Genomic DNA, 57,671 nt, shown 5'->3' on the forward strand with positions numbered 1-57,671 from the left:
CCTCCCCTGGGCGCGGCCACCGGATGGTGGTGAGCCCGGTCGCGCCCACGGTCTGGCCCGGGCACAGTTACCCGCTCGGGGCCGTCTATGCCGGCGCCGGAACCAATTTCGCGGTGTTCTCCGAGGTCGCCGAGCGGGTGGAACTGTGCCTGATCGATGAGGCCGACAACACCGAGTCCCGGATCCGTCTCGAGGAAGTGGACGGCTATGTCTGGCATGCCTATCTACCCGGCGTCGGGCCCGGCCAGCACTACGGGTTCCGGGTGCACGGGCCGTTCGACCCGTCGGCAGGGCACCGCTGTGATCCCGGCAAGCTGCTGCTGGACCCGTACGGCAAGGCATTCCACGGCGATTTCGACTTTGGTCCGGAGCTGTTCTCCTACGACCTGAACGACCCGGCCGGTGATGGGCCTCCCCCGGCGCTGGATTCGTTGGGGCACACCATGACCAGCGTGGTGATCAACCCCTTCTTCGACTGGGCCGCCGACCGCTCACCGCGCACCCCGTACCACGAGACGATCATCTACGAGGCGCACGTCAAGGGCATGACCCAGACCCATCCCGGGATACCCGAAGAGCTGCGCGGCACCTATGCCGGGCTGGCGCACCCGGTGATCATCGAGCACCTCAAGTCGCTGAACGTGACCGCCATCGAGCTCATGCCGGTGCACCAGTTCCTGCACGATCATCGGCTGCTGCAACTGGGACTGCGGAACTATTGGGGCTACAACACTTTCGGGTTCTTCGCACCGCACAGGCAGTACGCGGCCAGCCGGGTGGCCGGCGGCGCGGTGGCAGAGTTCAAGGCGATGGTGCGCGCCTTCCACCAGGCGGGCATCGAGGTCATCCTCGACGTGGTCTACAACCACACCGCCGAAGGCAACCATCTGGGCCCGACGATCAACTTCCGCGGCATCGACAACGCCGCCTACTATCGGCTGTCCGACGACGACCGGCGCCGCTATACCGACTACACCGGTACCGGTAACAGCCTCAACGCGCGCCACCCGCACACCCTGCAGCTGATCATGGACTCGCTGCGCTACTGGGTGACCGAGATGCACGTCGACGGATTCCGTTTCGACCTCGCCTCGACGCTGGCCCGGGAACTGCACGATGTCGATCGGTTGTCCGCGTTCTTCGATCTGGTGCAACAGGATCCGGTGGTCAGCCAGGTCAAGCTGATCGCCGAGCCGTGGGACGTCGGCGAAGGCGGCTACCAGGTGGGCAACTTCCCGGGGCTGTGGACGGAGTGGAACGGCAAATACCGCGACACCGTGCGCGACTACTGGCGTGGCGTGCCGGAGACGCTGGGCGAGTTCGCCTCCCGGTTGACCGGATCATCGGACTTATACGAGGCGACCGGCCGGCGTCCCAGCGCCAGCATCAACTTCGTCACCTGCCATGACGGTTTCACCCTGGCAGACCTGGTGTCCTACAACGAGAAACACAACGAAGCCAACGGTGAGGACAACCGGGACGGCGAGAGCTACAACCGGTCGTGGAACTGTGGTGTCGAGGGCCCGACCGACGACCCGGCCATCCTGGCGCTGCGTGCCCACCAGGTCCGCAACATCATGGCCACCCTGCTGATCAGCCAGGGCACCCCGATGATCGCGCACGGTGACGAGATGGGCCGCACCCAGCACGGCAACAACAACGTCTACTGCCAGGACTCCGAGCTGTCCTGGATGGACTGGTCGTTGGTCGACAAGAACGCCGATCTGCTGGCGTTCACCCGCGCATTGACCGCCCTGCGCGCCGCGCATCCGGTGTTCCGCCGGCGCCGGTTCTTCGAGGGCCGGCCGATTCGCGGCGGGGACGAGGTGCGTGACATCGCCTGGCTGACACCGGCCGGCCAGGAAATGACCCAGCAGGACTGGGGCAGCGAATTCGGCAGGTGCGTCATGGTTTTCCTCAACGGCGAGGCGCTGCCCGAGCCCGATGCCCGCGGCCAGCGCGTCACCGACGACTCGTTTCTGCTGTGCTTCAACGCCGGCGAGACGGCGGTGGACTTCGACACCCCGAACACCGACTACGCCCAGGGCTGGCAAGCCGTGGTCGACACCGCCGATCCGACCGGCAGCACGGAGCTGTCGGTCGAGGCGGGCCAAACCGTTACGGTGACGGCACGCTCGCTGATCATCCTGCAGAACAGCCGCTGAGCACGAGGTGTCGCCGGTGGTCTTGCCCGGTGGTCGCGCCACCGGGCGGCAGGATGTTTGCCCGGCTTTCAGCGACAACGTAAGTCAATCCCGGCCCGCTGCAACAGTTGTCGCTACAAGGCGATTAAACGTCACATCGCCCGAAATCTATTTCAACCCGACCTGGACTCTCGGAGCGGAAGCCATGAGCGAACGCCGCTAAGCCGCCCGGCGCCCGAAGTAGCGGATACCGGCCAGCTGCGGAACCCGGTACGGGCTGCGCACGCGACGCCCCGCGTGTCCGCGACCCCGCAGGTGGTAGCGGCTCAGCTCGCGCCGCACCGAGGGCGCCAATAGCGGCCCCAGCACCGCGCCGGCGCCGAGCGCCAGCGCCAGCCCGGCCGCCAATCCGAGCGTGCCCCCGGCGTTGGGCTGGCCGTTGACCAACTGCACGAAGCCCCGGAACAGCGTCAGCCCGGGAACCAGCGGGATGATGCCGGCCATGATGATCACCAGCGGTGTGACGCGCAGCCGGGGCGCGAGCAGGGTGCCGACCAGACCAGTCGCCGCCGCCGCCGCGAAAGAACTCACGATCGGGTTGGCCTGCACGAGTTGCAGTCCGAAGAACAGCAGCGCCGCGGTCGCCCCCGCAAGACCTGCCGCCAGGGCGGCCCTGGGTTGCGCATAGCCCGCAATCGCGGCGGCCGCCGCACCGATGGCCCCCGCCAGCGTGTACACCGGCACGCTCAGCACCGCGACCGGCATCTCGGGACTGACGCGCACCGCCACACCGAAGACTCGGCCGACCTGTACCGCGATGGAGACGCCGACCAGGATGCCCACCGAGGAGAGCAGGATGTCCATACCCCGCGAGACGGCCGTGAGCTGATAGCCGGTGATCGCGTCCTGCACCGAGCCCACCGTGGCCAGCCCCGACAACAGCACCACGATGTTGGCCGCCACCACCGGCGATACCGGAGTGTCGGCGGGAAGCCAGCCGACGGCGTGCAGGCCGATGGCGACGCCGGTGGCCACCGCCGCGGCGACCACCTGCTGGAACAACAGGGGCAGATGCCAGCCGTTAAGCACTCGGCCGACGCGGTCGATCAACGCGGTGGTTACCGCCGAGACCAGCGCCACCAGCGGCCCGGCGCCGATCAGCACGGAGAAGCCACCGGCCATGACCGCCCAGCCCACGGTGGCCACCCACCGCGGATAGGGGTGCGCGGCCCGGCTCACGGCGTCCAACTGCTCTTGCACCCACTCGGGGTCGGGCGTCGTGTTCACGACGTGCTCGGCCAGATCGGTGGCCAGCTGCAGCCGGGTGTAGTCCAGCGAGCGCGACTGCACCAGATACATCGCGGTGACCGGGGCGCCCGGCACGCCGCGCGGTACCGAGACCCGGATCGAGTTCGCCATGATGTCCACCTGGGTCTGCGGTAGTCCGTAGGCGGTGGCGATGGCCAGCATGCTCGAGGCCACGTCGGCGGTTCCCGCTTGTGAGCCCAACAGCAGCTGCCCGAACCGCAGGGCGATATCGAGCACTTTGCGAACGCGAGTTTCATCCATGTGCGTTGTCTGCGGTGACGCCATGGCGGTACCACTACCCGTTCGGCGCGATCGGTACCCGCCGCGCGGCGGTCGACTCCGCGCGGACGGCTACAGCAGGTAGCGATAGGCCGGCGAGCCGGGCTCCAGCGGCTCGACGTGGATCTGCGAGGAGCGCATCCGGGCCAGCAGGCCCTCGAGGTCGGCCGCGCAGCCCAGTTGAATCCCGACCAGGGCCTCGCCGGTCTCGCGGTTGTTGCGTTTGACGTACTCGAACAGCGTGACGTCGTCGCTGGGGCCGAGCACCTCATCGAGGAACCGCCGCAGCGCGCCCGGCTCCTGGGGAAAGTCGACCAGGAAGTAGTGCTTGAGGCCCAGGTGTACCAGCGAGCGCTCCAGTATCTCGCCGTAGCGGGAGACGTCGTTGTTGCCGCCGGAGATCAGACAGACCACCGTGGAGCCCGCGGCGATGTCGGCCTCCAACAACCCGGCCACCGACAGTGCGCCCGCCGGCTCGGCGATGATGCCCTCGTGCTGATACAGATCGAGCATCGCGGTGCAGACCGCGCCCTCGTCGACGGTGGTGACCGACACCATGTCGCCGGCGGCAGCGAGGGCCGCGTAGGGCAGCGCCCCGGCGCGCTTGACGGCGGCGCCGTCGACAAACTGATCGACGTGGTCGAGGGTCACCAATTCTCCGGCGGCCAGCGCGGCCGTCATCGCGGCGGCTCCGGCCGGCTCGATGCCCAGCACCGCGCTGTTGGTGGTCCGCTCCGCCAGGTAGGTGGTGATGCCGGCGATGCAGCCGCCGCCGCCCACCGGAACGACGACCAGGTCCGGTTCGGCGGCGAGTTGATCGAGGAGCTCCACGGCGATGGTGCCCTGCCCTGCCATCGTCCGCAGGTCGTCGTAGGGCGGCACCAGGGTGGCCCCGGTACGCGCCACGTCGTCCAGCGCCGCCTCCGCTGCCATGTCATACGTCGCGCCGCCGACGATCAGCTCGATGAAATCCCCGCCGTGGTAGCGGACCCGGTCACGCTTCTGCTTCGGCGTCTTGGCCGGGACATAGACGCGGCCGTGCACGCCCAGCGACCGGCAGGCATAGGCGAACCCCTGGGCGTGGTTGCCGGCCGACGAGCAGACCACCCCGGCGGCCATCTCGTCCTCGCTCAGCTGCACCAAAAGGTTGTAGGCGCCCCGGATCTTGTAGGACCGCACCGACTGCAGGTCTTCGCGCTTGAGGTACACGTTGGCCCCGGTGACCTCGGAGAGCCGGTCGCTGTATTGCAGCGGGGTAGGTGCCACCACCCCGGCAATCCGGTTGGCCGCCGCGTCGACGTCGGCCGCGGTCAGCGGCCCGTTCACCGGGCCCTTCGCGGGGTCATTTCGGGTCTGACGCAGTTCGGCGGACACCGCCATATGGTGCCACCTAGCAGCGGGTTCAGCCGACCGGGGTCAGCACGAACACCGGGATCTGCCGGTCGGTCTTCTTCTGGTAGTCGGCGTAGTCGGGCCACGCCGCGACGGCCCGCTCCCACCAGATGTCCTTTTCCTCGCCGAAAACCTCGCGGGCTTCGTAATCGCCGGTGACCGTTCCGTCCTGCAGCTCGACCCGCGGGTTCTTCACCACGTTGTAGTACCAGACCGGGTTTTTCGGGGCGCCGCCCAGCGAGGCGACGATCGCGTACTGACCTTCGTGCTCGACCCGCATCAGCGGCGTCTTGCGCAGTTTGCCGGTCTTGGCTCCGACCGTGGTCAGCAGTATGACCGGCTTGCCCTTCATCACGGTGCCCTCGGCGCCGCCGGAGGACATGTATTTCTCGGCGTTCTCTCGGGACCAATCCAACGGGCTGGGGGCGTATTCTCCGCTCAGAGGCATGGCGTCAGCTTAGTCCGACGCCGCGACACGCCCACCGGACCGCGAGGTTTCGGGTGGCCTAACAATTGGTTATCGCGTACCGTTAATTGCATGACCACCGCGGAACGCCCCCGGCAGCAGGTGCCGATCGCGGGTGTGCCCTGGCCGGCCTACAAGCTGGTCGCGCTGGCGGTCGGCGTGGCGGCCCTGCTCGGCGTCGGCGCCGTCACGGCCAGTGCCGCCGCCGCGGTGCTCACCGCCGCCGGTGTCTGCACCGCGGTGTGGCTCGTCCTGGGCTTGCGGCAGGGCTGAGTTGCCGGCCCCGCGTCAGTCGGGGGGCGCACCGTCATAGATCAGCACGTCACCGTCCACCCGTGCTTCCGGGATCGGCCGGTGTGGGCGCAGCTTGCCGTCATGCATCAGATGGCGCACCTCGACGTCGCGGACCAGGGTGAGGTAGTCGGCGATCATCCTGCGGTGGCAGCGCCACCACACCGTTTCGGCGCACATCACCGCGATCTGCTGGCGGGCCGCGGTCGCCAGCAGCTCGTCGATCGCGGCCCGGAACTCAGGCGTGCGCATGTGCCCGGCGTAGGACCGAAACGACTCGACGCGCAACCCGGTATCGGGGCTCTCTCCTTTCTCTCGCCGCCAGCCGCCCAACCGTGACTCCCACTGGTAGGCGATGCCCGCCTCGGGCAGCCAGCCGGCCATGGCGTGGCGTGCCGAGTCCGGATTGTGCCGGCTGCCGGGCGCGCTGCGAACGTCGACAAGCCGCTGCACCCCGGCGCCGGTCAGCAGCGTTGCGATCTCCGCTGCATCCGCGGTGCCGTGACCGAAGGTGAAAATTGGCGTGGCACTCCCCTCTCAGACGGCGGTCGCCGGCCGGGCCGCCTCGGCGGCCGGCGGCTGGTGGATGTGCGGTCCGGGCTCGGCGGCATAGAGCGCCTCGATCTCGTCGGCGTACTTGGCGGCGATCGGCCGGCGTTTCAGCTTCATGGTGAGCGTCACCTCGTCGCCGCCGGGCTCCCACAGCGTGGGCAGCACCTGGAAGCGCTTGATCTGCTCGACCCGCGAGAGCTTGGCGTTGCCGTCGGCCACCCCGGCGGCGATCTTTTCGATCACGCCCGGATCAGCGGCCAGGGCGGCCGGTGTCGCCTCGGCCAGACCGTGCGCGGCGGCGTATGGGCCGACCGAGTCGGCGTCGAAGACCATCAGCGCGGTGTTGTAGGGCCGGGATTCACCAATGGTGACCATCGCTCCGATCATCGGGCACGACGCCAGAACGGCGTTCTCGATGTTGGCCGGCGACATGTTCTTGCCGGCGGCGTTGATGATCAACTCCTTCTTGCGGTCGACCACCCGCAGATAGCCGTCGGCATCTTGTTGCAGGATGTCGCCGGTGTGCAGCCAGCCGTCGGAGTCGATCGCCTCGGCGGTCTTGGCCGGCTCCTTGCGGTAGCCCCGCATTACCAGCGGTCCCCGGACCAGGAACTCGCCGTCGTCCGCGATGCGACTTTCCAAGCCGGGCAACAGCTTTCCGACAGTTCCGAGCCGCGCTTGGCTCGGATGGGTGGTCGAGGCGACACAGCTGAGCTCCGACATGCCCCAGACCTCACAGATCGGGATACCGATCCCGGCGAAGAAACCCAGCGTCTCCTTGGGAATCGGCGCCGCGCCCGACACCGCCCACCGCAGTTCGTCCAAGCCCAGCTTGGCCCGCAGTTTCGACAACACCAGCTCGTCGGCCTGCGCCCACTCGGCCGCCACGTCGTCGGGAACCCGCTCACCGGCCAGCAGTGCCGCAGACCGCTTCGCGCCCACTGTCAGCGCCCACTGCAGGGCGGCGCGGCGGTTGTCGTCCGATTCGCCCGCCACCGCGAACTCGATTGCCGCTTTCAATTTCTCCCATACCCGCGGAACCGCGCCCCAGATCGTCGGCCGCACATCGGGCAGCGCTGCGCCGATTTGGCGGGCGTCTGGCACCACCGTGATCTGCACTCCGGAGATCTCGGAATTGTAGAGCGCCATCGCCCGGTCGGCGATGTGCGCCGAGGGCAGGTAGGAGGTGATCCGGTCGCCGAAGCGCACCCCGAGCACCGCATCCAGGGCAGCCGCCTCGAACAGCAGATTGGTGTGCGTCATCTCCACCCCCTTGGGCAGCCCGGTGGTCCCGGAGGTATAGATCAGCGTCACTACGTCGTCGGGTTGCGCTGCGCGCCAAGTCGTTTCGAAGTCGAAGTCGTCTTCGCCGGCGGCCAGCAGCTCTTCGATCGACAGGGTGCCGTCGGGGTGCCCGTCGATGCACACGAGGTGTTCGATGGGAGCGTTACTAGCGCGGATCGTCTCGACGTAGGCCTGCTCGCAGATCACCACCTTGGTACCGGCGTTGTCGAACAGATAACCGAGCTGCTCGGCGGGAAGCGTGTTGTACACCGAGAACGACGTCGCACCGGCGTGTTGAGCCCCGACCTCCAGCGGGTAGAACTCGATCCGGTTGGCCATCATCAGCGATACCGTGTCACCGCGCCGCACCCCGAGGCCGGCCAGTCCGGCTGCCACCTGCTGCACCTGTGCGGCGTAGTCGCGCCAGGTCAGCGTCTGGCCACCGCCGACGGTGCGCACTGCGACCGCGTCGGGATCGATGGCAGCGGTGCGCTGAAAAGCCTCACACAACGTCGCCGGTTCTCTGCCCGCCATCCCGTCCTCCTGCTCTGCCGCCTCAGCGGCGACTCATCCGTTCCAGATACGCCCTTGCCCCCGCCTGTGACTCCGGGTCGTGCAGGGCCGTCACGAGCGCGTCGGCGTCGTTCCAGCTACGCGCCGTGGCCACCATTCCCTCGCTCACCGCGTTGACCTGACGCTTGGTGCCGCACAGGGTGAGCGCGGATTTGCCGACCAGGTTCTCGACCAGTGCGTCGACCTCGGCGTCGAGGTCGGCCTCGGGCACCACCCCGTTGACGAAGCCGGCCGCCTTCGCCTCGGCGGCGTCGAACGGCCGGCAGGTCATCACCAGCTCCTTGGTGAGCGCCGGGCCGATCTCACGAACCAGCCGCGGGATGCCGCCCCAGGCCAGCGGGATGCCCAGGTCGACTTCCGGGATCGAAAACCGGGTGTCCTCGGCGGCCACCCGCAGGTCGCAGGCTGCGGCCAGTACCACTCCGCCGCCGACGCAGTGGCCGTGCAGGCGCGCCACGGTCACCGCCCGCATGGCCTCGATCGCCTCGGCCATCCGCCGCCCGGCGTCAGCGGCCTCCCGCATTGCTGCCGCGCCGTCGGCCGCCGCCGCGAACGCAGCCAAGTCGGCGCCGGCCGAGAAGGCCCGGCCATTGCCGGCGACGACGACGACCTTCACCGCGGGCCGGGCGTCAAACCAGCGGGCCGCCGCCACCAACTCCTGCAGAGTCACCGTGCTCAGCGGGTTGAGCTTGTCCGGGCGGTTCAGTGTGATCGAGCCGCGCGCCCCCTCGGCCGCCACCGCCAGGGTGGTCGCCTGCTGCGATTCCATGAACTCGACCGTAGCGGCGCGACGGGGACATTGGTTCCGGTTTACCCGCTCGTGTCCCGTCGTCGCCTACGGTGAACCCCATGCCGATTGCCGTGACCGAGTTCAGCCGCCTCGAGCAGACCGCGTTTCTCACCGCCTATGCCCGCGCCCTCGACAACCGTGCCCCCACTTCGATCCTCGGCGACGAGTTCTCGGACCGGGTCGTGGGCCTGATCGACTACGACTTCGCCGGATTCCGGATCCCGGCCAGCGTGGTGCGGCAGACGGCGCTGCGCGCCAAGATGCTCGACGAGCGGGTCCGCAGATATACCGCCGCGAACCCCGACGCCGTCGTGGTGGATCTCGGCGCCGGCCTCAACGAGCCGCTGGCGCGGGTCCGGCCACCGGCAGCCGTTGACTGGTACAGCATCGACCTGCCGCATCTGGTCGCCTTGCGCGAGAAGCTGTTGCCGGCTCAGCGCGCCGAGCACGTCATCGCGGCGGACCTGACTTCCACGGACTGGACTGACGGGATCCCGGTCGGCCGACCCACCATGGTGATCGCCGACGGCCTGTTCGCCTTTCTCACCGAACCGCAGGTCATCGCGCTGATCACCCATGTCATCGACTACTTCGGCACCGGCGAGTTGGCGTTCAACGACTACGGCCGGGTGGGCTGGCTCAGCTCCCTGGGGATGAAGCTGGCCCCGCGCGGCATGTTCAGCGTGCTCCGCCACGTCTGGGCCAACCCCGGCTTCACCGACCCGCACACGCCCGAGCGCTGGGACCCCCGGTTGCGTCTGGTCGAGCAGGCCTGCCTGGCGCACACCGCCGAGGTCGACTCGTTCCCCCCGGCGGCCCGGCGCGTGACCCGGCTTGCCGGCCGCTTCAAGTCGGTGGCCGGCAAGGCCCGGGTGCTGCGCTACAAGTTCTGACCGCGCCCGCTACAGGGGGAGAGCACAGCCGCCGAGGAAGTCACACGGGTTGAAGTCCAAGAGGGCGAACGGATCGTTCGGGATGACGTAGTCCGGAATCTCTGGAGTCCACGAGTGGAACAGGCTGTTCCACAGCTGTTGCGGGGCCTCTTCGCCGAACTGGATCAGGCCCGCCGAAACACCGTTGAGCGGGTCGGTCACCACCGAGTAGGTCGTGCCGGCTGCGGACATGATCCAGTAGTTCAGGTCGTGCGGCCCCACACCATTGAGGGTCACGTTGGTGAAGGCGCCGTCGAACAGGTTGATCGTGTACATCGAGGAGCCGGCCAGGTAGCCGAAGTTGCCCAGCACACTCAGATCTTCAGGCGTGTCGGCGTTCGGCGTGAAGTCACCGAACTGGTAGGCCGACGTGGAGAACAACGAGTTCCAGTAGTCCTCGATCTTGATGTTGTAGCCGCCGACCTCTTCGCCGTTGAGGGTGACGTTGTAGAGCTGGTCCCCCTTCCAGTCGGTGATCCACGGGCGGATGCCCTCATAGGACCAGTCCCGGCCCACGCTTTCGCGGGTCAGCGGCTCCATGACCAGGCAGACAACGCCGTCGCACGTCTCGTAGGGGCCGTCCCATCCGGGCACCGGGCTGGTCGTGCTGTCGCCCGCGGCGTTAGCGGACGCCATAGGCAGCACCAGGGCCGCGAACCCAGCAGCGGCGCCTACCCCGATCAGGGTAAGAAGACGACGCGATTTCCCCATGACTGCCCTCCGTTAAACTTGTTGCACTTGAGCACCTGTGATACTGCAGGTGACCAAACGTTACCCTCGTGTTATCGGGTTCACATCCGAATCTGACGAACTTTTTTGCTGCTGCTGAGTCTCGGTTCGTTCGGCTTCGACACCATACGCGTTGCTCCTAGAGTCCCGCCACCGCCCCGTACTGGCCCGGGTCGAAGTCCAGTCCGGCCCACGGGTCATCCGGGATCAGGTAGTCGGGTACCGGAACATAACTGGAGTTATCGAGACTATTCCACAACAGCGTCGGCGCCGCATCTCCGGTGTACTGGATGTAGTCCTGCGACGCCCCATCCATCGACACCACGGTGTTCACGTAGGTCGGGGTCGTGACGATCCAGTAGCTCGCACCGTTGGCCGCGTCGTTGATCGTGAGCTGGTTGACGGCCCCGAACGTGGTGCTGTAGATGGTGGTCCCGGTCAGATCGCCGAAAGGGCCCGGGTCAGCGGCGTTGTCGGCCGGCGTGAACTCGCCGTAGATGTAGGTGGAGCTGGACATGAACGTCGACCAGTAGTCCTCCACGTTGATGTCGTAGCTACCCGCGTTGACCGAGGAGCCGTCGGCTCCGGTCACCTCGACGTTGTAGGCCTGGTCCCCCTTCCAGTCGGTGAAGTACGGCCGGAAGCCGCTGTAGGTCCAGGTGTCGGGGTCGTAGGCGCCCATGACCAGACACGTCGACCCCTCGCAGGTCTGATAAAAGCCGGGGTCGGCGACGCCGGCGTTCGCGAGCGCCGCCGGCATGACGAATCCGGCGAAAAGGGCGGCTGCCGCTCCCCCGAGCAGCGCTACAACGCGTCGTCGCACAGACATCACTAATAGTCCCTTCCCCCCAGAGCCCCACCAGTTGTGTGGGAAGTTTCAGACGTTACACCGGTGATGCTGTGTTGTTATCGGAAACGGACCTAAGCGTTATGTTGAGGTTTAGCTCGCTTCCGGCCCCCGGCCCTGAGCAGGTGTTTCAGCGCGTCCCAGCCGGCCCGGGTGGACCGGCGGTGGATGAATACCGCAGATACACGCATCGATGGAGGGACATCGGCACTGCATGCCCCACTCGATTACCGCCCGTGCCCGTGACAAGGAGTCCAGCTTGGCGTCGATCTCGGCGAGCTTGGCCTGCGCCAGTGCTCGGCTCGCCGGGCGCCCGGGCACGTCGTCGGCGAACAGCAGACCGATCTCGGCCAGGGCGAAACCCGCGGATTTGCACAGGCCGATGATCTCGAGCCGGGCCAGCACCGCCTCGTCGTAGCGACGCTGTCCTCCGATGCGGGCCGGCGGTGCCACCAGGCCGATCTGCTCGTAGTAGCGCAAGGTGGTCGCGGCGACTCCGCTGCGGCGGGCTACCTCACCAATGGTCAATCGGCCGGACAACGCCGCTCCCTGGTGCTTGACTTAGAGCTAACTTTAGGTTGTTCACTGGCGCCATGCTCGCACAACGACTCGAAGAACTGCACGACACCCGCTACGCGCTGCTGCGCTCCTTCCGCCGCGACGGCTCGGCCGTGGACACGCCGATATGGTTCGCGCTGGACGGCGACACCGTGGTGTTCCGCACCAAGATCGGCCCGAAGACCCGGCGACTGGCGCTACGCCCGGATGTCGAGTTGGTCCCCTGCGATTACCGCGGCCGGCGCCGTCCCGACACCGCCCCGGTGACCGGGAAAGCCACGATCCTGTCCGGCGACGGGGCCGAGGCCGCCAACCGCATCCTGCGCGCGCGTTACGGCTGGCAGTGGAACGTGATTCCGATGATCCAGATTCCGGGCGTGACCAATGTGCACCGCGACCTGCCGCTGCGCGAAAAGCTGCGGCGGGCGCGAAGCCGCACCCTCTGGCCCGACAGTGCCATCGTGGCGGTGGCACTGAAGGCCGCTTAGCCCCCCAAACACCCCGGGCCCAGCAGCGCCTTCAAGTCGCCCATCAGCGCCGACGACGGGGTCACCCGCAGCGAGGGATCCAGCTCCAGCACGGTGATCCGCTCCCCGCTGATCAGCCGCAGCTGCACCTGTGCCGTGCCGGGATGGCGGGTCAGCACCTGCTTGAGGGCGCTGACCTTGTCGATGGTGCATTGCCGGGTCGGAAGGCTGACCGCCAGTGGCCTATCAGCGGCGTTGCCGGAGAAGTCGGGCACCACCAGCTCGTTGGCGATCAGCGAGATCCGGTCGTCGCGGATGGCGACCTTGGCGTTGACCAGCACGACCGCGTCATCGACGACCTCGGCGCCGTAGGCGGAATAGGTGTGCGGGAAGAACATCACCTCGATACCGCCGGTAAGGTCCTCCAATTGCGCTGACGCCCAGGGCATCCCGTTCTTGTTCACCCGGCGGTTCACCGATGCCAGGATGCCGCCCACCCGCACCTGGGTGTCGTTGGCGATGTCGCCCTCCAGAATCGCCGGAATCTGGGTGTCGACCTGGGTGGCCAGCAGGTGCGCGATGCCGTTGAGCGGATGCCCGGAGACGTAGAGTCCGAGCATCTCGCGCTCGAGGGCCAGTTTGTGCTTGTCGGCCCACTCCTCATCGGGCACCCGGATGCCGAACACTGCGTCGGCGCCGGCGCTGTCGCCGTCTGCGCCCCCGAACAGATCGAACTGACCCATCGCCTGGGCCTTCTTGGTGCCCAGCACCGAGTCGACGGCGTCGGTGTGCACCAGGAACAGACCCTTGCGCGGATGTCCCAGCGAGTCGAAGGCACCGGCCTTGATCAGCGATTCGGTGACCTTCTTGTTGCAGGCGGCGATATCGATCTTGTTGAGGTAGTCGGAGAAATCGGTGAACCGGCCCTTGTGCGTTCGGGTGCCGATCAGGGAGCCGACCACGTTGGCGCCGACATTGCGCACCGCGCCCAGCCCGTAGCGGATGTCGGCGCCCACCGAGGCGAAGTTCAGTTCGGATTCGTTGACGTCCGGCGGCAGCACGGTGATGCCCAGGCGGCGGCAGTCGGCCAGGTACACCGCGGCCTTGTCCTTGTCGTCACCGACCGACGTCAACAGGCCGGCCATGTATTCGGCCGGGTAGTTGGCCTTGAGGTAGGCCGTCCAGTACGACACCAGGCCGTAGCCGGCCGCGTGCGATTTGTTGAACGCGTAGCCCGCGAACGGAAGAATGGTGTCCCACAACGCTTTCACGGCCTTCTCGGAGAATCCGTTGGCCGTCATCCCTTCGTAGAAGCCCTTGTACTCGGCCTCCAGCACTTCAAGCTTCTTCTTGCCCATGGCTTTACGCAGCGCATCGGCCTTGCCCATCGTGTAGGAGGCGACCTTCTGCGCGATGAACATGATCTGCTCTTGGTAGACGATCAGACCGTGGGTTTCCGACAAGATGTCGCGCAGTGGCTCTTCCAGCTCGGGATGGATGGGTTTGATGGGCTGGCGGTTGTTCTTCCGGTCGGCGTAGTCGTTGTGGGCGTTCATGCCCATCGGGCCGGGCCGGTACAGCGCCAGCACCGCGACGATGTCGTTGAACTCGGTGGGCTGCATGCGGCGCAGCAGGTCGCGCATCGGGCCGCCGTCGAGCTGGAACACCCCCAGCGTGTCACCGCGGCCCAGCAATTCATAGGTGGCCGGATCGTCCATCGGCAGCGAATCCAGGTCGAGGTCCACGCCCCGATTGGCTTTGATGTTCTCCAGGCAGTCACCGATGATCGTCAGGTTGCGCAGGCCCAGGAAGTCCATCTTCAGCAGGCCGAGCTCCTCGCACGATGGGTAGTCCCAGCCGGTGATGATGGCGCCGTCCTGCGGCCGTTTCCACAGCGGGATCGCGTCGATCAGCGGCTCGGAGCTCATGATCACCGCACACGCGTGGACGCCGGCGTTGCGGACCAGGCCTTCCAAACCGCGCGCGGTCTCATAGATGGTGCGCACGTCGGGATCGGTGTCGATCAGCGTGCGGACCTCGGCGGCCTCCTTGTAGCGCTCGTGGGTCGGGTCGGTGATGCCCGACAGCGGGATGTCTTTGGCCATGATCGGCGGCGGCAGTGCCTTGGTGATCCGGTCGGCGATCGCATAACCGGGCTGCCCGTAATGCACGCGCGCCGAATCTTTCAGCGCCGCTTTGGTTTTAATGGTGCCGAAGGTGATCACCTGGGCGACTCGGTCACTGCCCCATCGCTCGGCGGCGTAGCGCACCATCTCGCCGCGGCGACGGTCGTCGAAGTCGATGTCGATGTCGGGGGCCGACGGCCGCTCCGGGTTGAGGAAGCGTTCGAACAGCAGCCCGTGCGGAATCGGGTCGATGTTGGTGATGCCCAGCGCGTAGGCCACCAGGGACCCGGCCGCAGAGCCGCGGCCCGGACCCACCCGGATGTTGATCGAGCGCGCGTAGTTGATCAGGTCCGCGACGATCAGGAAGTAGGACGGAAATCCCTTGCCGCAGATGACATCGATCTCATAGGCGGCGCGCTCGGTGTACTCGGCCGGCACCCCGGCCGGAAAACGGTTCTGCAGGCCGGCCTGCACCTCGTGGCGCAGCCAGGACGCCTGGTCGTGGCCGTCGGGAACGGGGAACACCGGCATCCGGTCGCGCGGGGTCCAGATGTCGGCGTAGGACTGCACCCGCTCGGCGATCAGCAAGGTGGAATCGCAGGCGTCGGGGATGCTGTCGTCCCACAACGCCCGCATCTCGGCGGCCGACTTGAGGTAGTAGCCGTCGCCGTCGAACTTGAACCGGGTCGGATCCGACAGCGTCTTGCCGGTCTGGATACACAGCAGCGCTTCGTGGTTCTGCGAGGCGTCGCGGGTGACGTAGTGGCAGTCATTGGTGGCCAGCGCGGGAATGCTGAGCTTGCGACCGACGTCGAGCAGCCCGTCGCGCACCCGGCGCTCGATGGACAGACCGTGATCCATCAGTTCCAGGAAGTAGTTCTCGGCGCCGAAGATCTCCCGCCATTTGGCGGCCGACTCCAGCGCCTCGCGCTCCTGGCCCAGCCGCAGCCGGGTCTGCACCTCCCCCGACGGGCATCCGGTGGTGGCGATGATGCCCTCGGCATGCTCGGCGATGATCTCGGCGTCCATCCGCGACCACTTGCCGAGTTGGCCTTCGAAGGAAGCCAGCGAGGACAGCTTGAACAGGTTGCGCAACCCGGTGGCGTTCTCGGCGACCATGGTCAGGTGGGTGTAGGAACCACCGCCGGAGACGTCGTCGCTCTTCTGGCCGGGATCGCCCCAGTGGATCCGGCGGGTATCGAACCGAGAACCCGGGGCGATGTAGGCCTCCACCCCGATGATCGGCTTGATCCCGGCTTTGGTCGCGGCGTTGTAGAACTCGCTGGCGCCGAACATGTTTCCGTGGTCGGTCATCCCGATCGCGGGCATCTCCAGCCGCTGGGCCTCGGCCAGCATGGGGGCGATCTTCGCCGCACCGTCCAGCATCGAGTACTCGGTGTGGTTATGCAGGTGTACGAACGAAGATCCCATAGGTCCGCCAGTCTATGGCCGGCCACCGACGGCACTCGGCGTGTCGGCGGGTGTGTCTTGCCGGCGGGCGTTTCTCCGGACAGCGGCCGCCGCCGTGCACTACGTTGAGGTTCGTCGTAAGCGGAGGAGACACATACATGAGCGTGTACCGGGTGATCGACATCATCGGCACCAGCCCGTCGTCCTGGGAGAACGCCGCGGCCGAGGCGGTGCACCGGGCCAAGCAAACCATCGACGACATCCGCGTCGCCCAGGTCGTCGAACAAGACCTCACCCTCGACGACAAAGGCGGAATCATCTACCGCACCAAGCTGCGGATCTCCTTCAAGATCCGGCCGCCGAAGGCCTCGCGCGAACCCAGCTGACGACCGTGCCGCGCAGCTTCGACGAGCTGGTCGCCGAGGCCACGGCCGCACCGGTCGACGGCTGGGAGTTCTCCTGGCTGGACGGCCGGGCCACCGAACAGCGGCCGTCGTGGGGGTATCAACGTCAGCTGGCGCAACGACTGTCGGGCGTGGCGGCGGCAGTCGACCTGCACACCGGCGGCGGCGAGGTGCTGGCGGGCATCGAACGGTTCGGTAGCTTCCCGCCCGCCATGGCCGCCACCGAGTCGTGGCCGCCGAATGCCGCCCGCGCCACCGCGCTGCTGCATCCGCGGGGCGTCGTGGTGGTGACCGTGCCGGACCGGCCGCCGTTGCCGTTCGGCGATGACGCCTTCGATCTGGTCAGCAGCCGGCACCCGTTGGCGACGTGGTGGGACGAGATCTTTCGGGTGCTGCGGCCCGGCGGTCATTACTTCGCCCAGCAGATCGGTCCGGCGACGATGCTCGAGCTCAGCGAGTTCTTTCTCGGGCCGATGCCGGGTAAAGGCGCCCAGTACGCACCCGAAGCGGTGCGGGCCGACGCGGCGGCCGTCGGTATGGAGGTGCTCGATCTGCGGATGGAACGGCTGCGCGCCGAGTTCTACGACGTCGGCGCGGTGATCTATTTCCTGCGCAAGGTGATCTGGACGGTGCCCGACTTCGCTGTCGACGAGCACCGGGACCGGCTTCGCGAGCTGCATGAGCGCATCGAGGCCCACGGCCCGTTCGTCGCGCACGCCACCCGGGTGCTCGTCGAGGCGCGTAAACCCGGCGCGTAAGCCCTAGGCGGGTGAGGAGTAGCGCTGGTAGCACAGCTCGGCGTCGCCCAACAGGCCGGAACGGAGCGCCTGGATCCGGGTGAAACCGGCCGGTACCGCCGCGCCGTCGGCGCCGCTGGCGGCCAGGCCGTTGGTGAGCAGGCCGGTGACCGCCTCGTCGAGGTCGTCGGCGCTCAGCGTCCCGCGGGTGCCCTCGTCCGACGATTCCGACAGGCGCCGCTGCCCCAGGCCGGTCAGGCACGCGGTGCGCAGCCCCGCCATCGCCGAGGTCAGCTCAACACCGCGCTGGTGCTGCAACGCCAGCGTGTAGCGCGACATCACCACCGACAGAGCAGTGTTGGCACCGTGCAGCATCAGCCGGCTCCCGCCGTCGTCGTCGAGGGCGCCGGTCAGGCGCTGCAGGCCGGGCAGGTCGACGGCGATGGTGTTGGCAACCGGGCAGTAGGACACCGGTGGGCTTGCCGCACCGTCGGGGCACGCCGACGCGAAGGACAGCGCGGGCGGGCGCACCGGCCGGAAACGGGTGTTGAGCGCCTCGATCATTCGGGTCAGGCGGCGTTCATCGATGCGGGTCACCGGCGACGGCGGGTGGGAGGTGGGCCCGACCCGCAACGACGCCGGGGTGCCGGCCCGGCGGTGTTCGATGTCGCCGGTGTCGATCTCGGCGCAGCGCTGCACGCCGGTGTCGAAGCCCAGCTGCAGGGCACCGATCCGGTCCAGCGCGGTGCCGTGTCCGGCTCCGACGATCAGTTCGCCGTCCGGGCCGGGCACCGGATCGCGCAGCGTGATCAGCCCGGCCAACAGCCCGTTGAGTCCGTCGGTGGTGCTCAGGGTCAGGCGGGGTGAATCGCCTTCGGCGACCCAGCGCAGATAGGCCCCGGTGAAGCAGTCGGCCTGCTGTTCGGCCACCAGGACCGGCGTCGAGCTGTCGACCAGCTTGGCCATGTCCTGCACCGCGTGCCCGTATTCGTGCGCCAGCACCGCGGTAACCGCCATGTCGCCGAAGTAGCGCTTGGCGCCCGGCAGCAGCACCCCTCGGTCCCACGCCATCGTGTCGTGGCCGTAGCAATAGAACGCGTTGACGAACCCGTGGGTGTCGACACCGCAGAGTGTCGAGTCGGCGGCGTCGCTGGAGTCATAGGAGATCAGCGTGCCGATCGGGGCGAAGCGGCCGCGCAAACCGTCGTAGTTGCGCTGCCAGAAATCGGCGATGTCGTTGACCGCCAGCAGTGCCAGCCGATCGATGTCGCCGCCGTCGCCGTCGCGCACGGTACCGGTCGCCGCGGGCGCGTCCGGGCGAGGCCCACTGGGGCCGTCGGTCACCGGCAGGCCGCTGACCCGCCATGGGTCATAGCGCATCGAGACCGGTCGGCCGTCGACGGTGCTGCTGTAGCCCGCCGGCGCCAGCGCCGCGCCCGTGCCGACCAATCCCGCGGTCAGCAACGCCCCGGCCCACCGAAAACCTCGCCCGCACCGGCGTTGCCTCATACTTCGACCTCGCCCGAAAACCTGCACTACGACCGGCAAAGGATAGGGGATGCTGCGGCGCCACCGGAAATCGCCGCGCCGTAGCGGCTCTCGGCAATGCGGCGCTGGTCAGAGCGCGTGCTGGTCGCGGTGCCGCAGCACGTCGAGGGCGTGCTTCAGATCACCCGGGTACTCGCTGGTGATCTCGACACGCCGTCCGTCGCCGGGATGGGCGAAGGCCAGCGAGCGGGCGTGCAGCCACTGGCGTTCCAGGCCGAGCTTTTTGGCCAGGGTCGGGTCGGCCCCGTAGGTGAGGTCGCCGCAGCACGGATGCCGTAGGGCGGCGAAGTGCACCCGGATCTGGTGGGTGCGACCGGTTTCCAGGTGCACGTCGAGCAGGCTGGCGGCGACGAAGGCCTCCACCGTGTCGTAGTGGGTGATGCTGTGCCGGCCGTCGGCGGTGACGGTGAACTTCCAGTCCCGGCCGTGGTGCCGGCCGATCGGGGCGTCGATGGTGCCGCTGGACGGATCCGGATGGCCCTGCACCAGCGCGTGGTAGCGCTTGTCGACGGTGCGGGCCTTGAAGGCGCGTTTGAGCGCGGTGTAGGCGCGCTCGGAGATCGCCACCACCATCACCCCCGACGTGCCGACGTCCAAGCGGTGCACGATGCCTTGGCGTTCGGGCACCCCGGAGGTGGTGATGCGGTAGCCGGCGGCGGCCAGCCCGCCCAGCACGGTGGGCCCGGTCCAGCCCACCGACGCGTGGGCGGCCACCCCGGCGGGTTTGTCGACGGCGACGATGTCGGCATCGGAGTACAGGATCGTCATGCCCTCGACCTCGGTCGGGGTGTTCTCCAGCGGGGCGGGCGGCGCGGGCAGCCGCACGTGTAACCAGGCGCCGGCGGCCAACCGGTCGGACTTGCCGGCGGGTGCGCCGTCCAGTTCGACGTCGCCGTTCTCGGCCAGGGTGGCGGCAACCGTGCGGGACAGGCCCAGCAGGCGGGCCAGCCCGGCGTCCACGCGCATGCCGGCCAGCCCCTCCGGCACCGGCATGGACCGTTCGGTCACGGCATCAGGCCTCGTCGCCGGCGTCGGGCTCACGACGCGGCTCCTCGGCGCGGCGGCGGCCCACGGTGTCGAAGTCGAAGCCGAACACCGACAGCCCGACCAGCAGGATCGCCCCGCCCACCACGGCGGGATCGGCGACGTTGAACACCGGCCACCAGCCGATGGAGAGGAAGTCGACGACGTGGCCCTGCAGATGGCCGGGCGCCCGGAAGAACCGGTCCACCAGATTGCCCAGGGCCCCGCCGAGGATCATGCCCAACCCGACCGCCCACCACGGTGACACCAGGCGGCGCGACATCCAGATGATGCCGAGCACCACCGAGCTGGCGATCAGCGTCAGCACCCAGGTGTAGCTGGTTGCCATCGAGAACGCGGCACCGGAGTTGCGCACCAGGGTCCAGGTGACGGTGTCGCCGATGATCGACACCGGCTGGCCGGGGGTCAGCATCTTCACCGCGAGCACCTTGGTGACGACATCGACCACCAGCACCACCGCGGCCACCGACAGCAGCAGGCCCAGCCGCCGCGGCGGCGCGGCCGGCTCCGGGTCCGGCACCGGATCGACGGCCGGCTCGGTCGAGTCGGTTGTCTCGTCAGTCACGCCCCCATCATCCCTTAGCGCGCGTGCGGCATGATCGCGGCATGGTGTCCAAGCGCCTCACGGTCATCGCCACCGGCGGAACGATCGCCGCCAGCACCGACGACGGCGGGGTGCGCCGACCGACCGTACACGGTGCCGATCTGGTCGCCGGTCTGGACGCCAGCGCCGACGTCACGGTGGTCGACCTGATGGCGCGCGACAGCTCGGAGCTGACCCCGGCCGACTGGGAGCGGATCCTGACCGCGGTGCGGGCCGCCGTGGACAGTGGCGCCGACGGGGTGGTGGTGACCCACGGCACCGACACCTGCGAAGAGACCGCGCTGTGGCTGGAACTGGGCTACACCGGGGAGGCCCCGGTGGTGCTGACCGGCGCCCAGCGCAGCGCGGACGCTCCGGACGCCGACGGTCCGGGCAACCTGCGCGACGCGCTGACGCTGGCCGCCGACCCGGCGGCGCGAGGACTCGGGGTGCTGGTGTGCTTCGCCGGGCAGGTGCTGGCGCCGCTGGGCCTGTCCAAGACGAGCACCACCGATCTGACCGGTTTCAGCGGGCCACGGCTGGGCACGGTGGCGGATGGGCGGGTGCGGCTGAACGACGGCAAGGTCCGTCCCCACCTGGAGCTGGCCGAGGCACCCCGGGTTGACGTCATCGCGCTCTACGCCGGCGCGGATGCGGTGGCCCTGGACGCCTGCGTGGCCGCCGGTGCGCGTGCGGTGGTACTGGAGGCGTTGGGTTCGGGCAACGCCGGATCCGCCGTGATCGAGGGCGTGCGTCGGCACTGCCGCGACGGGGTGGCGGTCGCGGTGTCCAGCCGGGTGCCGGATGCGCGGGTCGGTGCGGCCTACGGGCCGGGCCGGGCGCTGGTCGACGCCGGTGCCGTCATGGTGCCCCGGCTGCGGCCCCCGCAGGCCCGGGTCCTGCTGATGGCGGCGCTGGGAGCGGGCGCCACCGCCGGTGACGTCATCGCCCGATGGGGCTGACCGCTCCCTAACCCGGCTCCTCCGGGAGTGCGACGAAGTCCGGCCAGTCCAGGCTTTCGACCGGATCGGCGCGGGTGATCGCCGGCTCGTCGATCGGAAACGTCCGCACCGGGCCCGGGCCCGAGCTGCGGGTCTCGAACCGCACCGTCATCACCCCGTGCCCGGCCCCCTGCACCCAGCCGTGCCCCAGCTCGCGGTGGGCGACGTCATCGCCGATCCGCCACGGCGCGGTAGACGGCGGTGAAATCGGCTCTGCGGCAGGCGTTTCCGGTGACTCGGATGCGGTGGGTTCCTCCGGAAAAACCAAATCCGGGAACAGTGATTCCTGGCGGACATCGGTCAGCCCGGAGAACCCCACCCCGAGCAACCGGATCGGGCCGACCTGCTGCGGGTCGAGCAGCAGCCGGACGGCCGCCGACGTCAATGCGGCGGCATCGGTGGTCGCATAGGGCAGGGTGGCCGAGCGGGTCAGCACACTCATGTCGGCCTTCTTGAGTTTCACCGTCACCGTGCGCGCGCCCCGGCCGTCGCGCAGCAGCCGGCGATAGGCGTGCTCGCCGATCGGGCCGACCTCGGCGCGCAGCTGCTCCAGAGTGGTCAGGTCGGTGGCGAAGGTGGATTCGGCGCTGATCTGTTTGGCCACGGCGCGTTCGGCGACCGGGCGGTCATCGATCCCGCAGGCCAAGCGGTGCAGGGCGGGACCGATCGTGGCGCCCAGAATGTCGGCGACCTCGCTATCGGTCAGCGCGGCGAACTGCCCGATGGTGGTGATGCCCAGCCGGTGCAGCTTCTCTTCGGCGACCGGGCCGATCCCCCCCAGCCGGCGCACCGGCAGGCCGTCGAGCAGCACCCGTTCCTCGGCGCGGCTGACCACCCGCACCCCGTCGGGTTTGGCCAGATCGGAGGCGATCTTGGCGATCTGCTTGCCCGAACCGGCCCCCACCGAGGCCACCAGGCCGGTTTCCTCGCGCACCCGGCGCCGCAACTGCTCGCAGAACCGTTGCACGTCCTCGGCGCTCGTCCCCGCCAGCTCCACCGGTTCGCCGAACGCCTCGTCGAAGGACAACTGCTCGACGACCGGGATCACCGCACGCACGATCTGGAAGACCCGGCGGCTGGCCATCCCGTAGACCGCGCCGCGGGGCGGTAACACCACCGCGGCGGCGCCCACCAGGCGACGCGCCTGATGCATCGGCATCGCCGAGCGCGCCCCGAACACCCGCGACTCGTAGCTGGCGCCGGCCACCACGCCGCGGCCGCCCAGCCCGCCGACCAGTACCGGCCGTCCGCGCAGCGTCGGGCGGGTCAGCTGCTCGACGGAGGCAAAGAAGGCGTCCATGTCCAGGTGCAGGACCCACCTCGCGTCCACAGTGCTCGATCCTATTGGGCCGCAAGTGCGCCGCCGCCGGCCGACGCGGGTCTATCGTGAGTGTTCGTGGCGATGAATCTGGTTCACCGGCTGTGCTGCAGTTCGCCGTATTGGGCGCGCAGCGTCGAGCACAAGCTGCTGCCGTGGGCGCTCGCCGGCGTGGACCTCGGGGATGACACCTTGGAGATCGGCCCGGGCTACGGCGCCAATATGCGGTGTCTGGTGGAGATGACGCCGCAGTTGACCGCGGTCGAGATCGATTCCCCGATGACCGAGCGGCTCCAGGCGAGATACGGCGCGCGGGCGCGCATCATCAACGGCGACGGCACCGACACCGGCTTGCCGGCCGGGAAGTTCAGTTCGGTGGTGTGCTTCACGATGCTGCATCACGTCCCGACGCCTGCGTTACAGGATCGGTTGTTCGACGAGGCGTTTCGCGTGCTCAAGCCGGGCGGGGTGTTCGCCGGCAGCGACGGCGTGCATTCGACGACGTTCCGCCTCTTGCACATTCGCGACACCTACAATCCGGTCTCCCCCGAGACGCTTCCGGACCGGTTGCAGCGCAGCGGATTCGCTGATGTCCAGGTGTGCAGAGCCGGCGGGCGCCAACGCTGGCGAGCGGTCAAGCCCTGAAACTACTTGGCTGACTTGGCCGGGGTGAGTTGCTGCGGGCAATAGGTTTTGGCCGCGATCGTCGCGAATTGGGCGGCGCCGCTTATGGTCAGGGCGGGATTGGCCTCGCGCAGATCGGTGAGCAACTCCAAGCCGCTTTCGCCGTTGGCCGCCAGTCCGCAGACCGCCTGGCCGGCCGCCACGGCCTGCGCCGGATCATCGAAGGCGATGCCCACCTGGTGCAGCGAGGTGATGAAGTCGGTCGGATCGACGGCGCTTGCCTCGACGACACCGGGTTCGGCGTGCGCCGGCGCGGCGAGAACGATCGCGGTCAGTGCCACCACGGGGGCGAACAGGACTCGCATTGCATACCTCCGGGGTCAGCCGAGCGCGGATTGCGGTCCGGTGGGCACCGCCTCGTCCTCGGCGCACACGTGCACAGCGTGGATTCCGGGCTTCAGCGACAGCTTGGCGACCAGATCGTCGAGCCCGGCTTCGTCGACGTTCCAATGCTGCACCACGTCCGGCGTCTGCTGCAGCTGGGCAATGACCTGATCGAGCTTGACCGGAGCGTCACGGTTCTTGGCGTTGGCCGCGACGACCCGCACACCGGGCGCGGCCACCCGGGTGGCCGGACCACCCAGGGCGCCTCCGGTCAAGCTGCCCAGCGCCGCCGGGCTGAGCAGGCCGCCGAGCTGCGCCGCCGGGGCCGCCCCCAGGGCGGTGGTCGGCACGGCCACAGAGGCCAGCTTGATCGCCGGGGCGGCGGTGGCCCAGCTCGGCGGCACCGACAACGCTCCCACCGTCGAGGCGCTGGCGGCACTCGCCGAGGCGGCGGTGGCCACCCCGCGGGCCAGACCGGTGGCCGGGCCGGCTGCCAGCCCGGCACTCATCAGCCCGCCACCCAGCGCGGATTTGGGGATCGCCGGCGGACTCGGCAGCTTGTGGAAGAGCCTGACCTGGGTCATACCCAGGTTGGTGGTGCCGCCGACCGCGTTGGTCCAGGTGCCCTCCGAGCCGATCGAGGACTGGAAGTTCCAGAACGACTCGTACAGCCCCGCCATGTCGGTGTCCCCGGTGACGGCGCCCACCGCGTTCTGTGCCCCGTCGGTGTATTGCGAGGGGGCCGTGGCGATGGCCTGCCCCAGCTTGGCGAGCGTCGACTGGGCGGTCGACTGCGCCGAGGCCTGCGCCGCTTCGGCGGCCGCAGCGGCCTGGCCGGTGTTGTCGTTGGTGGTCCGCGGTGGTGTGGTGAACGCCTTCAGCTGGGTGGCGGCCTGCGACGCCGTCGCGTAGCCGACCATGGCCGCGACGTCTTGCGCCCACATCTGGGCGTATTGCGCTTCGGTGGTGGCGATGGCGGCACTGTTCTGCCCGAGAATATTGCCAGCCACCAGCGATGCGAGCTGGCTGCGGTTGGCAGCGATGACCGGCGGCGGAACGATACCGGCGAAGGCGGATTCGTAGGCGCTGGCCGCGGCGCTGGCCTGGCCGGCGGTCTCCTCGGCCTGAGCGGCCGTCGTCGACAACCAGGTCACGTACGGGGCGGCGGCCGCCGCCATGGTCGTCGCCGCCGGGCCCTGCCACCCCCCGCTCAGCCCCGAGAGCACCGCGGCGTACGAGGACGCGGTGGCATGCAGCTCGGCGGCCAGCCCCGACCAGGCCGAGGCGGCGCTCAGCAGGGGGGCAGCACCCGGACCCGAATAGATCAGACCGGAGATGATCTCCGGCGGCTGCGCCGCGAAGCTCTGAAAAACCATGTGCTGCGCCTCCTTACTTCTGAATCGGCGGGATGACGATGATGGTGGCGGTGGTGGCGATGTCGGGGCCCGCCGCCACCGCGTTGGTGACCTGGGTGACGGTGCCGATGGTGCGCTGCGAGGCCGCGCCGACGGCGTGGCCGACGGGCGCGCTGAGTGCCCGGCCCGCCAGACTCGACGCCGCCATCTGCCCGAACATGCCGTTCTCGCCGTTGACGGCCATCGCGGGGGCCGCGTCGAGCACGGCCTTGGGCAACACCGACGCGACGGTCTGCACGCTGGGCGCGACCCCCGGTGCCGCCGAGGTCCAGGTGGTCGGCACCGACAGCGACCCGACCATGCCCGCGCGGCCGATCGCCGCCGAGGCCGCGGGCACGCTCGCCGGGTTCACCGCAGGCCCGCCGGTCAGCAACTCGCTGGCCAGCAGCGGCGACAACGCCCCGGTGATGGGCTTCGGGTTGAAGAACGAACCCAGGCTTTGCGCACCGTTGTTCATGCTCGCCAGGCTCGAGCTGACCTGCCACCAGTTCTTGAACAGCCGCAGTATCCCCAGTGGCGAATAGGGACCGTCGACGACCTTGATGAAGTTGGTGATGCTGTCCATGCCGTTCTTCAGACCTGTTGTCGCCTGGGTAGCCGCCGACGACAGCGAGGTCGGGTTCGTCGTCAGCGTCTGCAAGGTGCTCGGCACCTGCGACATCAGCTGAGACAGCGCCGACTGCGCATTGGAGCCGGCCGAGGACTGCGTCGCGTTGGCCACCGCCGCCGCCTGGCTGCCTTGTCCGCTGGGATCGGTGGTCTGAGGGGGCGTGGAGAAGGGGGTCAGCTGGGTGGCGGCCGCCGAGGAGCCGGCGTAGGCGTACATCGCGGCCGCATCCTGGGCCCACATCAGGCCGTACTGGGCCTCGGTGGCGGCGATCGCCGGCGTGTTCTGCCCCAGAAAATTGGTGGCGACCAGCGATGCGAGCAGAGTCCGATTCGCCGCGATCACCGGCGGCGGGACGGTGGCGCCGAAGGCCAGCTCGTAGGCGCCAGCGGCCGCCCTGGCCTGAAGCGCCGCCTGCTCCGCCTGCGCCGCGGTGGCTCTCATCCACTGTTCATACGGCGCTGCCGCGGTCGCCATCGCACCCGCCGAGGGCCCGTGCCAGGCTGAACTGGCCAGGTCGGCGATGACCGACCCGTACCCCGTCGCGGTGGTATGCAGTTCGCCTGCCAGTGCATCCCAGGCTGTCGCAGCGGCCAGCAGGGGAGCCGACCCCGGCCCAGAATAGATTCTGGCGGAGTTGATTTCCGGTGGCAGTGCCCCGAAATCCATAGCCCTCCTCCGCTTCCGATCAGTAACCGACTGCAGCCACCGGCAATCAAAGATGATGTGTCAGAAGGTTAGCCAGCGGAGGGCCGGTTTCCGGGCCGGCGAGACCGGTGTTCCCGGCGGCGCGAGCCACGTCTGGCAAGCGCTTGCCACGGCGCTCGGAGGTCTGTTCGCCGGGCGCCGTCGGGCACGTTGATCAGCGCGAATACCGATTATCGGCCGCCGAGGCGCACCACGCTGTCGGGGGCGGTCCGACCGCCGGTGACCAAAAGAATCTGGCTGCGAGAAACTCGGGCCGCTGCGCTGATCACGCCTTGGCGATGCTCGCCTGCACCCCGTCGCCGATCTCCGCGGCGCCGGTACCCGGGTCGCCGAATTCGAAGCCGGTGGCGAGGATCTCGCCGGCGATCAGGTCGCGATGGGCCTGCGCCCATCCGAGCCGCTGGTCGGGCACCGACATCACAACACTGATCCGGTCGGAGACCTGCAGGCCGGTGTTCTTGCGCAGTTCCTGCAATTCGCGGATGCGGTCCTTGGCCCAGCCCTCGGCTTCGAGCTCTTCGGTCACCGTGCCGTCGAGCACGACCAGTCCGGCGCCATCCGGCAGGGCCACGGTGAACTCCGGATCGGCGGCCACCAGCTTCGAGGTGTACTCGCCCTCGCGCAGCACCACCGGCCCGGCGCTCAGGGTGCCGTCCGGATGCACCACGCCCTGTCCCGCCTTGACGGCCTTGATCGCGGCCTGCACATCCTTACCCAGTCGCGGACCGGCCACCTTGGCGTTGACCGCCAGGTCGAAGCGGCCGTAGCGGTCGATGTCGGCGGTCAGCTCCACCGCCTTGACGTTGAGCTCGTCGGCGATCAGTTCGGTGAACGGCGCCAGTCGCTGCGGCTCATCGACGGCCACGGTGAGTTTGGGCAGCGGCAGCCGCACCCGCAGCTGATGCGACTTGCGCAGCGAGGACGCGGCCGAACACACCTCGCGCACCTGGTCCATCGCGGCGACCAGCTCGGGATCGGCGGGCAGGCCGGCAGGCTCGGGCCAGTCGGTCAGGTGCACCGAACGCTCGCCGGTGACACCACGCCAGATCACCTCGGTGGTCAGCGGCATTAGCGGTGCGGCCAGCCGGCAAGTCACTTCCAGCACCGTGTGCAGGGTGTCGATGGCATCGGGGTCCTCGTCCCAGAACCGCTGCCGGGAGCGCCGCACATACCAGTTGGTCAGCGCCTCGGTGAACTGGCGCAGTTCCTCACACGCCCCGGAGATGTCGCAACCGTCCAGCGCCGCGGTCAGCTCATCGCGCAATGCGACCAGCTTCGCCAGGATGTAGCGGTCCAGCACGTGCGACGAATCGGTGCGCCACGCACCGGGTTTCGGTGCGTAGAGCGCCAGGAAGCTGTAGGCATTGGTCAACGGCAGCATCACCTGGCGCACACCCTCGCGGATGCCCGGCTCGGTGACGATCAGGTTGCCACCCCGCAGGATCGGCGAGGCCATCAGGAACCAGCGCATGGCGTCGGAGCCGTCGCGGTCGAACACCTCGTTCACATCGGGGTAGTTGCGCAGCGACTTGCTCATCTTCTGCCCGTCAGAGCCCAGCACGATGCCATGCGCCACACAGGTTTTGAATGCCGGCCGGTCGAATAGCGCGGTGGCCAGCACGTGCATCATGTAGAACCAGCCGCGGGTCTGACCGATGTACTCGACGATGAAGTCGCCGGGGTAATGGGTTTGAAACCAGTCGGAGTTCTCGAACGGGTAGTGCACCTGGGCGTACGGCATCGACCCGGAGTCGAACCACACGTCGAGCACATCGGGGATGCGTCGCATCGTCGACGCGCCGGTCGGATCGTCGGGGTTGGGCCGGGTCAACTCATCGATGTAGGGCCGGTGCAGATTGTCCGGGCGCACCCCGAAATCCCGCTCGAGCTCATCGAGGCTGCCATAGACATCGATTCGGGGGTACGCCGGATCGTCGGATTTCCACACCGGGATCGGGGTGCCCCAGTAGCGGTTTCGCGAGATCGACCAGTCGCGCGCACCGCGCAGCCAGTTGCCGAAGATACCGTCCTTGACGTGCTCGGGGTACCAGGTGATCTGTTCGTTGAGTTCCACCATCCGGTCGCGGAACTCGGTGACCCGCACGAACCACGACGAAACCGCCTTGTAGATCAGCGGGTTGCGGCACCGCCAGCAGTGCGGATAGGGGTGCTCGTAGGTTTCGTGGCGCACCAGCACCGCCCCGTTGGCGGCGACCGGTCCGGTGCCGTTCTTCAGGTCGGCGATGATCGCCTTGTTGGCGTCGAAGACGTGCTGACCGGCGTAATCGCTGACGCTGGAATCGAAGCGGCCCTTGGCGTCCACCGGGGTGACCGGGGTGATCCCGGCCGGATCGGTGGTGTTCTTGTCGTCCTCGCCGTAAGCCGGCGCCAGGTGCACCAGCCCGGTGCCGTCCTCGGTCGAGACGAAGTCGGCGGCGAGCACCCGAAAAGCATTGGCGGAGTCCATGAAGTATCCGAACGGCGGCAGGTACCGCATGCCCAGCAGGTCAGCACCCCGGTAGCTCGCCAGTACTTGCGGTTCTTCGCCGAGTTCACGCGCATAGGCGCCGAGCCGCGCTTCGGCCAGTACGTAGCGGCGCTCCCCCACCGCGACCTGCACATAGGTCACCTCGGGGTTGACCGCGACCGCCATGTTCGACGGCAGCGTCCACGGCGTGGTGGTCCACACCAGCAGATGGGAGCCGGCCAGCTCCCCAGCCGACCCCTCTCCGGCCGCCCCGCCCACGATCTGGAACCCCACGGTCAGCGCGGGATCCTGGCGGCTCTGGTAGACGTCGTCGTCCATCCGCAGTTCGTGATTGGACAGCGGGGTCTCATCACGCCAGCAGTACGGCAGTACGCGGTAGCCCTCGTAGGCAAGGCCCTTGTCCCACAACCGCTTGAACGCCCACAGCACCGATTCCATGAACGGCAGGTCGAGCGTCTTGTAGTCGTTGTCGAAGTCGACCCAGCGGGCCTGCCGGGTGACGTAGGCCTGCCATTCGGCGGTGTAGCGCAGCACCGACTCCCGGCAGGCCTGGTTGAAGGCGGCGATACCCATCGCGTCGATCTGCGACTTGTCGGTGATGCCGAGCTGGCGTTCCACCTCCAGTTCGGCGGGAAGACCGTGGGTGTCCCAGCCGAACCGGCGCTCCACCTTGTAGCCGCGCATGGTGCGATACCGCGGCACGATGTCCTTGACGTAACCGGTGAGCAGATGCCCGTAATGGGGCAGTCCGTTGGCGAACGGCGGGCCGTCGTAGAACACGTATTCTTCGGCGCCGTCGCGGCGGGCGATACTGGCCCGGAAGGTGTCATCAGCCGCCCAGTAATCGAGGACCTCGGCCTCGGCCGCCGGAAAGTCGGGGGCGCCGGCGACCGGCTTCGGATAGCTGCGTTCGCTCACTGTCTGTCGTCTCCCAAGCGCCCGGCCCGGGGACGACGCCGCGCAGGTTACGCGAGCACCGCGGTACCACCCCGCTTGCCGCGCTGCCGACGCGACCGCTCAACAAGGCTGTGACGGGCTTACCCGTTCGGTTCTACTGAGGCCGGTCTCTGCCTGGCCCGTTCTTCCGAAGACTCCCCGGTGATGGCCGGATCATTGCCGTTGGCACCAGAGTCTAGATCCCCTGGTCGATCTTCGTATTGGCAGGGCCGTCGGACCCTACACTTTTTCGCGTGGCATTCAGCGCGTCCTATGCCCGCGATGTGGTTCTGCCGCTGGCGCAGGCGGCCTACACGGTGATGACCGGCGCCCAGCCCACGCTGCCGCCCGGGTTCGCCCAGACCGCCCTGATCAAGGCCGATTCCACGCACCTGGCCGCACTGCCCGACCAGCACCCGGCAAAAGCGATGGCCAAGGACACCAACGTCTTCGGGTTGATGGGGCACGACAGCGCGACCGGCACCGCGTTCGTGTCCTTTCGCGGCAGCGCGGACGTGGCCGACTGGATCGCCGACTTCGACTTCGTGCCGGCGGTCTATGCACCCGTCAGCGGGTTCGGCCAGGTCCACGCCGGGTTCCAGGACGTCTACCGCTGCGTCCGGGGCAGCATCGCCGCCAACCTGCCCGCCGCCACCCACGGCTGCAACCAGATCCTGATCACCGGCGACAGCCTCGGCGCGGCACTGGCCGTGCTGGCGGCGCCGGACATCGCCCTGGCGATGCCGCCCAACACCATCGAGCCGCGGCTGACCACCTTCGCCGGGCCGCGGGTCGGGCTGCCCGACTTCGCCGCCGCCTTCGACGCGGCGATCGAATGCTGCTATCGGGTGGTGAACTTCCTCGACGTCGTGCCGCTGGTACCGCCGTCGCCGTACGTGCACGTGGGGGCCGAGATCGCTGTGGACAGCGGCGGGGCTATCGACCTCGGCTGGCGGCACAGCCTGGCCGCCTATCACGCCGGGCTGTCGGCGCTGATGGCCGCGCCGCCATGACCAAGCCGGTTGCTCGCGGACTGTGTATGGCGGCCACCGTCCTGATCGGGCTCGTCCCGGCGGTACCGGGATCTCGAGCGGGTGAGGTGCGGCTCGCCGGCCTGAGCGATGGCTTGGGAGACGGGTTAGCGCTGATCATGGGCGGCAGCGGGATCCCGCTCCCGCCGCCCGGCTATGTCGACGCCGCCACCACGCTCTACCTCCAACCGCACGGCTTCACCGGGACACCGCAGGCCCTGTTCACCCCGGCGGGCTTCTACCCCACGACCGGCGTCAAGAGCCTCCCGGCGTTCGTCTCCGAAACCCAGGGGGCGCAGATGCTCAGTGAGACGGTCACCCGCCAAATCGCCGGCGGCGGTGTGGACGCGACGAATCCGATGGTGGTCTTCGGCTACTCGCAGAGCTCAGCGCTGTCCTCGCTGGCCATGCCCCAGCTCGCCGACCAGGGCATACCGGCCGAGGATGTTCACTTCGTGCTGGTCGGCGACACCGCGGCACCCAACGGCGGGCTACTGGAACGCTTCGACGTCCCGCTGGGTTCGAACCCGTCGATCCCGAGCCTGGGCATCACATTCGGCCATCCCACGCCAGACCTCTACCCCACCGAGGTCTACACGCTCGAATACGACGGGTTCGCCGACTTCCCGCAGTACCCGCTCAATCCGCTGGCGGTCCTGAACGCCATGGCCGGAATGGTTCTCGAGCACTTCACCTACCTGGGGCTGGAACCCGACCAGATCGCGGACGCCATACCGCTGCCGACGGCGGACGCCGACTCACTGACCCACTACTTCGTGATTCCGCAGGATCATCTGCCGCTACTGGATCTGGTGCGCTTCCTGCCGTTCCTCGGCAATCCGCTGGCCGACCTGGTGGAGCCGGTGATGAAGATCCTGGTGAACCTCGGCTACGGCGGCATCACCGAGGGCTGGAGCCAGGGCCCGGCGGACGTGGAAACCCCGTTCGGCCTCTTCCCGCCGGACCTCGATTGGGGCGAAGTCTTCAACGCGCTGGCCACGGCGATACCGGAAGGGCTCGTCGCCGCCGGCCGGGATCTGCTGGACCCGCGCACTTACGACGTCTTCGCCTCGATCGCCGACAATCCGGCGACCGGCCCGCTGCTGCGGGCGGCGTACGCGGTCGGCGACCTCAGCATTCATCCGGCCGCCTTCCTCGACGATCCGAACCTGTCGACCTTCACCCAGGTGTTCAACGCGCTGGACCTCGGGTCATCGGCGACGCCGTCGGAGTGGTACACCCAGCTGCTCCCGCTGGCCGACATGTTCACGGCATTGACCGTGACCCTGCCGGTCTACAACCTGACAATTTTTCTCGACCAGCTCGAGTCAGGCAACCTCATCGAGGCAATCGGTCTTCCGATCGCGGCCGACATGACGCTGATCCCGATCGCCGTAGCCCTCGGACTCGGACTCGGCGGCGGCCTCTAGCGCGCCTCCCGGCACTCCCAGGAATCGGGCATCAGCCCCGTCTCGATGAAGTCGGTCAGCTCCGCCGCCTGCTCGGGTTCCAGCTCGGAGTCGGCGGCGCGGTAGATGACCTGCTCCTCTTTGGAGTTGTGCACGGCGAGCTGATCGAGCAGCAGTCGGCAGATCGCGCCGATCCGCTCGGTGTCACCGCCGGCCACCAGGCTCGCCAGCGCATCCATGCTGCGCCAGATCTCGCCGTGCTCGGTCATCATCACCGCGACCGGCATCGCCATCCCGCCGTGCCGGATCGGCGGAAACAGGATCCGCTCCTCGAGGTAGATGTGCCGGCGCAGCGCTTCCAGAGCCGCGTTCACCTCGTCGGCATCGACCCGGCCGTCCCGGAGCCCGATCAGGAACGCTTCGAGGCGGGCGTCGACCTCTTGATGCTCACGTTCCAGCATGGCCGACGGGGACCTGTCTGATTTCTCAACGGACACCGGCGTTCCCCAATTCAACTCAGACAGTGGCTTTCGCACAGACCCAGCCCTCGGGCATCCGGCCCGCTTCGAGGAACCCCGCCAGTTCGGCGGCCTGCTCGGGCGCCAGGCCGGTGTCGGCGGCCGGGTAGATCACCGGCTCCTCGACCTTGTTGTGGTCGACCAACAGCGCCACCAGCCGTTGGCAGACTTCCCGCAACGTGTCGGGGTCGGCTGAATCGCCCGGCCCGCCGACCAGGCGGTCGAGTGCGTCGGCGGTGCGCCAGATCTCCCCGTGCCCGCGGATCATCCCGAACACCGACATCATCTGGGCGCCCTTGCTGATCGGCGGGAACAGGAGCTGTTCTTCCATATAGATGTGGCGCCGCAGCGCTGCCAGGGTCGCCCGGAGGGCCTCGGCGTCCACGCTGCCGGCATCCAGCTTGTCCAGGAAATCCCCGATGCCGGCGTCGATCTCCTGATGCTCGCGTTCCAGTGCGGCCGAGAGGTTTCCGTCAGACATCAGCGCCACCCCGCTCACACCAGCGCGGCATCGAGGCTGATCTCGGCCCCGGCGAACAACCGCGACACCGGGCACAGCGCAGCGGCGGCGCTGACCACCTCCGCGAAGCCGTCGGCGTCCAGACCGGCCACCTTCGCCCGAATCGTCAGCCTGGAGGTGGTGATGGTGGGCAGCCCGTCGACCTCCTCGAGGGTGACCGTCGAGGTGACATCGAGGCGCTGTGGCGGGGTGTCGTTCTCACCGAGCTTGAGCGACAACGCCATTGCGAAACACGACGAGTGGGCCGCGGCAGCGAGTTCCTCCGGGCTGGTCTTTCCGCCGGGCTGCTCGGTGCGGGCCGCCCAGGTCACCGGCAGACCGTCGAGGGCACCGCTGCTGCCGTGACCCAACGTTCCCGCCCCGGTAGCCAGCGGTCCTTCCCAGGTGGTCTGTACGGTCCGATCCGCGATGCTCATCTGCCGCCTCCTCGGTGCGGACGCCGGCTAGGAGCTGGAACCCGCACCAGTATTTTTCACAATCAACGATTGTTGAAATGCTAGTGCATCGGGCAGCGCGCTGACCAGAGCCGATCGGCCCTACTACCGGTCGGTTTCCTCCTCCGGTGGCTGCACGGTGGCCAGCACCTCACTGGGGCGATCCTCGCCGGGTGCGTCGGGCCGTCCGGACAGCTCGGGGAACGCCGTGGCCACCATGTCCTCGAACGTGGTCGTCTCGTCCGGTTCCGCAGCCGCCGAGACGTCCTGGTCGACATCCTCAGCGTCGTCAACGTCATCGGAGGCGACGACGGCAACAGCCTCATCAGCGTCGTCGGCGCCGGCCACGTCGGTGTACGCAGCGTCGGTGTCGATGTCGTCAGCGGCCGCCGTGACCGGTCCGGTCCCGCGCGGCGCGCGCGGCGGATGCTCCCGCACGTTCAACGGCCACCAGAACCACCGGCCCAGCAGCGCAGCCATGGACGGCATCATGAACGAACGCACGATCAAGGTGTCGAACAGCAGGCCCAGGCCGATCGTGGTGCCCACCTGGCCCACCACCCGCAGGTCGCTGACCAGCATCGAGGCCATCGTGAACGCGAACACCAAGCCGGCAGCGGTGACGACCTTGCCGGTGCCGCCCATCGCCCGGATGATGCCGGTCTTGATCCCGGCGCCGAGTTCCTCCTTGAACCGGGCGACCAGCAGCAGGTTGTAGTCACAGCCCACCGCCAGCAGGATGATCACCGACATCACCATCACCAGCCAGTGCAGGTGGATGCCGAAGATGTACTGCCACACCAACACCGACAGCCCGACCGACGCCCCCAGTGAAGCCAGCACCGTCCCGACGATCACCAGCGAGGCGACGAAGCTACGCGTGATCAACAGCATGATGATGAAAATGATTGCCAGCGAAGCGATCCCGGCGATCAGTAGGTCGTAGTCGGCGATTCCCTGCAGGTCATTGAAGAGCGCGGCGGTACCGGCCACATAGACCTGAGCCGACGACAGCGGCGTCCCCTTCAGAGATTCGGTGGCGGCCTTCTTGATCAGGTTCACCCGCGCCATGCCTTCCGGCGTCGCCGGATAGCCGTCATGGGTGACGAAGAAGCGTGCCGCGTGACCGTCGGGCGAGAGGAACAGCTGGATCACCCGTTTGAAGTCCGGGTTGTCGAACGCCTCCCGCGGCAGGTAGAACGAGTCGTCGCTCTTGGCCGCGTCGAAGTCCTGGCCCATCGCGGCCGAATCCCCGCCGACCTCCTCGAACTGCGCCATCATCCCGGACATGGTGCTGTGCAGGGTGAGCAGCATGGTCTGCATGCTGCGTAGCGCCGCGATCTGCGCCGGCATCATCTCCAGCAGCTGCGGTGTCACCACGTCGACGTTGGTCATCACCGGTGCCAGCTCGTTGAGCTTGTCGGTGAGCTGGGTCGCACCGTCCATCGAGGCGTACGCCGACCGCAGCGACAGGCAGGTCGGGTCCCCGCGGCAATCATTGGTGTCAACGGATTGCCGCAGCAGCTTGGAATTCGCGTTGAAATCGGCCATGTGGGCGCGCATCTGCTGGGCCAGATCCATCGCCTCGTACGAGACACCGGTCGCCTCGTGGGTGTTGGTGCCCAACTGCTGCATGAGCGCGTACATCCGCTGCAGCGAGGCGATGGTGCCCTCGAGTTCGTCGGCCTGCTTGCGCATGTCGGCGACCCGGTTCTTCATGAAATCCAGGTTCTGCATCTGCCCGGCGCTTTGCATGCTCAGCAGGAACGGGATCGAGGTATGCCCCAGCGGGGTGCCCTCGGGCCGGGTCACCCCTTGCACCATGGCGACGCCCTCGACCGCGAAGACGCTTTTCGCCAGCTTGTTGAGCACCAGGAAGTCCGCCGAGTTGCGCATGTCGTGGTCGGATTCGATCAGCAGCACCTCGGGCAGCAGCCGCGATTCCGGGAAGTGCCGTGATGCGGCCGCCCAGCCGAGGTTGGCCGGGGTGTCGGCCGGGATGAACGACGGGTCCTTGTAGCTGACCTGGTAGCCGGGCAGCGCCAGCAGTCCGATGAGCGCGACCGAACACGCGGCCACGAAGATCGGTCCGGGCCAGCGCACGATCGCCGTGCCCACCTTGCGCCAGCCCCGATCCGACATCTTGCGCCGGGGTTCGAGCAGCCCGAAGCGACTGGCGACGGCCAGCACCGCGGGGACCAGCGTCAGCGCGATCGCCACCGCGACCAGCATGCCGACCGCGCACGGGATGCCCATGGTCTGGAAGACCGGTAGCCGGGTGAAGCTCAGGCAGAAGGTGGCGCCGGCGATCGTCATGCCCGACGCCAGCACCACGTGGGCGACTCCGCGGTAGGTGGTGAAGTAGGCCGTCTTCGGGTCCTCGCCGGCGTGGCGGGCCTCGTGGTAGCGGCCGATGAAGAAGATGCCGTAGTCGGTCCCGGCGGCGATCGCCAGTGTCACCAGGATGTTGATCGCGAAGGTGGACAATCCGATCCACCCCATGTGGCCCAGGAAGGCCACGATTCCGCGCGCCGCCGCCAGCTCGACGCCGACAACCGCCAACAGCACAGCGACGGTGCTGAGCGAGCGATAGAGCAGCAACAGCATCAGCGAGATCACCGACACGGTGGCGATCAGGATCTTCAGCACCGCACGGTCACCGCTGGTGTTCATGTCGGTGACCATCGGCGCCGGGCCGGTGACGTAGGCGCGCACGCCGGGCGGCGCGGGCGTGTGCGACACGATGTCGCGGACCGCTTCGACCGATTCGTTGGCCAGCGCCTCGCCCTGGTTGCCAGCGAGGTTCAGCTGGACCAGCGCCGCTTTGCCGTCAGAACTCTGGGCTCCCCCCGCGGTAAGCGGGTCCCCCCAGAAGTCCTGGATGTGCTGGATGTGCTTGGTGTCGGCGTTGAGCTGGGCGATCAGCTCGTTGTAGTAGTGGTGGGCGGCATCGCCGAGGGGCTCGTCGCCTTCGATGACGATCATCGCCGCACTGTCGGTGTTCGACTCCTGGAAGGAGTGTCCCAGCCGCGCCATCGCCTGAATCGACGGCGCGTCCTTGGCGCTCAACGACACCGGGTGTTCCTTGGCGACCTGCTCCAGTGGTGGAACGGCGAGGCTCACCAGAAGCGTGATCCCCACCCAGCCGAGAATGATCGGCAACGCGAACTTACGGACCAATTCCGCCGCAGACGGCCGGCTACGGCTCAGGTGCGTTTTCGTCACTTCTGCAAGGCCCCTCACCAGACGATTTCCCCCAAACGATCACTGTAACCCCAGTTCATCGACCGCAGCAGCGGAAGCTACCCGATCAGATAGTCCGACAGGGGGAAGTGATCCTGCTCCTTGACCGCGGTGCGCACCGAGGTCGGCCGGAAGAGCGGGGCCTCTCCGGTGTTGTGGTTGAACCAATAGGAATTCGACGTCGCGCAGTTGCCGAGGTGGAACACCGAGCTGTCCAGCAGGCCCATCATCCGCTCGTAGAACGCGGTGTTGGCCTCTTCGGTGACCTCGAAGGTGCGCGCTTGGCGCCGCTGCAACTCACCGAACAGCCGGTTCATGTGCCGCATCTGGTATTCCACGGTGTTGAACCACGACAGCCCCACCCAGGCGAACGGGCTGGCCATGTTGATGAAGTTCGGAAACTGGGGCGCTGTCATGCCCTGGTAGGCCTGGAAGCGGGTCTCCCGCCACCACTTGCCCAGATTGCGCCCGCCGCGACCGACCACTTCGATCGCCGGCAGGTTGCCCTCCCAGACGTCGAAGCCCGTCGCCAGCACCAGGGTGTCGATCTCGCGCTTGGTGCCGTCGGCGGAGACGATGCCGTCCGGTTCGATCCGCTCGATGCCGGCGGTTTCCAGGTGCACGTGCGGCTTGGTGAACGTCGGGTAGTAGTCATTGGAGATCGACGGACGCTTGCAGCCGAAGTCGAAGTCGGGACGCATCTTGCGGGCCAGCTCGCGATCACGCACCGACTTGAGCCGATGCAGGGCGGATTGGGCCGCCATCGCCTTGTTGAGCAGCTTGAACCGCCGGTAGCGCCACATCGTCAGGACCATCATGAAGTCGGTGACGTTGTCGGTGATCCACCGCACGATGCGCTGGGTGAAGGGCACCCGGGCGAACATCCGCTGCACCACCGGCGGGAACGCCACATCGGATTTGGGCGTCACCAGGATCGGCGTGCGCTGATACACCGTCAGCTCGGCGACCTCTTTGGCCAACTCCGGGATCACCTGGATCCCGGTCGAACCGGTGCCGATGATGGCCGCCCGCCGCCCGGCCATGGAGTACTCGTGGTCCCAGGCCGCGGTGTGCACGATGCGCCCGGCGAAAGTGTCGATACCGGGGATGTCCGGTGTCTTCGGCTGGCACAAGAAGCCGGTAGCCACGATGAGGAATTGCGCCGTCAGGGTCTCGCCGCCGGCCACGCTCACCCGCCACACCTTGGCGTCCTCGTCCCACTGGGCGCCGTCGACGCAGGTGTTGAAGCGCATGAAGCGGCTCACGTCGTACTTGTTGGCGACGTGCTCGGCGTAGGCCTGGACCTCATGGCCCGGAGCGAACAGCCGCGACCAGTACGGGTTGGGCTCAAACCAATAGGAATAGGTCGTCGAGGGCTGATCGACGGAGAGGCCGGGATAGTGGTTGACCCGCCACGTCCCGCCGAGGCCGTCCTCGCGGTCGACGATCAGGATGTTCTGGTAACCCAGCCGGTTCAGTTGGATCGCCGCGCCGATTCCACCGAAGCCCGCTCCCACGATGATGGCCTCGTAGTGCTGGTACTGCTGGGTCCCCATAAGGTGAACACGCTACCGCAACTTCGCGGCACGCCGTTGTGCGCGCAGCCCGTTCGGACTGCGGACTGCACGAACCGGCGGTAAGGTAACGGACGCTGACCGGTCGCGGGATGGCGGCAATCACACCACAACAGGGCGACGGGTCTTAGTGTTTTGCCAATCTCGACGGTAAGCTTCGGCCCAGCCGCCGACTTCTTCGCGCGGTGCTCGACGACGGAAGTGACTTTGAGATGCCGATCTGGGTCCAGTTCCTCGGGCTGCTGGGCAGCCTGTTGGTCGTCGGATTGGTCTCCGCCACCGTCGCTCTCGCGGTTGGTCGCTACCGCCGCACCATGGACGTCAGAGACGACCCCCAGTACACGGCGACGCTGCAAAACCTGTCGCAGAGCTCAGTACGACGCCGCTTCGATCCGTTCACCGACATCGACTGGGACGCCCCCGAGAACGCCATCACCGCCGACGACCCGCGCTGGGTGCTGACCGACGACCCGCTGGGACGTACCGACTGGTATCGCAACCAGCCGCTGGACAAGCAGATCGCGATCGGGATGTGGCGCCAGGCCAACATCGCCAAGGTCACCCTGCAGTTCGAAAGCATGCTGATCCGGGGCCTGGTCCAGTACGCGTCCCGGGTGCCCAACGGCTCGCCCGAACACCGCTACTGCATGCACGAGTCCGTCGAGGAGTGCAACCACGTGCTGATGTTCCAGGAGCTGGTGAACCGCATCGGGTTCGACGTTCCGGGGATGCAGTGGTGGATGCGCTGGCTGTCCCCGCTGATGCCGCTGTACGCCGGGCCGTTCCCCAACGTGTTCTTCTTCGGGGTCCTGGCCGGCGAGGTGCCGGTGGACGTGATCCAGACCAACGCGCTGCGCGAGGCCGGCTCCGGGCATCCGGTGGTGGAGAAGGTGATGGCCATCCACATCGCCGAAGAAGCCCGCCACATCTCGTTCGCCGACGCGTACCTGCGCAAACGCGTGCCGAAGGTGTGGCGGATCAACCGGCTGTGGATGTCGGTGTACGTGCCGTTCGTCATGCGACTGCTGGCCAAGCCGATGGTGGTGCCGCCGCGCAGCTTCTTCCGGCAGTTCGAGGTGCCCCGATCGGTGCGCACGCAGCTGCGGTCCGGCTCGCCCGAGTCCCAGCAGGCGCTGAAAGACACGTTCGCCGACATCCGGATGCTCTGCGACGACATCGGTTTGATGACGGTCGCCGGGCGGTTGATGTGGCGCGTCTGCAAGATCGACGGAGCGCCGTCGCGCTACCGCGGCGAGCCGCAGCGCGCGCCGGTGGCGGGGCAAGTCACCGGGGTCAAAAGCGCCTCCTGAGCTGTGCCATACTTTCGGTATGGTGCGTTCCCCATCTGAGACCTTGGAAAAAGTCGGCGCCGATCTGGTCTACCGGATCTCGGCATTGCCGCTGTACAAGAAGGCCTTTAAGTACTGGTACCCATTCATGACCAAGCGGATGGGACACGACGACGTCGTCTTCCTGAACTGGGGCTACGAGGAGGACCCGCCGCTGGGCCTCAAGCTCGATCCGGCCGACGAAGAGAACCGGTACTCGATCCAGCTCTACCACCAGACGGCCACCCAGATCGACCTGGCGGGCAAGAAGGTGCTGGAGGTCAGCTCCGGCCACGGCGGCGGCGCCTCGTTCCTGGCCCGCACCCTCAAGCCGGCGTCCTACACCGGCCTGGACTTCAACCCCGACGGGGTGGCTTTCTGCCAGCGGCGCCACCAGGTGCCGGGCTTGGAGTTCGTGCAGGGCGACGCACTGAACCTGCCGTTCCCCGACAACTCGTTCGACGCAGTGGTCAACGTCGAGGCGTCGCACATCTACCCCGACTTCGCGCAGTTTGTTCGTGAGGTGGGCCGGGTGCTGCGTCCGGGCGGGCACTTCCTGCACACCGATTTCCGCGCCAAGGAGGACATCGAGTCCTGGCAGCAGACCCTGGCCACCCCGCCGTTGCGGGTGCTCAACGAGCGCGACATCAGCCGGGAGGTCGTCCGCGGCCTGGCGGCGAACTCGCCGCGTTCCAACGAGCTGATCAACGAGCGGATGCCGTTCTTCCTGCGTCGCTTCGCCCGGGAGTTCGCGGTGGTCGAGGGGTCGCTGTTCTACCGCGACCTGGACCGCGGTGAGATCACCTACCGGATCTTCGACCTCGTCAAGGACTGACTCCACCGAACTGTTCGAAGCGCCGGAGCGGGCCGGGACTTGTTCCCCCGCTCCGGCGCTTTATTTTCCGGCTGATGTCCCGTGAACCGGCGAGGCGAAACCGGGTTAGGGTGACGGCTGCAGTCATTGTCGGCCCGATCGCGGGCCGATCGCGCTGAAAACCCGACGATCGTGACGAGGGGCTAGCCAGATGGACCAGAGGGAACTGACGCGTCGGCTTCGCTTCCGCGCCAGCCTGTTCAAGATCGGCATCGATGGCCTGGTCGGGGTGGCCCGGGACCGGGCGAGCGCCTACCGGTACGCCCTGACCGGCCGCGAGACCGCCCCGTTGACCGACTTCGACCCCTTCGCTCGCGAAACGATGCTCGACCCCTACCCGGGATATCGCACCCTGCTGACCGGTCCCAAGGTCTGGTACAGCCGCAAACGCGGCATCTGGATCATTCCGGGCTACGACGAGGTCCGGCAGGCACTGCGCGACGACGAGGCGTTGTCCTCGGCGCAGAGCCAGGCCCGCTTCCGGGTCCGCTTGCAGACGATGAACGCCCAGGACCCGCCGGTGCACACCCGGCTGCGCCGGTCGGTGTCGCGGGCCTTCACCCCGCGCGCGATGAAAGCGTGGGAGGTCAACATCAACCGGGTCGCCGACGAACTCGTCGACGAGATGATCACCCGCGGCCGAGTCGAGATCGTCAACGATCTGGCCAAGCCGCTGCCGAACCGGTTGATCACGATGATGCTGGCGATCCCCCAGGAGGACCGCCACCAGTTCCTGGAGTGGGCCGACACCATCAACGAGGCGGCGTTCGCGCCGCTGACCCCGCGCGGCATGGCCCTGAACATGCGCTCGAGCAAGGCGGTCATCGCGATGCACCGCAGCCTCGATCCGATGATCAAGGAGCGGCGCGCCGCACCCGGCGACGACTTGATCTCGATGCTGGCGGCTCCGAGCGGCGAGGACACCCTCTCCGACGACGAGGTGTTCTGGAGCGCGTCGATGCTCGTCGGCGCCGGTAGTGAGACCACCACCAACCTGATCTCGGGCCTGTTTCTCACGCTGGCACAGCGCCCGGACGTCTACACCCGGCTGCGCGAGCACCCCGAGCTGATCCCCGCCGCCATCGAAGAGCAGCTGCGGCTGGTCTCCCCGGTGCAAGGGTTCTACCGGACCGCGACCCGCGACTATCGGGTCGGCGACCACACCATCCCGGCCGGTGCGCGGGTGCTGGTGCTGTACGCGGCAGGCAATCGCGATCCCGCGCACTACCCCGATCCCGACACCTTCGATCTGGACCGCAATCCGACCGACCACCTCGCGTTCGGCGGCGGCGCCCACTACTGCCTCGGCACACACCTGACCCGCATCGAGGTCAGCCGGGTGCTGACTCAGCTGATCCCCCACGTCGCCGAGATCCGGCCGGCCGGGAAGCACCGGTACCTGGTGAATGCCACGATGCGCGGCCTGGAGCACCTGCCGGTCGAGTTGGTGCCCGCGCAAGCGGGCGTGGATCCGGCGGCGGCCCCGTCCGGGCGTACCGGCACCCGATGAGTTCCGAGCCGGTAGCGCTGGTCACCGGGGCGACGAGCGGGATCGGTGAGGCGACCGCCGAGCGGTTGCAGGCCGCCGGCTACCGCGTGTTCGCGGTCGGCCGCAATCCCGAAGCGCTGCAACGCCTGGCATCGCGGGGACTGATCGCACGCGCACTCGACGTCACCGACGAGTCCGCGGTAGGAAGCCTGGTCGCCGAGATCGAAGCCGACCATGGCGCGGTGGACGTCCTGGTGAACAGCGCGGGTTTTCCACTGACCTGTCCGCTCGAGCAGGTGCCACTGACCGATCTGCGCCACCTGTTCGAAACCAATGTCGTTGCGGCACTGCACTTGTCGCAGGCCGTACTGCCGGCCATGCGGGAGCGCGGCAGCGGCATCATCGTCAACGTCGGCAGCACCGGGGGGCGCTTCGCCAGCCCGGGCGCCGGCGGCTATCACGTGGTCAAATACGGCATGGAGGCGCTGTCGCTGTCACTGCGTGCCGAGGTGGCGCCGTTCGGCATACGGGTGGTGTTGCTCGACCCGACCGCGGTGCGCACGCCGTTCGTCACCTCGCAGCAGGAGGCGCAGCCCGTCTACGCCCCCGACGACCCCTACGGCGCCTTCAAACGCCGCTACGCCGACAACACCCGGCGGCTGTCGGCGAAGCGCGGCGTGATGATCGAAGCCGACGTGGTCGCCCGTGCGGTGCTGCGCGCGGTCCGGTCGAAGAACCCCCGACCCCGCTACATCGTCGGAGCGTCGGGAAAAGCCACCGTGTTGGCCCGGGCACTGCTGACCGACCGGATGTGGGAGCGAATTGTGATGCGCCAGTTGCGCGACTGAGGCGGCAAAGACCCCGTGACCCAGTCACCGACGGGGCCCACCCGCCGTGACATACTGCCCCGGTGCCCACGATGAACCGCCTCATCTTCAACCCGGTCTCCCACCGAATCATGACGAACCCGTTCGTCTACCACCTGCTGTTCACCTCGTTCGTGACCAAGCGGTTCGCCACCCAGACCAAGATGCTCTCCGGTGATGACTGGCTGTTTTTGAACTACGGCTACGAAGAAGACCCGGCGATGGCGGTGCCGTTGGAACCCTCCGACGAGCCCAACCGGTTCTTCATCCAGCAGTACCACCGCACCGCAGCCCAAGCCGATCTGGCCGGCAAGAAGGTGCTCGAGGTCAGCTGCGGCCACGGCGGCGGCGCGTCCTATGTGGCCCGCACCTTCAAACCCGCCTCCTACACCGGCCTGGACCTCAATGAGACCGCGATCGAATTCTGCCGGGAGCGCCACCAGCTGCCCGGGATGGAGTTCGTGCAGGGCGACGCCGAGAACCTGCCTTTCGACGACGGCTCATTCGACGTGGTGTTCCAAGTGGAGGCCTCACACCTGTACCCGCACCCGGCCAAGTTCTTCAACGGCGCGGCACGGGTGCTGGCCCCGGGCGGGCACTTCCTCTACACCGACTTCCGCCGCCGCAGCGAGCTGGCCCGCTGGGACGCCGAGCTGGCCGACACGGGATTGCGGCTGGTGTCGCAAGAGGACATCAGCATGGCGGTGCTGCGCGGCAACGAGAAGAACCTGGCCCGCAAGCAGGACATGATCGCCCATCACGGCAGCCTGGCCCGCTTCGCCAGTGCTGCCACCGACTGGACCTTCAATGGCGCCCTGAAGAACGGCGAGTTCGTCTACCGGCTGTACCACTTCACCAAGGACTAGATCAGCCCTGGCCGCGGAGACGGCCGCACCAGAGACGGCGCTAGAGTCCGCGGCTACCGAGCCAAGCGTGGATCCGGTCGGCCACCGACTCCCAGCCCGGCTCCAGCATCATGTTGTGCCCCATGTCGGGAAAAAACTCCGCCTCGGTGCGGTAGGCACGCGCCGTCGCTCGCACCTCCTTCTGCGTGTGCGCGGCGTCCTGTTCGGCGCCCAGCACCAGTAGCGGCGTCGTCACCCGGTCGGGGCGAGGCAGTTTGAGCACCAGACAGTCGATGCTGACCCGCGAGCTGTCCTCCTGCAGGCGCGAGGCGCAGTCGGCGACCACCTCCTCCGGGGTGTTCGCGGAGAAGAACTTCTCCCGGGCCTGCGCCGGCGTGTTGATGTAGCGCAGTGACTTCCCGGTGATCGCCATCTTCACGGCCTGCCCCGGCCGGTGCCGCAGCCAGCGCAGGCTCGACCCCAGGTTGCCCTGCGGGGGGATCGAGGCCATCAGCACCCCGGCCGGCGCGGCGTGCGACTCCAGGTATTTCTGCACGATCAGCCCGCCCATCGAGTGGCCGATGACCACCGGGGGCACCGGCAGACTGTCGGCAACCGAGGCGATGTCGGCGACGTAGTCAGCAACGGTGCAGTCGCGCAACGGCTTGTCGAGCCCGCTGGCGCCGTGACCGCGGAAACTGACCGCCACCGCGCGGTAGCCGTGGTCGGCGAAGTAGCCGAGGAAATGCTCATTCCAGCACCAGGCGGCGTGCCAGGCGCCGTGGACGAACAGCAAGGGAACAGGATGGGCTTCGCTGACACAGCCCTTGTCGATCACCTCAAGCACCACACCGCTCCCCCTGTCCGGCGATCGGCCGTCCCCTGACGCCGTCGGCGACCGGGTCCCTCCCCTACCCGTGTTGCGCGTCGAAAGTGGAGTGCGCCGCGCCAGCAACGGTAGCAGCGGACCGTGCGGAACGATACGGTAGGCGGCAACCAGCAACCGGTTGGCCCATCCGGGCGTCACCCGGCCTTTGCCTGCGGCCAGGCCGTCGACTGCTGCCTGGGCGACCTTGTCCACCGACTTCCACATCACCGCGGGCATTACCTGTTTGCGTTCCCCCTCGCGGAACCCGGCGGCGATATCCAATCGGGTGTCCACCGGGCCCGGGCACAGGGCGGTGGCGGTGACCCCGGTCCCGCGCAACTCGGCCCGCAGACTTTCGGTGTAGGAGGCGACGAACGCCTTGGCGGCGCCGTAGCTCGCCTGCCCGGGCAGCGGCCCGAACGCGGCGACCGACGACACATTCAACACGGCACCGCGTCCCCGCTCCACCATGCCCGGCAGGAACCTGGTGCACAGGTCGACCACCGCGGCGACATCGACCTCGACCAGGCTGAGTTGGCGCTCCGGTTCCGCGGTCGCCGCCAGCGCCACCACCGCCAGGCCTGCGTTGTTGACCAGGACATCAGGCACCAGGCCCAGCTCGGCGATCCGGTCCGGCAAGGCTGCGCGTTCGGTGCGGCAGGACAGGTCGGCCGGCAGCACGTGCACCGGCCGGGGACTGAGCTCGGCAGCCAGCGCGTGGAGGCGATCGGCGCTGCGCGCCACCACGATCAGCTGGTGGCCGCGGCGGGCGAGCTCACGCGCTACCGCCGCGCCGATCCCCGACGAGGCGCCGGTGACGATGGCTGCGCGGTCGGGACCGGGTGCTGGTAAAGCCACGGGCTCACCCTATCGTCCGGTGCGCCGTCGATCGCGCCACGGCAAGGATCTGACGCTAGTGCAAATTGTAGACACCTCGACAGGCGCTGGGATGTGTTCCTGTGTACGCTGACGCGGACATGTGTGTGGACTAAATGGGGGAATTTTGATGACACGCTCTGGCTACCGGTGGATGACGGTCGGTTTGGCAGCGGGGGGCTGCGCCGGTCTGATGGGGTTGACTTCGATGCTCAGCGCGGGGTTCGCGCTGGGTGAGGACACCGCGCTCATCATGGGCTCGGCGCTTCAGCCGACCCCGAAGGACTCTTACATCGACCAGGTCATGCGCGATTTCCTCAACCCGCAGAACCCTTTTCCCGGGCAGCCGACCTTTCCCGGCTACACCCCCGTGGGGGTGACCACACCGGAGACCGATTACGGCCCCGGGCTGACCCAGGGGGTCGCCGACATCCACAAGGCGATCATGGATCACCTGGCCGACGGCGACAACCTCACCGTCTGGGGCTACTCGATGAGCGCCGCGGTGGCCACTCAGGAATTGGTCAACCTGCTGGCGCTGCCGCCCGGCGAGCAGCCGAATCCGGATCAGTTGAGCTTTGTGTTGCTGGAGAACCTCGGCAACCCCAACGGCGGGTTCTTCACCCGCTTCGATTCCGGCATGCCGATGACGCCCACGGACGGGATTTACCACACCGACATCTACACCATCCAGTACAGCGGGGCGACCGACTTCCCGAAGTATCCACTGAACTTCTTCGCGCTGGCCAACGCGATGGCCGGCTACGTCAACCTGCACCCGGCGCTGCTGCCGGGGTGGCCGACGACATTCGACCCGAGTGCGGTTGCCGACGCGGTGCAGCTGCCGACCTCGGGAGACATCAACACCGATTACTTCCTCATCCCGACCCAGAACCTGCCGTTGCTCGACGGCATCCGTTGGATGCCTTTCTTCGGGCCGGCGATGGCCGACCTGATTCAGCCCGCCCTGCGGGTGTTGGTCGACCTCGGCTATGACCGCACCGATCCCGCCGATGTCGTCACGCCGGTGTCGTGGAGCCTGCCGACGATCGACTGGGACACCGTGTCCCAACAACTGCAGCTCGGGTTCGAGCAGGGCTGGATCGCCGCCCAGGTCGACCTGGGCATGCTGCCGGAAACCGAGCTGCCGGACCTGTACCCGTACCTGCCGGACATCTCCGGTTTGATCGGCATCTAAGACACCGCGGAAACCATCGAGTCGGCCGGTCCGAATCGGGCCGGCCGACTAGGTGGCGGTGACGTCGAACACGGCATCCCAGAGCCCCTGGACATCGAAGGGCCCGATGATCCCGCTGTTGTCGGCGATGTTGTAGAGGTAATCGCCCAAGAAGTCGTGGATCTGCTCGACCGAAGGCAGGAAGCCGGTGGTGTCGATCACCGCGTCGGGCGGAAGCGGATTCTTCAGGTCCAGCAGCACCGTGCCCAGCCGCCACAGCCAGGCTTCGTAGTCGATGATCTCCGGGGTCGAGATGTTGGCGGTGCCCTCGTCGTAGTGGGCCAGCCACTGGTCGATCACCGGGTTACCCGGCCACAGGTCACCGACCCCCTTCGCCAGCACGTAGTAGCTGGGCAGCGACCAGGTGGCGGGATCCAGGAGGTCGCCGGCCGGGTCAGGCAGCAGGCAGGGTCCGGGGCAGAACGGGCTGCCCGGGACGAACGGGTTGAAGGCCACCAGCATCGAGGCGAGGACGGCCTGCATGGCCCTGCCGAACTCCACCAAGTCGGGCAGCACGAACTTGTCGGGGTCAAACGGCTGCATCAAGCTGTTGAAGAAGTTGATGAACGGCTGGTCGAAGTCCATCGCGTATGACGTTCCGGCCCAGGGCATCAGCGGGGTGTCCGGGTCGATGTTCGGGTAGTCCTCGGGGTTGAGGCCCAGTTGCTCGAGGGTGCGGCTGCCCTCCCAGTAGAACCCGTCGTGGGCCAGCCCGCTGTTGATCATGCCGGGTGAATTCGGGTCGAAGTAGTAGGAATTGCCGTCCATCATGTCCGAGAACGGGACCTGGAACCAGTTCTCGATCAGCGGGAACTTCTGCAGGCCGGTGGCGATCAGCAGGCTCCAGATGGTCTGGTCGATCCAGGTGAAGCCGGTGATGGGGCTGGTCGGCATGGCCGGCAGGCAGTCCAGGCTGGCACAACTCGGGTGCACCGGGATCTCGACGTTGGCCAGCATCGACAGTTGCTGGCCCAGACCCGGGTAGAAGAAATCTCCTTCGTGGCCCGCCCCGGACAGCTCCGGGAACGGCACCAGCAGCTGGATGACCGACTCGAAGTGGCCGAGGTCGCCCGGATCCTCACCCCAGATGTTGGTCGGGCTGCCGACGAACCAGGGCCCGCTGTAGAACAGGGACCTCGACAGCGTGTCCAGCGCGTGGATCTCATTCGCCGGAATGTTGACCAGCGCCTGGAACAGATTCAGCGGGACGCTCATCAACGACTCGCCGGCGGTGAGACGCTGCGCGAGGTGTACCGCGGTGGGCTCTGGGGCGCGCACTACCGCCGGAGCGACGGCGATGAGGCCCGCTGTGGTGATCGCCAGCCCGGCACTGCCGTACGAGCGCAGGGCAGCAACCATCCCGATGATCCTCCGATTGCAGTGAGCCGACGTACCTCTGAGAGCCGTAAGTAATCTACCAAAGCGTTAAATAAGTGCAACGCGTCACACCGAAGTCCGCCCGGGCGGAAGCGCACGACAGCCCGGCCGCGTAGCTGCGGGCCGGGCTGCCGTGGGTGCCGGTCTAGAAGTTGAACCAGCTCGACATCTCGGCCCACAGGTCGGTGAGCCCCAGATAGACGCTGTCGTGCTCGGGGTCCAGGGCGTGCAGGAAGTCGTCCCAGACCAGCAGCGAGTTCTTGCCGCCGTATTCGCCGATAACCTGGTCGGCCAGATCCTTGGTCGGATCCCAGGTCGGCGGCATGTAGTAGCCGGTCTCGGGGTTAATCGGCCACGGCCCCAGCAGGCCCGGGTCGGTCATGATCCCGCCGTTGACGACCAGGGCCGGCAACCAGGGGTTGATGGCCGCGAGCGAGTCGATGATCTGGTTGTGGGTGTCCGCATCGAAGGTGAACATACCGGTCTGCAGCGCCGAGATACCGGCCAGGATCTGCTCGTCGGTTCCGCCGTTGGCATTGCCGACGGCGTTGTCGCCCGCTTGCTCGGTCAGGTCGATCCACTGCTGGATCAGCGGGTTGGGGGCGCCGATGCCCTGGATTGACTTGACCAGGTCCAGGGTGGTCACGCCCCACGGCGGGGAGACCGGCGGCATATTGCACAGGCCCGGGCACATCGGGCTGCCCGCGACGTAGGGGTTGAAGTCGACGACCATCCCGGCGATCAGGGCTTTCATCGCCTGGAAGACCTCTTCCGGGCCGGCGAAGTGGAAGCCGGTGAGCGGGTCGTCGCCGTTGACGCTCCAGTCGACCGGCTGCATCAGGCTGTCGAACCACTTCTGCATCGGGCCGAAGGGGTCCAGCTTGAAGGTCAGACCTGCCCAGGGCATCAGGTTGACCTGGTTGCCGAACGCGTCTTTGAGGGGTTCGCCGTTTTCGTCGAGAATGGTATGCGTTCCCGGGTAGCCGAAGCCGGGCTGAGCCTCACCGGACCATGGCTTCCCGCCGTACATGGGCCCGCCAGGCACCGCGCCGCCCTCACCGACACCGGCGTCCGGGTTGGCGATACCGCCGGAGGTGGGGTTGTCGGGGTCGCTCCACGGAGTGTCCGGGAACTTGTAACCGTTCAGCATGTCCTGGATCGGCACCTTGAGCCAGTACTTGAACAGGTCCAACTGGTTGTCGTCGTTGGGGAAGTTGGTGAACTTCGCGAAGAAGTTCAGCATTGCGTCCAAACCGGTGATCCCGGTGATCGGCTCGACCGGCGACATCGGGTAGCACTGGATCGAGTCACACGACGCGCTGATCGGCAGCAGGGCCGCGGCGAACATCGCGAACTGCTGACCCCAGCCCGCGGTGCCGTTGGCCAGGGCATCCGGGTCGATCGTGGGGTCGTACAGGCCAGAGAGCTGCGGCGCGAACGGGAACAGGTAGTCCATCACGGCCATGAAGTGGCCCGGGTCGCCCGGGTCCTCACCCCAGATGTTGGTGGCGCTCGGGGTGAACCAGTTGCCGGTGAAGAAGAACGAGTTGGCCAGCACGTTGGTGGCCGACACCTCGTTGTAAGGGATGTTGACGAGGTCCTGGAACAGGTTGAACGGAATGTTCAGGAAGGAGGCCTCGGCGGCCAGCGCCACCGCCCGCTCCGCGGCCGTCAGTCCCGGTGTCCACGGATTGACCGGAGCGACCGGGGCCAGCGCCACGACGCTCGCGGCGGCGACGGCCGCCCCCGCGGTCAGGTGGCGGCGCTGCGATCCCGCACGATGTGCAACGGCGAACGATCGACGCTCCGGCACCGCGCGGTGCCGGCCGGCGTTGGTATACCCACGCTCACGGGCTACACCATGCTTCACATTTCCCCCTTGAGTCCCTTACAGACCGTGACAGCATATCGGCGTCACGACCCGGTGTCTAAGCGAGTACGAGTTAATTTACATACGGTGCGAAGTAACGTCTGCTAAGTCGCACATCATGGTCATCTTTGGCTGATCTTCTGGTCGATATTCGCAGGCGGTCGGACGGCAGCACCCGCGCTGTCGGCTCAGCGGGACGATACCGCACCGCGCGACCGCCTGCGGGAGGAGCAAGTGAGCCCGTGACGCCGGCCTAGAACAAAGTGGTCAGGTCCCCCAATCCGAAAGCGTCGAGCAGCCCGGTGAACACGTCCGCGCTCCCCGCAGCAGCGCCACCGGCGTCCCCGGTGTCAGTGGCCGCCCCGAGCACCGGGGTCAGGTCGTCGAAGTCCACCGGCTGGTAGCCGGCTGAGTTCGCCCAGTCGGCGAAGAACTGCTGAACCCCGGAGGCCTGCATGAAGTCGATGAGCTGCTGCATCATCGGTGACGGCGGGACGGAGATCGGGGTGTCGACATTGGCCGGCGGGTCATCCGGCGACGGGTTGCCGGTATCGAACCACTGCTGCAGCGACTGCGACACCGCGTCGTTGAGGTCGACCTGGTGCGGAGTCGGGCCGTTGGCCATCCCGTAGTAGGCGTTCAGCGGGCTGTCCGCATTGGCCCGGGTGAGCCAGTCCTCCAGGTAGGGGTTGCCGGGCCACATCTTGTCCAGGTCCGTCACCAGTGCCAGCGGCGTCGCCGACGGATTGGCCAGGCAGGTGGTCCCGCAGAACGGGTCCCCGGGAGACGAGGGGTCGAAAGCGATGATCTGGCCCGCGGTCATGGTCTGCAGTGCCCGGCCGAACTCTTCGAAGGTGGGGATCTGGAAGCCGCTGGCGTAGGTATTGAGGTCGACCGGAGCCTGCAGGCTGTTGAAGAAGTTCTGGAACGGATACAGCAGGTCGAGCTTGAACGTCTCGTTGGACCACGGCATCAAGTTGACCGGGTTGCCGTTGCCGTTGACGACCTCATCGGTGCCGGGAACGACGTGAATGCCCTGCGACTGGGTGGCGGCGTCCTGGGGCAGGTTGGCGATGTCACCTGGGGTCGCCGGATGGGTGCCGACGAAACCGAGGGTGGGGTCGCTGGGCACCGAGCCGTCGGGGTTTCCCGCGGCATCGGTTCCGATCCCCATCGCCGGATTGATCACGGTGGGAAAGGTGTAGCCATTCTGCAGATCCGATAGCGGGACGCCGAACCAGTTCTGGAATATCGGGTAGGGCTGAATTCCCGAGAGCGCGGCAAAAAACCAGGCATTGTGGTCGAAGAACGAGGAGCCGGTTATCTCGCTCGACGGCAACAGCGGCGCACTGTAGTCGGCGTCACTGGATGCACTCGTCGGGATCTCGGCATCGGCGAGCAGGGTGAACTGCTGGCCCAGACCCAGGTGCCCGGCTGCTGCCTCGTCCCAGTCGAAGCCGGGAGCACCCGGTTCCGGGCTGCCCTGCCCGGAGATCTGGCTGAACGGGAACGCCATGTCGATGACGCCCATGAAGTGGCCCGGGTCGCCGGGGTCCTCCCCCCAGATGTTGGTCGCGCTCGGCGACCACCAGTTACCGCTGTAGATCAGGGCGTTCCCCAGGATGGTCATCGCCCCGATCTCGGTGCTGGGCACGTTGACCAGCGCTTGGAACAGATTCAACGGGACGTTCAGCAGCGAGTCGGTGCCGCTGAGCAGCAGCAGTTCGCGCTCGACGGCCGACATCGGTGTCGTCGCCACCGGCGTGACCAGAGCGGCGGCGACCAGGCCGGCCGCCGCCACAGCGGCGAGCTTCGCCTCGGGTGGGCGCATTGCTGCGTCTTTGTTGAAGTTCACGGATCCCCCCGGCCCCAGGCGTTACATAAGACCGGCTGAATCTACACCAAACGGTACGCCCACACCACTAAAGGCAATACTTTGTGATCGTTACCGCAGTGCTAAAGGCTATCTCGCCTATAGAAAGAGCCAATTCATCCAAAACGTATCATTTGGTCAGCCAGGCGCGATTGCCGTAGCTGTCCAGATGGACCACTTCGCCGACCGGTCGGCGGGTGGTGGGACCGTAGCGCCCGCGCGGCCACCCCAGCGGCACGATGCAGCACGGCGTCACCGCGTGCGGCAGACCCAAGATGCGCCGCGCCGCGCGCTGACTCCACAGCGGCAGCGTGATCAGCGAGGCGCCCAGCCCCATGGCGCGCGCGGCCAGCAGCAGGTTCTGCACGCTGGGATAGATGGAGCCCCAGTAGGCCGACTCGGCGATGTGCGGCATCCGCACCACCGGCAGCCGCCCCTCTCGGGCGCCCAGCCGTAGGCAGGCCACCACCAGCACCGGAATCTCGGCGAAGTGGTCGATCTGCCACTCCATCGCCCGCGCGATGCCGGCGATCGCCGGGTCGGTCTTGAGTCTGCGCCGCAGCACCACCCCGCGCTGGAGCTTCCAGGCCTGCCGGTACCGCTTGGCCAGTTCTTCCTTGACCCGCCGGTCCCGCACGACGATGAACTCCCAGTTCTGCCCGTCGTTACCGGTGGGCGCGCGCTGCGCCAGCTCGATGCACTTAAGCACCACGGCGTCGTCGACCGGTTCGGAGTACACCCGCCGCACCGCGCGCTGGGTCATCATCGCCTCGCCCAGCGGCATATCGAGGCGGGCCAGCGCCTCGGCCGGGGCGGGCACGTGGGTGGGAATGAACCGCGGGGCGTCCGGTGCCGTCATTTTCCGGCCCTGTCGCCCAGCCACTCCGCGGTGAACCGCTGGATCGCGGGGATGCCCTGGGCGAATTCCTTCGCCAGGAAACTCTCGATGGGGCCGCCGACCAGCGGGATCTTGAACTCGATGGTCCCGGTGAGATCCATCCGCGAGCCACTGCCGGTGGGTTGCAGAACGGCGGTCCCGCCGCCGCGGCCCGGCGCCCCGACCACCGCGACGTCGATGTCGCCGGTGACCCGGCCGTCGGAGGTAGGAGTCCAGACCTCGGTGGTGACGATGTTGAGGTCGCCGCGGTAGACCTTGGTCAAAATTCCCGGCAGCGCGCCGTGGCGCAGGTCTTCGGTGACCACCACGCGCACCGCGCCGTCGGCGTCGACGGTCAGGGAGTCCAGCGTCTTCGCCCCGCCGTCAAACTCGGCGTTGCGGGCGAGCCAGTAGTCGCGCGAGCCGAACGCGGAGTGCACCTGCTCGACGCTCGCGGGCGACTCGAACACGATCTCGAAGGAACGCGGCATGGGTACCTTTCCCTACTTGCCGAACAAGCGGCTCGCCAGGCCCGCGGCGAACGTGCGGACCCGGTCCAGCTGCTCGGGCTGGACGTTGGTGGGCGGCAGGCGCAGACCCAGGTAACGCTTGCGGTAGCGCCCGGTGCCCAGGTAACTGGTCAGCGACAGCATCGAGTGCAGCGGGTCGCCGGGATAGGTGAAGTGGATCTCGTCGGTGTAGCGGCCACCGCACTGCTCCCCCAGTCGAGCGACCTCGGCGTAGTTCTCCTGCCAATACTCCCGACACACGGTGAACACCGCGAACGGCTTGCCGTCCAACAGCTTTCGCGCCTCTTCGGTTTGCAGGAAGGACCGGATCGGCATGGCCGGCGCCTTCCACCAGGTCGGTGAGCCGATGCAGATCAGGTCGTAGTCGCCGTCGCGCACCGCGTCGGGGGTGCGGATCTCACCGGTCTCGCCGCGCTGCTGGGCCTTGAGCACGCTGAGCATGTCCGGCCACACCCGCCGCATGGGGAACCGCGAGAACCGCTGCGCGTAGCGCGGATCGGTGAACTCGATGCCGGCTTTGACCACCTCGCAGCCGCGCTCGGCGAACACCTCGCCGGCGGTCTCGAGCACCTTGAGCGCCTGCCCGCTGTAGCTGTAGTACAGCAACAAGATCCGCGGCGCCCGCTGGTTGCCATTGGTCTCATCCGCCATGTCTGCCTCCTGGTTCATGCGGCGGTCCCAGCTTCGGCTCTCCTCCGTCGAGCCTCGCTGAACCACCGGGTTCATGCGGCGGTCCCAGCTTCGGCTCTCCTCCGTCGAGCCTCGCTGAACCGCCGGGTTCATGCGGCGGTCCCAGCTTCGGCTCTCCTCCGTCGAGCCTCGCTGAACCGCCGGGTCCGGCCGTGCGGTGCATCGAGTGCCCTCCCAGCGTATTAGGCTCGCCGACGTGGCAGACAAGATCCCCGTCGACCTGCACGGTGCCGCGGCGACCATGTTGACGACGCTGTACCTCAAAGCACTCGACGCCGATTTCGACTCCCCGGTCCTGGGCGATCGGTACGCCAAGGAAGCGGTCGAGCGTATCGACTTCGATTGGGACGCACTCAAAGCGCCCGGCCGGTGGGCGCCGCTGGTGACGGTGCGCACCGCCCAGTACGACATCTGGGCGCGCCAGTTCCTGGCCGCTCACCCGCAGGCCACCGTCATCCACCTGGGCTGCGGTCTGGACGCCCGCGTCTTCCGGATCGACCCGGGCCCGGAGGTGGCCTGGTACGACGTCGACCAGCCGCCGGTGATCGCGTTGCGTGAGCAGATCTATCCCGACCGCCCCGGCTATCACCTGGTGGCGACGTCGGCGACCAACCCGTCCTGGCTGGACGACATTCCCGCCGATCGCCCGGTGCTGCTGCTGGCCGAGGGCATCAGCATGTACCTGACCGAATCCGACGGGGTGGCGCTGCTGCAGAGCATCGTCGAGAGGTTTCCTGCCGGCGAACTGCAGATCGACTTCTACAACTGGCTGGGGGTCAAGACGCAGAAGACGCACCGGCTGCAGCGCCAATCCGGGGCCACGCTGCACTGGGCGGTCAACGACCCGGCCGACATTCTCGACAAGGTCACCGGAATCCGGCTGCTGGCCGCCGCCAACCTCTTCGACGCGCAGACCTTCAGCCGGGTGCCGGCCGGATTCCGGCGATCCAGCCGGGTGGCTCGCGCGGTGCCGCCGCTGCGCGGAATGCTGCAGTACCACCGCTACGCCTTCGGCCCGGTCAGCTGACGCCGGCGGCGGCGTGCTGCTCGGCGATGCCGCACAGCAGCGAGCGGATCGCCTCCACCGAGCGCTCCGGCTCGGGCCCGTGCGAGTGGTACTCGATGTTGAGCTGGCCGGCGAAGATCTGGGTGAAGTAGATATCGATGCCGGCGCTGACGGCGAAGTACAGCTCGCCGTGCGTGGTGGTCACCTCCACACCCGGTGGGGTCCGCACCGGCGGCACCAGACCGTTGTTACTCAGTACCACGACGTCCGGCATACCGGGCGGGTTGCCGACGTACTGCGGGCTGAAGTGCAGCCGGGACTGCTGGATCACGCCCTCGTCGAGGTCCTTCTGGAAGTTCTCGGCGATCTCGCGGGCCATGTCGACCAGCTCAGTCTTGGCATCGATCTCGGCGAGGTAGGTGGCCAGCCCGATCGGGTTGGTGCATCCGGTGGCCGAAACCGGCGGGGACAGAAAATATCTCAGGTCCACGGTGTAGATGTAGGGCACCGGGATGCGCAGCTTGCCGCGTAACTGCCATTCGGCCATCAGCACCGCCGCCGAGAGCACCGCGTGCAGACTCAGGTCGTGCGCCCGGCCGAACGCGACCACGGCGTCGGTCTGGCTCTCGGTCAGCCGGCACGACGCCATCGGGACCAGTACCGGTTCCGACGGCGTCTCCTGCGAGAGGGCTCGGCGCGTCGGCGGCAGGTCATAGGCGAACAGCGCCGGCATGAACCGCTCGATCCCGGAACGCTGCTGCTTCTCGATCCCCCGGTCGGCCAGCACCGCCTCGATCGACTGCGGCGCGGGCTCGACATTGATCGCACCGACGCGTCCGGTGGTGACCAGGTCGGTGTAGAAGGCGAGCATCTCTTCGATCAGCGCATACATGTGGTGGCCGTCGGCGACGGCGTGATGCACATACAGCGTCGGCTGCGCCTGCCCGTCGCGGATGATCACCCGCATCGCGACCAGCGACTCGGTCTGGTCGAAGTGCGGGGCCGGCGGCTGGGCATCGGGTCCGTCAAGTTCGATCACCTCGATGCCGTCGGGCATCAGGTCGTCGGTGACGAACTGGTGCCTGCCGTCGGGCAGTCGCTCGAGTCGCCCGGTGAGGATGGGGTGCGCCTCCAGCAGCGCCTCGTAGGCCTCGGAGAGCAGATCGATGTCGACCGGACCGGTGAGGTGGGCGGCGAGACCCACGAAGTTGTGGGTCTCGGCGAGCATCTCCTCACTATTCGCAAGCTTCCGAATGACCGACGTGGCAAACACTTTCGGATTCTCTCCTCAACTAGGACAGCTCGACCAGGGTCATTTCCCCGTCTTCGGCGTCGGCCGTTGCCAGATCGTCTTCGGCGATGGCCTCGCGGACCAGATCCAGCACCGCTGTCGAGAAGCCCTCGGCGATCGAGGACACCACCGACTCCTCGACCCGGCGGCTGTCGAACCACCAGTCCAGGTGCAGCACACCGGAGGTGCGGTAGACCCGCAGCTCCAGCGCGTGTCCCAGACCGGGGATCGCCTCGCGCACCGGCATCGCGATGTCGCGGTCGAACTGCACCGGCGCATCGCCCGCCGACGGCAACTCGGGGATCGCACCGACATAGGCGAAGTGGATGTCGGCGGGTGCGACCGAGGACAACAGTCGTGCCGTCGGCGCGTAGAGGTAGCGCAGCAAGCCGTAGCCGATCCCGTAATGCGGTACACCGCCCAGGGTTTCGTGCACTTCGTCCAGCAGCTGACGTGCGGTGGCCTGTGCCTCGGTGGAGCAGCTCAGCGCGACCGGGTAGATGGTGGTGAACCAGCCCACGGTGCGCCGCAGGTCCACGTCGGGCTTGAGCACCGAGCGGCCCGCTCCCCCGATATCGACGGCCACGGTGCCCGCGCCGACGGTCGCCGCCACCGCCCGGCTCAACCCGGCCAACAGAATCTCGTTGATCGGCAGTCGCAGCCGGCGTCGGGCGTCGTCGATCTCGCTGGTGTCAGCGGCCGCCAGCGACGAGGTGAGCTTGGACAGGTCGGTGTCCGCCGGCGGCTCGGCGACCTCTGCACCCAGCCGCAGGGTCGCGGCTTTGGCTGCCTGCAACCAGTATTCGCGGCTCTCCAACACCGCCGGGTGGGTGGCAAGCCCGGCGCAGCGCTGCGACCATTCGGCCCAGCCGACCCCGACCGGCGCCAACTCGATGTCGTTGCCCGCCAGCTTCTGGCCGAACGCGGTGAAGATGTCGGTCAGCAGGATGTCGCGGGACGCCTCGTCACCGACCGTGGCGTGCAGGCTCAACCCCAGATAGCACACGTCGCCCGCTGACCCGCGGATGTAGAGGGCGGTCAGGGGCGGGCTGGACAGGTCCTGTTCGCGGATGTGTTCGGTCAGCATCGTGCGCACCGCG

General features: G+C 67.7%; 49 protein-coding genes and 1 pseudogene (1 of these 50 running past the window's edge). 17 read left to right on the forward strand and 33 right to left on the reverse strand.

Annotated features, from left to right (window positions below; translation table 11 throughout):
- Positions 1 to 23 precede the first annotated feature (23 nt).
- Positions 24 to 2,165 carry a glycogen debranching protein GlgX gene (gene glgX, locus A5771_RS03450; protein ID WP_064853806.1) on the forward strand — a complete coding sequence of 714 codons (2,142 nt, stop codon included), beginning with the start codon at positions 24 to 26 and terminating at the stop codon, positions 2,163 to 2,165.
- 198 nt (positions 2,166 to 2,363) lie between these two features.
- Here the strand turns inward: glgX and A5771_RS03455 are convergent, their stop codons facing one another.
- From A5771_RS03455 to A5771_RS03465, 3 genes are all read right to left on the reverse strand, one after another.
- Positions 2,364 to 3,713 (reverse strand): threonine/serine ThrE exporter family protein, encoded by a 1,350-nt coding sequence (locus A5771_RS03455; RefSeq protein WP_064853807.1) that lies wholly within the window; start codon positions 3,711 to 3,713, stop codon positions 2,364 to 2,366.
- Positions 3,714 to 3,803: 90 nt separating this feature from the next.
- Entirely contained in the window at positions 3,804 to 5,105 is a 1,302-nt protein-coding gene (gene ilvA, locus A5771_RS03460; RefSeq protein WP_064853939.1) for a threonine ammonia-lyase IlvA, read from the reverse strand.
- A gap of 28 nt (positions 5,106 to 5,133) precedes the next feature.
- Entirely contained in the window at positions 5,134 to 5,571 is a 438-nt protein-coding gene (locus A5771_RS03465) for a nitroreductase family deazaflavin-dependent oxidoreductase (RefSeq protein ID WP_064853808.1), read from the reverse strand.
- A gap of 90 nt (positions 5,572 to 5,661) precedes the next feature.
- On the opposite strand from A5771_RS03465, the gene A5771_RS03470 reads away from it, so the two are divergent.
- Positions 5,662 to 5,862 (forward strand): hypothetical protein, encoded by a 201-nt coding sequence (locus A5771_RS03470; RefSeq protein WP_064853809.1) that lies wholly within the window; start codon positions 5,662 to 5,664, stop codon positions 5,860 to 5,862.
- A 15-nt stretch (positions 5,863 to 5,877) separates the two neighbouring features.
- On the opposite strand, the gene A5771_RS03475 is transcribed toward A5771_RS03470, so the two are convergent.
- The 3 genes from A5771_RS03475 to A5771_RS03485 all read right to left on the reverse strand — a co-directional run bounded on the left by A5771_RS03475 (position 5,878) and on the right by A5771_RS03485 (position 9,058).
- Positions 5,878 to 6,333: a DUF488 family protein gene (locus A5771_RS03475; RefSeq protein ID WP_234782930.1), complete on the reverse strand. Its 456-nt coding sequence runs from the start codon at positions 6,331 to 6,333 to the stop codon at positions 5,878 to 5,880.
- A gap of 84 nt (positions 6,334 to 6,417) precedes the next feature.
- Positions 6,418 to 8,250, reverse strand: a complete 1,833-nt coding sequence (gene fadD11, locus A5771_RS03480) for a fatty acid--CoA ligase FadD11 (protein ID WP_064853811.1) — start codon at positions 8,248 to 8,250, stop codon at positions 6,418 to 6,420.
- A gap of 22 nt (positions 8,251 to 8,272) precedes the next feature.
- A complete protein-coding gene (locus A5771_RS03485; protein WP_064853812.1) occupies positions 8,273 to 9,058 on the reverse strand; it encodes an enoyl-CoA hydratase/isomerase family protein in 786 nt (261 codons plus the stop codon).
- 80 nt (positions 9,059 to 9,138) lie between these two features.
- Here A5771_RS03485 and A5771_RS03490 point away from each other — a divergent pair, with 80 nt between their 5' ends.
- Positions 9,139 to 9,972, forward strand: a complete 834-nt coding sequence (locus A5771_RS03490; RefSeq protein ID WP_064853813.1) for a class I SAM-dependent methyltransferase — start codon at positions 9,139 to 9,141, stop codon at positions 9,970 to 9,972.
- Positions 9,973 to 9,981: 9 nt separating this feature from the next.
- Here A5771_RS03490 and A5771_RS03495 read toward each other — a convergent pair whose 3' ends face one another.
- The 3 genes from A5771_RS03495 to A5771_RS03505 all read right to left on the reverse strand — a co-directional run bounded on the left by A5771_RS03495 (position 9,982) and on the right by A5771_RS03505 (position 12,127).
- Positions 9,982 to 10,647, reverse strand: coding sequence for a hypothetical protein (locus A5771_RS03495; protein WP_064853814.1), 666 nt, complete (start codon positions 10,645 to 10,647; stop codon positions 9,982 to 9,984).
- Between the two features lie 232 nt (positions 10,648 to 10,879).
- Positions 10,880 to 11,500, reverse strand: a complete 621-nt coding sequence (locus A5771_RS03500) for a hypothetical protein (protein WP_064853815.1) — start codon at positions 11,498 to 11,500, stop codon at positions 10,880 to 10,882.
- A gap of 180 nt (positions 11,501 to 11,680) precedes the next feature.
- Entirely contained in the window at positions 11,681 to 12,127 is a 447-nt protein-coding gene (locus tag A5771_RS03505; RefSeq protein ID WP_064853816.1) for a MerR family transcriptional regulator, read from the reverse strand.
- A 53-nt stretch (positions 12,128 to 12,180) separates the two neighbouring features.
- Between A5771_RS03505 and A5771_RS03510 the strand changes: the two genes are divergently transcribed.
- The gene (locus tag A5771_RS03510) at positions 12,181 to 12,633 is read left to right on the forward strand and encodes a PPOX class F420-dependent oxidoreductase (RefSeq protein ID WP_064853817.1); all 453 of its coding nucleotides are present in this window, start codon (positions 12,181 to 12,183) and stop codon (positions 12,631 to 12,633) included.
- Here A5771_RS03510 and dnaE read toward each other — a convergent pair.
- Positions 12,630 to 16,169: a DNA polymerase III subunit alpha gene (dnaE, locus tag A5771_RS03515; RefSeq protein WP_064853818.1), complete on the reverse strand. Its 3,540-nt coding sequence runs from the start codon at positions 16,167 to 16,169 to the stop codon at positions 12,630 to 12,632. The genes A5771_RS03510 and dnaE overlap by 4 nt on opposite strands.
- A 137-nt stretch (positions 16,170 to 16,306) precedes the next feature.
- Between dnaE and A5771_RS03520 the strand changes: the two genes are divergently transcribed.
- Complete coding sequence (locus A5771_RS03520; RefSeq protein ID WP_064853819.1) at positions 16,307 to 16,534, forward strand: dodecin family protein; 228 nt, start codon at positions 16,307 to 16,309, stop codon at positions 16,532 to 16,534.
- 5 nt (positions 16,535 to 16,539) lie between these two features.
- Entirely contained in the window at positions 16,540 to 17,310 is a 771-nt protein-coding gene (locus tag A5771_RS03525; RefSeq protein WP_064853820.1) for a methyltransferase domain-containing protein, read from the forward strand.
- Positions 17,311 to 17,313: 3 nt separating this feature from the next.
- Here the strand turns inward: A5771_RS03525 and A5771_RS03530 are convergent, their stop codons facing one another.
- From A5771_RS03530 to lspA, 3 genes are all read right to left on the reverse strand, one after another.
- Complete coding sequence (locus tag A5771_RS03530) at positions 17,314 to 18,798, reverse strand: hypothetical protein (RefSeq protein WP_064853821.1); 1,485 nt, start codon at positions 18,796 to 18,798, stop codon at positions 17,314 to 17,316.
- Positions 18,799 to 18,906: 108 nt separating this feature from the next.
- Positions 18,907 to 19,845 (reverse strand): RluA family pseudouridine synthase, encoded by a 939-nt coding sequence (locus tag A5771_RS03535; protein WP_064853822.1) that lies wholly within the window; start codon positions 19,843 to 19,845, stop codon positions 18,907 to 18,909.
- A gap of 4 nt (positions 19,846 to 19,849) precedes the next feature.
- Positions 19,850 to 20,446: a signal peptidase II gene (lspA, locus tag A5771_RS03540; protein ID WP_064853823.1), complete on the reverse strand. Its 597-nt coding sequence runs from the start codon at positions 20,444 to 20,446 to the stop codon at positions 19,850 to 19,852.
- A gap of 41 nt (positions 20,447 to 20,487) precedes the next feature.
- Here lspA and A5771_RS03545 point away from each other — a divergent pair, with 41 nt between their 5' ends.
- Positions 20,488 to 21,426, forward strand: a complete 939-nt coding sequence (locus tag A5771_RS03545) for an asparaginase (protein WP_064853824.1) — start codon at positions 20,488 to 20,490, stop codon at positions 21,424 to 21,426.
- Between the two features lie 7 nt (positions 21,427 to 21,433).
- On the opposite strand, the gene A5771_RS03550 is transcribed toward A5771_RS03545, so the two are convergent.
- Positions 21,434 to 22,795, reverse strand: coding sequence for a DNA polymerase IV (locus A5771_RS03550; RefSeq protein ID WP_064853825.1), 1,362 nt, complete (start codon positions 22,793 to 22,795; stop codon positions 21,434 to 21,436).
- Positions 22,796 to 22,861: 66 nt separating this feature from the next.
- On the opposite strand from A5771_RS03550, the gene A5771_RS03555 reads away from it, so the two are divergent.
- Entirely contained in the window at positions 22,862 to 23,428 is a 567-nt protein-coding gene (locus A5771_RS03555) for a class I SAM-dependent methyltransferase (RefSeq protein WP_064853940.1), read from the forward strand.
- Between the two features lie 2 nt (positions 23,429 to 23,430).
- Here the strand turns inward: A5771_RS03555 and A5771_RS03560 are convergent, their stop codons facing one another.
- From A5771_RS03560 to ileS, 4 genes are all read right to left on the reverse strand, one after another.
- The gene (locus tag A5771_RS03560; protein WP_064853826.1) at positions 23,431 to 23,772 is read right to left on the reverse strand and encodes a DUF732 domain-containing protein; all 342 of its coding nucleotides are present in this window, start codon (positions 23,770 to 23,772) and stop codon (positions 23,431 to 23,433) included.
- A gap of 15 nt (positions 23,773 to 23,787) precedes the next feature.
- Entirely contained in the window at positions 23,788 to 25,167 is a 1,380-nt protein-coding gene (locus A5771_RS03565) for a PPE family protein (protein ID WP_064853827.1), read from the reverse strand.
- Positions 25,168 to 25,180: 13 nt separating this feature from the next.
- On the reverse strand, positions 25,181 to 26,482 hold the full coding sequence (locus A5771_RS03570; RefSeq protein ID WP_064853828.1) for a PPE family protein: 1,302 nt from the start codon (positions 26,480 to 26,482) through the stop codon (positions 25,181 to 25,183).
- 304 nt (positions 26,483 to 26,786) lie between these two features.
- On the reverse strand, positions 26,787 to 29,927 hold the full coding sequence (gene ileS, locus A5771_RS03575) for an isoleucine--tRNA ligase (protein ID WP_064853829.1): 3,141 nt from the start codon (positions 29,925 to 29,927) through the stop codon (positions 26,787 to 26,789).
- A gap of 272 nt (positions 29,928 to 30,199) precedes the next feature.
- Here ileS and A5771_RS03580 point away from each other — a divergent pair, with 272 nt between their 5' ends.
- Positions 30,200 to 30,958 (forward strand): lipase family protein, encoded by a 759-nt coding sequence (locus tag A5771_RS03580; protein ID WP_064853830.1) that lies wholly within the window; start codon positions 30,200 to 30,202, stop codon positions 30,956 to 30,958.
- A gap of 26 nt (positions 30,959 to 30,984) precedes the next feature.
- Positions 30,985 to 32,406: a PE-PPE domain-containing protein gene (locus A5771_RS03585; RefSeq protein WP_165606154.1), complete on the forward strand. Its 1,422-nt coding sequence runs from the start codon at positions 30,985 to 30,987 to the stop codon at positions 32,404 to 32,406.
- On the opposite strand, the gene A5771_RS03590 is transcribed toward A5771_RS03585, so the two are convergent.
- The 5 genes from A5771_RS03590 to A5771_RS03610 all read right to left on the reverse strand — a co-directional run bounded on the left by A5771_RS03590 (position 32,403) and on the right by A5771_RS03610 (position 38,656).
- Positions 32,403 to 32,846 (reverse strand): hemerythrin domain-containing protein, encoded by a 444-nt coding sequence (locus A5771_RS03590; protein WP_064853832.1) that lies wholly within the window; start codon positions 32,844 to 32,846, stop codon positions 32,403 to 32,405. The genes A5771_RS03585 and A5771_RS03590 overlap by 4 nt on opposite strands.
- 55 nt (positions 32,847 to 32,901) lie before the next feature.
- Positions 32,902 to 33,384, reverse strand: coding sequence for a hemerythrin domain-containing protein (locus tag A5771_RS03595; RefSeq protein ID WP_064853941.1), 483 nt, complete (start codon positions 33,382 to 33,384; stop codon positions 32,902 to 32,904).
- Positions 33,385 to 33,398: 14 nt separating this feature from the next.
- Positions 33,399 to 33,839 carry an OsmC family peroxiredoxin gene (locus A5771_RS03600; protein WP_064853833.1) on the reverse strand — a complete coding sequence of 147 codons (441 nt, stop codon included), beginning with the start codon at positions 33,837 to 33,839 and terminating at the stop codon, positions 33,399 to 33,401.
- Positions 33,840 to 33,962: 123 nt separating this feature from the next.
- Positions 33,963 to 37,082 carry an RND family transporter gene (locus A5771_RS03605; protein WP_207545379.1) on the reverse strand — a complete coding sequence of 1,040 codons (3,120 nt, stop codon included), beginning with the start codon at positions 37,080 to 37,082 and terminating at the stop codon, positions 33,963 to 33,965.
- A 77-nt stretch (positions 37,083 to 37,159) separates the two neighbouring features.
- Positions 37,160 to 38,656 (reverse strand): flavin-containing monooxygenase, encoded by a 1,497-nt coding sequence (locus A5771_RS03610; RefSeq protein ID WP_064853834.1) that lies wholly within the window; start codon positions 38,654 to 38,656, stop codon positions 37,160 to 37,162.
- A gap of 230 nt (positions 38,657 to 38,886) precedes the next feature.
- Between A5771_RS03610 and A5771_RS03615 the strand changes: the two genes are divergently transcribed.
- From A5771_RS03615 to A5771_RS03635, 5 genes are all read left to right on the forward strand, one after another.
- Positions 38,887 to 39,984 carry an AurF N-oxygenase family protein gene (locus tag A5771_RS03615; protein ID WP_207545380.1) on the forward strand — a complete coding sequence of 366 codons (1,098 nt, stop codon included), beginning with the start codon at positions 38,887 to 38,889 and terminating at the stop codon, positions 39,982 to 39,984.
- Positions 39,985 to 40,003: 19 nt separating this feature from the next.
- On the forward strand, positions 40,004 to 40,837 hold the full coding sequence (locus tag A5771_RS03620; protein ID WP_082947037.1) for a phthiotriol/phenolphthiotriol dimycocerosates methyltransferase: 834 nt from the start codon (positions 40,004 to 40,006) through the stop codon (positions 40,835 to 40,837).
- A 190-nt stretch (positions 40,838 to 41,027) separates the two neighbouring features.
- On the forward strand, positions 41,028 to 42,386 hold the full coding sequence (locus A5771_RS03625) for a cytochrome P450 (protein WP_064853836.1): 1,359 nt from the start codon (positions 41,028 to 41,030) through the stop codon (positions 42,384 to 42,386).
- On the forward strand, positions 42,383 to 43,213 hold the full coding sequence (locus A5771_RS03630) for an SDR family NAD(P)-dependent oxidoreductase (RefSeq protein WP_064853837.1): 831 nt from the start codon (positions 42,383 to 42,385) through the stop codon (positions 43,211 to 43,213). The genes A5771_RS03625 and A5771_RS03630 overlap by 4 nt, the downstream gene beginning before the upstream one ends.
- 71 nt (positions 43,214 to 43,284) lie before the next feature.
- On the forward strand, positions 43,285 to 44,097 hold the full coding sequence (locus tag A5771_RS03635) for a phthiotriol/phenolphthiotriol dimycocerosates methyltransferase (protein WP_064853944.1): 813 nt from the start codon (positions 43,285 to 43,287) through the stop codon (positions 44,095 to 44,097).
- Positions 44,098 to 44,137: 40 nt separating this feature from the next.
- On the opposite strand, the gene A5771_RS03640 is transcribed toward A5771_RS03635, so the two are convergent.
- Complete coding sequence (locus A5771_RS03640) at positions 44,138 to 44,923, reverse strand: alpha/beta hydrolase (protein WP_064853945.1); 786 nt, start codon at positions 44,921 to 44,923, stop codon at positions 44,138 to 44,140.
- Between the two features lie 87 nt (positions 44,924 to 45,010).
- Positions 45,011 to 45,802, reverse strand: a pseudogene (locus tag A5771_RS21615) (SDR family NAD(P)-dependent oxidoreductase); the annotation flags it as partial.
- 148 nt (positions 45,803 to 45,950) lie between these two features.
- On the opposite strand from A5771_RS21615, the gene A5771_RS03645 reads away from it, so the two are divergent.
- Entirely contained in the window at positions 45,951 to 47,018 is a 1,068-nt protein-coding gene (locus A5771_RS03645; RefSeq protein WP_234782931.1) for a PE-PPE domain-containing protein, read from the forward strand.
- A 48-nt stretch (positions 47,019 to 47,066) separates the two neighbouring features.
- Here A5771_RS03645 and A5771_RS03650 read toward each other — a convergent pair whose 3' ends face one another.
- The 6 genes from A5771_RS03650 to A5771_RS03675 form a co-directional block, all read right to left on the reverse strand.
- A complete protein-coding gene (locus A5771_RS03650) occupies positions 47,067 to 48,416 on the reverse strand; it encodes a hypothetical protein (RefSeq protein ID WP_064853839.1) in 1,350 nt (449 codons plus the stop codon).
- 163 nt (positions 48,417 to 48,579) lie between these two features.
- On the reverse strand, positions 48,580 to 50,304 hold the full coding sequence (locus A5771_RS03655; RefSeq protein ID WP_131808889.1) for a hypothetical protein: 1,725 nt from the start codon (positions 50,302 to 50,304) through the stop codon (positions 48,580 to 48,582).
- Positions 50,305 to 50,557: 253 nt separating this feature from the next.
- Complete coding sequence (locus A5771_RS03660) at positions 50,558 to 52,159, reverse strand: hypothetical protein (protein WP_064853841.1); 1,602 nt, start codon at positions 52,157 to 52,159, stop codon at positions 50,558 to 50,560.
- A gap of 148 nt (positions 52,160 to 52,307) precedes the next feature.
- Positions 52,308 to 53,036 (reverse strand): nitroreductase family protein, encoded by a 729-nt coding sequence (locus tag A5771_RS03665; RefSeq protein ID WP_064853842.1) that lies wholly within the window; start codon positions 53,034 to 53,036, stop codon positions 52,308 to 52,310.
- The gene (locus A5771_RS03670; RefSeq protein ID WP_064853843.1) at positions 53,033 to 53,545 is read right to left on the reverse strand and encodes a DUF2505 domain-containing protein; all 513 of its coding nucleotides are present in this window, start codon (positions 53,543 to 53,545) and stop codon (positions 53,033 to 53,035) included. Before A5771_RS03670 ends, A5771_RS03665 begins: the two co-directional genes overlap by 4 nt.
- 12 nt (positions 53,546 to 53,557) lie before the next feature.
- Positions 53,558 to 54,253 (reverse strand): flavodoxin family protein, encoded by a 696-nt coding sequence (locus A5771_RS03675; RefSeq protein ID WP_064853844.1) that lies wholly within the window; start codon positions 54,251 to 54,253, stop codon positions 53,558 to 53,560.
- Positions 54,254 to 54,470: 217 nt separating this feature from the next.
- On the opposite strand from A5771_RS03675, the gene A5771_RS03680 reads away from it, so the two are divergent.
- On the forward strand, positions 54,471 to 55,301 hold the full coding sequence (locus tag A5771_RS03680; RefSeq protein ID WP_064853845.1) for a class I SAM-dependent methyltransferase: 831 nt from the start codon (positions 54,471 to 54,473) through the stop codon (positions 55,299 to 55,301).
- Here A5771_RS03680 and A5771_RS03685 read toward each other — a convergent pair.
- Both A5771_RS03685 and A5771_RS03690 read right to left on the reverse strand, forming a co-directional pair.
- Positions 55,294 to 56,553, reverse strand: a complete 1,260-nt coding sequence (locus tag A5771_RS03685) for a phthiocerol/phthiodiolone dimycocerosyl transferase family protein (RefSeq protein WP_064853846.1) — start codon at positions 56,551 to 56,553, stop codon at positions 55,294 to 55,296. The two genes, A5771_RS03680 and A5771_RS03685, sit on opposite strands and share 8 nt — an antisense overlap.
- A 19-nt stretch (positions 56,554 to 56,572) precedes the next feature.
- Positions 56,573 to 57,671 carry the final stretch of a type I polyketide synthase gene (locus A5771_RS03690; protein WP_109401009.1) on the reverse strand. 3,305 nt of this gene lie beyond the right edge of the window, so only the last 1,099 of its 4,404 coding nucleotides appear in the window; its start codon lies off the right edge, out of view; its stop codon occupies positions 56,573 to 56,575.

The sequence above is a fragment of the Mycolicibacter sinensis genome, assembly GCF_001667375.1.
Lineage (GTDB): Bacteria > Actinomycetota > Actinomycetes > Mycobacteriales > Mycobacteriaceae > Mycobacterium > Mycobacterium sinense_A.

Excerpts from the sequence above, each read along its gene's own strand:
- A5771_RS03455 (WP_064853807.1), bottom strand. The coding sequence starts at position 3,713 with ATGGATGAAACTCGCGTTCGCAAAGTGCTCGATATCGCCCTGCGGTTC.
- A5771_RS03465 (WP_064853808.1), bottom strand. The coding sequence starts at position 5,571 with ATGCCTCTGAGCGGAGAATACGCCCCCAGCCCGTTGGATTGGTCCCGA.
- A5771_RS03600 (WP_064853833.1), bottom strand. The coding sequence starts at position 33,839 with ATGAGCATCGCGGATCGGACCGTACAGACCACCTGGGAAGGACCGCTG.
- A5771_RS03510 (WP_064853817.1), top strand. The coding sequence starts at position 12,181 with ATGCTCGCACAACGACTCGAAGAACTGCACGACACCCGCTACGCGCTG.
- A5771_RS03585 (WP_165606154.1), top strand. The coding sequence starts at position 30,985 with ATGGCGGCCACCGTCCTGATCGGGCTCGTCCCGGCGGTACCGGGATCT.
- A5771_RS03615 (WP_207545380.1), top strand. The coding sequence starts at position 38,887 with ATGCCGATCTGGGTCCAGTTCCTCGGGCTGCTGGGCAGCCTGTTGGTC.
- A5771_RS03530 (WP_064853821.1), bottom strand. The coding sequence starts at position 18,798 with ATGAGGCAACGCCGGTGCGGGCGAGGTTTTCGGTGGGCCGGGGCGTTG.
- A5771_RS03520 (WP_064853819.1), top strand. The coding sequence starts at position 16,307 with ATGAGCGTGTACCGGGTGATCGACATCATCGGCACCAGCCCGTCGTCC.
- A5771_RS03570 (WP_064853828.1), bottom strand. The coding sequence starts at position 26,482 with ATGGATTTCGGGGCACTGCCACCGGAAATCAACTCCGCCAGAATCTAT.
- A5771_RS03625 (WP_064853836.1), top strand. The coding sequence starts at position 41,028 with ATGGACCAGAGGGAACTGACGCGTCGGCTTCGCTTCCGCGCCAGCCTG.
- fadD11 (WP_064853811.1), bottom strand. The coding sequence starts at position 8,250 with ATGGCGGGCAGAGAACCGGCGACGTTGTGTGAGGCTTTTCAGCGCACC.
- A5771_RS03645 (WP_234782931.1), top strand. The coding sequence starts at position 45,951 with ATGACACGCTCTGGCTACCGGTGGATGACGGTCGGTTTGGCAGCGGGG.
- A5771_RS03620 (WP_082947037.1), top strand. The coding sequence starts at position 40,004 with ATGGTGCGTTCCCCATCTGAGACCTTGGAAAAAGTCGGCGCCGATCTG.
- A5771_RS03665 (WP_064853842.1), bottom strand. The coding sequence starts at position 53,036 with ATGACGGCACCGGACGCCCCGCGGTTCATTCCCACCCACGTGCCCGCC.
- A5771_RS03545 (WP_064853824.1), top strand. The coding sequence starts at position 20,488 with ATGGTGTCCAAGCGCCTCACGGTCATCGCCACCGGCGGAACGATCGCC.
- A5771_RS03495 (WP_064853814.1), bottom strand. The coding sequence starts at position 10,647 with ATGGCGTCCGCTAACGCCGCGGGCGACAGCACGACCAGCCCGGTGCCC.
- A5771_RS03470 (WP_064853809.1), top strand. The coding sequence starts at position 5,662 with ATGACCACCGCGGAACGCCCCCGGCAGCAGGTGCCGATCGCGGGTGTG.
- A5771_RS03670 (WP_064853843.1), bottom strand. The coding sequence starts at position 53,545 with ATGCCGCGTTCCTTCGAGATCGTGTTCGAGTCGCCCGCGAGCGTCGAG.
- A5771_RS03610 (WP_064853834.1), bottom strand. The coding sequence starts at position 38,656 with ATGGGGACCCAGCAGTACCAGCACTACGAGGCCATCATCGTGGGAGCG.
- A5771_RS03560 (WP_064853826.1), bottom strand. The coding sequence starts at position 23,772 with ATGCGAGTCCTGTTCGCCCCCGTGGTGGCACTGACCGCGATCGTTCTC.
- glgX (WP_064853806.1), top strand. The coding sequence starts at position 24 with ATGGTGGTGAGCCCGGTCGCGCCCACGGTCTGGCCCGGGCACAGTTAC.
- A5771_RS03650 (WP_064853839.1), bottom strand. The coding sequence starts at position 48,416 with ATGGTTGCTGCCCTGCGCTCGTACGGCAGTGCCGGGCTGGCGATCACC.
- A5771_RS03595 (WP_064853941.1), bottom strand. The coding sequence starts at position 33,384 with ATGTCTGACGGAAACCTCTCGGCCGCACTGGAACGCGAGCATCAGGAG.
- A5771_RS03630 (WP_064853837.1), top strand. The coding sequence starts at position 42,383 with ATGAGTTCCGAGCCGGTAGCGCTGGTCACCGGGGCGACGAGCGGGATC.
- A5771_RS03490 (WP_064853813.1), top strand. The coding sequence starts at position 9,139 with ATGCCGATTGCCGTGACCGAGTTCAGCCGCCTCGAGCAGACCGCGTTT.
- A5771_RS03500 (WP_064853815.1), bottom strand. The coding sequence starts at position 11,500 with ATGCCGGCGGCGCTCGCGAACGCCGGCGTCGCCGACCCCGGCTTTTAT.
- dnaE (WP_064853818.1), bottom strand. The coding sequence starts at position 16,169 with ATGGGATCTTCGTTCGTACACCTGCATAACCACACCGAGTACTCGATG.
- A5771_RS03565 (WP_064853827.1), bottom strand. The coding sequence starts at position 25,167 with ATGGTTTTTCAGAGCTTCGCGGCGCAGCCGCCGGAGATCATCTCCGGT.
- A5771_RS03485 (WP_064853812.1), bottom strand. The coding sequence starts at position 9,058 with ATGGAATCGCAGCAGGCGACCACCCTGGCGGTGGCGGCCGAGGGGGCG.
- A5771_RS03635 (WP_064853944.1), top strand. The coding sequence starts at position 43,285 with ATGAACCGCCTCATCTTCAACCCGGTCTCCCACCGAATCATGACGAAC.
- A5771_RS03675 (WP_064853844.1), bottom strand. The coding sequence starts at position 54,253 with ATGAACCAGGAGGCAGACATGGCGGATGAGACCAATGGCAACCAGCGG.
- A5771_RS03590 (WP_064853832.1), bottom strand. The coding sequence starts at position 32,846 with ATGCTGGAACGTGAGCATCAAGAGGTCGACGCCCGCCTCGAAGCGTTC.